The sequence below is a fragment of the Clostridium sp. ZBS2 genome, from assembly GCF_023845855.1.
Taxonomy (GTDB): Bacteria; Bacillota; Clostridia; order Clostridiales; family Clostridiaceae; genus Clostridium; species Clostridium aquiflavi.
Genome location: NZ_JAMQIF010000005.1, coordinates 47,424 through 98,242, shown reverse-complemented (window position 1 = coordinate 98,242; position 50,819 = coordinate 47,424). Strand labels below are relative to the sequence as shown.

The 50,819-nt window shown below is 26.3% G+C and carries 46 protein-coding genes and 1 riboswitch; of the genes, 14 read left to right on the top strand and 32 right to left on the bottom strand.

The genetic code is table 11. From position 1 onward, the window contains the following. Positions 1-329 precede the first annotated feature (329 nt). Positions 330-860, top strand: a complete 531-nt coding sequence (locus tag NG918_RS02545) for a YtxH domain-containing protein (RefSeq protein WP_252224362.1) — start codon at positions 330-332, stop codon at positions 858-860. Positions 861-979: 119 nt separating this feature from the next. Here NG918_RS02545 and NG918_RS02540 read toward each other — a convergent pair whose 3' ends face one another. Next, positions 980-1,969 carry a tyrosine recombinase XerC gene (locus NG918_RS02540; protein WP_252212265.1) on the bottom strand — a complete coding sequence of 330 codons (990 nt, stop codon included), beginning with the start codon at positions 1,967-1,969 and terminating at the stop codon, positions 980-982. Between the two features lie 708 nt (positions 1,970-2,677). Between NG918_RS02540 and ybaK the strand changes: the two genes are divergently transcribed. Then, the gene (gene ybaK, locus NG918_RS02535; RefSeq protein ID WP_252212266.1) at positions 2,678-3,157 is read left to right on the top strand and encodes a Cys-tRNA(Pro) deacylase; all 480 of its coding nucleotides are present in this window, start codon (positions 2,678-2,680) and stop codon (positions 3,155-3,157) included. 379 nt (positions 3,158-3,536) lie between these two features. Here ybaK and miaB read toward each other — a convergent pair whose 3' ends face one another. The 17 genes from miaB to NG918_RS02450 all read right to left on the bottom strand — a co-directional run bounded on the left by miaB (position 3,537) and on the right by NG918_RS02450 (position 21,627). Then, on the bottom strand, positions 3,537-4,901 hold the full coding sequence (gene miaB, locus NG918_RS02530) for a tRNA (N6-isopentenyl adenosine(37)-C2)-methylthiotransferase MiaB (protein ID WP_252212267.1): 1,365 nt from the start codon (positions 4,899-4,901) through the stop codon (positions 3,537-3,539). 105 nt (positions 4,902-5,006) lie between these two features. Beyond that, on the bottom strand, positions 5,007-5,294 hold the full coding sequence (locus NG918_RS02525; RefSeq protein WP_252212268.1) for a hypothetical protein: 288 nt from the start codon (positions 5,292-5,294) through the stop codon (positions 5,007-5,009). 35 nt (positions 5,295-5,329) lie between these two features. Then, entirely contained in the window at positions 5,330-6,187 is an 858-nt protein-coding gene (locus tag NG918_RS02520) for a GNAT family N-acetyltransferase (RefSeq protein WP_252212269.1), read from the bottom strand. A 163-nt stretch (positions 6,188-6,350) separates the two neighbouring features. Further along, positions 6,351-8,258, bottom strand: a complete 1,908-nt coding sequence (locus NG918_RS02515) for a bifunctional 4-hydroxy-3-methylbut-2-enyl diphosphate reductase/30S ribosomal protein S1 (protein ID WP_252212270.1) — start codon at positions 8,256-8,258, stop codon at positions 6,351-6,353. A 29-nt stretch (positions 8,259-8,287) separates the two neighbouring features. Beyond that, positions 8,288-8,941 (bottom strand): (d)CMP kinase, encoded by a 654-nt coding sequence (gene cmk / locus NG918_RS02510; RefSeq protein WP_252212271.1) that lies wholly within the window; start codon positions 8,939-8,941, stop codon positions 8,288-8,290. Between the two features lie 97 nt (positions 8,942-9,038). After that, entirely contained in the window at positions 9,039-10,259 is a 1,221-nt protein-coding gene (locus NG918_RS02505) for a BaiN/RdsA family NAD(P)/FAD-dependent oxidoreductase (RefSeq protein ID WP_252224359.1), read from the bottom strand. A gap of 141 nt (positions 10,260-10,400) precedes the next feature. Next, positions 10,401-10,628, bottom strand: coding sequence for a DUF1653 domain-containing protein (locus tag NG918_RS02500; protein WP_252212273.1), 228 nt, complete (start codon positions 10,626-10,628; stop codon positions 10,401-10,403). 66 nt (positions 10,629-10,694) lie between these two features. Then, on the bottom strand, positions 10,695-11,339 hold the full coding sequence (locus tag NG918_RS02495) for a pentapeptide repeat-containing protein (protein ID WP_252212274.1): 645 nt from the start codon (positions 11,337-11,339) through the stop codon (positions 10,695-10,697). Positions 11,340-11,500: 161 nt separating this feature from the next. Next, positions 11,501-12,694 carry a putative hydroxymethylpyrimidine transporter CytX gene (gene cytX / locus NG918_RS02490; protein WP_252212275.1) on the bottom strand — a complete coding sequence of 398 codons (1,194 nt, stop codon included), beginning with the start codon at positions 12,692-12,694 and terminating at the stop codon, positions 11,501-11,503. Positions 12,695-12,751: 57 nt separating this feature from the next. Continuing rightward, positions 12,752-12,862, bottom strand: a riboswitch (TPP riboswitch). A 111-nt stretch (positions 12,863-12,973) separates the two neighbouring features. Further along, positions 12,974-14,173 (bottom strand): Mbeg1-like protein, encoded by a 1,200-nt coding sequence (locus NG918_RS02485; protein ID WP_252224356.1) that lies wholly within the window; start codon positions 14,171-14,173, stop codon positions 12,974-12,976. A gap of 162 nt (positions 14,174-14,335) precedes the next feature. Further along, positions 14,336-15,391, bottom strand: coding sequence for an NAD(P)-dependent alcohol dehydrogenase (locus NG918_RS02480; RefSeq protein WP_252224354.1), 1,056 nt, complete (start codon positions 15,389-15,391; stop codon positions 14,336-14,338). 378 nt (positions 15,392-15,769) lie between these two features. After that, the gene (locus NG918_RS02475; protein ID WP_252224351.1) at positions 15,770-17,668 is read right to left on the bottom strand and encodes a sigma-54-dependent Fis family transcriptional regulator; all 1,899 of its coding nucleotides are present in this window, start codon (positions 17,666-17,668) and stop codon (positions 15,770-15,772) included. 546 nt (positions 17,669-18,214) lie between these two features. Further along, positions 18,215-18,418: a heavy-metal-associated domain-containing protein gene (locus NG918_RS02470; RefSeq protein WP_252212278.1), complete on the bottom strand. Its 204-nt coding sequence runs from the start codon at positions 18,416-18,418 to the stop codon at positions 18,215-18,217. 265 nt (positions 18,419-18,683) lie between these two features. Continuing rightward, on the bottom strand, positions 18,684-19,289 hold the full coding sequence (locus tag NG918_RS02465) for an NUDIX hydrolase (RefSeq protein ID WP_252224347.1): 606 nt from the start codon (positions 19,287-19,289) through the stop codon (positions 18,684-18,686). A 254-nt stretch (positions 19,290-19,543) separates the two neighbouring features. Continuing rightward, the gene (locus tag NG918_RS02460) at positions 19,544-20,035 is read right to left on the bottom strand and encodes a L,D-transpeptidase (protein ID WP_252224344.1); all 492 of its coding nucleotides are present in this window, start codon (positions 20,033-20,035) and stop codon (positions 19,544-19,546) included. Positions 20,036-20,118: 83 nt separating this feature from the next. After that, a complete protein-coding gene (locus NG918_RS02455; protein ID WP_252224342.1) occupies positions 20,119-20,892 on the bottom strand; it encodes a PHP-associated domain-containing protein in 774 nt (257 codons plus the stop codon). 114 nt (positions 20,893-21,006) lie between these two features. After that, the gene (locus NG918_RS02450) at positions 21,007-21,627 is read right to left on the bottom strand and encodes a DUF488 domain-containing protein (protein ID WP_252224340.1); all 621 of its coding nucleotides are present in this window, start codon (positions 21,625-21,627) and stop codon (positions 21,007-21,009) included. Between the two features lie 319 nt (positions 21,628-21,946). On the opposite strand from NG918_RS02450, the gene NG918_RS02445 reads away from it, so the two are divergent. Further along, positions 21,947-22,603 (top strand): DUF5105 domain-containing protein, encoded by a 657-nt coding sequence (locus tag NG918_RS02445; RefSeq protein WP_252224338.1) that lies wholly within the window; start codon positions 21,947-21,949, stop codon positions 22,601-22,603. Between the two features lie 81 nt (positions 22,604-22,684). Here the strand turns inward: NG918_RS02445 and NG918_RS02440 are convergent, their stop codons facing one another. Next, positions 22,685-24,331, bottom strand: coding sequence for a family 14 glycosylhydrolase (locus tag NG918_RS02440; RefSeq protein ID WP_252224336.1), 1,647 nt, complete (start codon positions 24,329-24,331; stop codon positions 22,685-22,687). A 549-nt stretch (positions 24,332-24,880) separates the two neighbouring features. Continuing rightward, the gene (gene fliB, locus NG918_RS02435) at positions 24,881-26,035 is read right to left on the bottom strand and encodes a flagellin lysine-N-methylase (protein WP_252224334.1); all 1,155 of its coding nucleotides are present in this window, start codon (positions 26,033-26,035) and stop codon (positions 24,881-24,883) included. Between the two features lie 232 nt (positions 26,036-26,267). Here fliB and NG918_RS02430 point away from each other — a divergent pair, with 232 nt between their 5' ends. Then, positions 26,268-28,124 (top strand): S8 family peptidase, encoded by a 1,857-nt coding sequence (locus tag NG918_RS02430; protein ID WP_286673933.1) that lies wholly within the window; start codon positions 26,268-26,270, stop codon positions 28,122-28,124. Next, positions 28,121-29,833, top strand: a complete 1,713-nt coding sequence (locus tag NG918_RS02425) for a S8 family peptidase (protein ID WP_252212286.1) — start codon at positions 28,121-28,123, stop codon at positions 29,831-29,833. Before NG918_RS02430 ends, NG918_RS02425 begins: the two co-directional genes overlap by 4 nt. 247 nt (positions 29,834-30,080) lie before the next feature. Here NG918_RS02425 and NG918_RS02420 read toward each other — a convergent pair whose 3' ends face one another. From NG918_RS02420 to NG918_RS02410, 3 genes are all read right to left on the bottom strand, one after another. Beyond that, positions 30,081-30,470, bottom strand: coding sequence for a zinc-ribbon domain-containing protein (locus NG918_RS02420; RefSeq protein WP_252224332.1), 390 nt, complete (start codon positions 30,468-30,470; stop codon positions 30,081-30,083). Between the two features lie 78 nt (positions 30,471-30,548). Further along, positions 30,549-30,947, bottom strand: coding sequence for a hypothetical protein (locus NG918_RS16955; RefSeq protein WP_286673932.1), 399 nt, complete (start codon positions 30,945-30,947; stop codon positions 30,549-30,551). Positions 30,948-31,172: 225 nt separating this feature from the next. Continuing rightward, on the bottom strand, positions 31,173-31,652 hold the full coding sequence (locus NG918_RS02410; RefSeq protein ID WP_252224330.1) for a metal-dependent transcriptional regulator: 480 nt from the start codon (positions 31,650-31,652) through the stop codon (positions 31,173-31,175). Positions 31,653-31,804: 152 nt separating this feature from the next. Here NG918_RS02410 and NG918_RS02405 point away from each other — a divergent pair, with 152 nt between their 5' ends. From NG918_RS02405 to NG918_RS02395, 3 genes are all read left to right on the top strand, one after another. Next, on the top strand, positions 31,805-32,056 hold the full coding sequence (locus NG918_RS02405) for a FeoA family protein (RefSeq protein ID WP_252212290.1): 252 nt from the start codon (positions 31,805-31,807) through the stop codon (positions 32,054-32,056). 73 nt (positions 32,057-32,129) lie between these two features. After that, positions 32,130-34,280, top strand: a complete 2,151-nt coding sequence (feoB, locus tag NG918_RS02400; protein WP_252224327.1) for a ferrous iron transport protein B — start codon at positions 32,130-32,132, stop codon at positions 34,278-34,280. A gap of 283 nt (positions 34,281-34,563) precedes the next feature. Continuing rightward, entirely contained in the window at positions 34,564-36,261 is a 1,698-nt protein-coding gene (locus tag NG918_RS02395) for a methyl-accepting chemotaxis protein (RefSeq protein WP_252212292.1), read from the top strand. Between the two features lie 63 nt (positions 36,262-36,324). On the opposite strand, the gene NG918_RS02390 is transcribed toward NG918_RS02395, so the two are convergent. The 9 genes from NG918_RS02390 to NG918_RS02350 form a co-directional block, all read right to left on the bottom strand. Further along, on the bottom strand, positions 36,325-37,143 hold the full coding sequence (locus NG918_RS02390) for a TraX family protein (protein ID WP_252224324.1): 819 nt from the start codon (positions 37,141-37,143) through the stop codon (positions 36,325-36,327). Positions 37,144-37,246: 103 nt separating this feature from the next. Next, positions 37,247-38,650 carry a sensor histidine kinase gene (locus NG918_RS02385; protein ID WP_252224321.1) on the bottom strand — a complete coding sequence of 468 codons (1,404 nt, stop codon included), beginning with the start codon at positions 38,648-38,650 and terminating at the stop codon, positions 37,247-37,249. 1 nt (position 38,651) lies between these two features. Next, positions 38,652-39,365, bottom strand: coding sequence for a response regulator transcription factor (locus NG918_RS02380; RefSeq protein ID WP_252212295.1), 714 nt, complete (start codon positions 39,363-39,365; stop codon positions 38,652-38,654). A gap of 95 nt (positions 39,366-39,460) precedes the next feature. Continuing rightward, complete coding sequence (locus tag NG918_RS02375) at positions 39,461-40,234, bottom strand: ABC transporter permease (RefSeq protein WP_252212296.1); 774 nt, start codon at positions 40,232-40,234, stop codon at positions 39,461-39,463. Positions 40,235-40,239: 5 nt separating this feature from the next. Further along, on the bottom strand, positions 40,240-41,127 hold the full coding sequence (locus tag NG918_RS02370; protein ID WP_252212297.1) for an ABC transporter ATP-binding protein: 888 nt from the start codon (positions 41,125-41,127) through the stop codon (positions 40,240-40,242). A gap of 15 nt (positions 41,128-41,142) precedes the next feature. Further along, on the bottom strand, positions 41,143-42,168 hold the full coding sequence (locus NG918_RS02365; RefSeq protein ID WP_252224318.1) for a hypothetical protein: 1,026 nt from the start codon (positions 42,166-42,168) through the stop codon (positions 41,143-41,145). Positions 42,169-42,369: 201 nt separating this feature from the next. After that, the gene (locus NG918_RS02360; protein WP_252212299.1) at positions 42,370-42,984 is read right to left on the bottom strand and encodes a superoxide dismutase; all 615 of its coding nucleotides are present in this window, start codon (positions 42,982-42,984) and stop codon (positions 42,370-42,372) included. Between the two features lie 291 nt (positions 42,985-43,275). Beyond that, the gene (locus tag NG918_RS02355) at positions 43,276-43,836 is read right to left on the bottom strand and encodes a hypothetical protein (RefSeq protein ID WP_252212300.1); all 561 of its coding nucleotides are present in this window, start codon (positions 43,834-43,836) and stop codon (positions 43,276-43,278) included. A 179-nt stretch (positions 43,837-44,015) separates the two neighbouring features. Next, the gene (locus tag NG918_RS02350; protein ID WP_252212301.1) at positions 44,016-44,198 is read right to left on the bottom strand and encodes a hypothetical protein; all 183 of its coding nucleotides are present in this window, start codon (positions 44,196-44,198) and stop codon (positions 44,016-44,018) included. A 523-nt stretch (positions 44,199-44,721) separates the two neighbouring features. Here NG918_RS02350 and NG918_RS02345 point away from each other — a divergent pair. The 6 genes from NG918_RS02345 (at position 44,722) to NG918_RS02320 (ending at position 50,798) form a co-directional block, all read left to right on the top strand. Next, positions 44,722-46,290: an ABC transporter substrate-binding protein gene (locus NG918_RS02345; RefSeq protein ID WP_252212302.1), complete on the top strand. Its 1,569-nt coding sequence runs from the start codon at positions 44,722-44,724 to the stop codon at positions 46,288-46,290. A 77-nt stretch (positions 46,291-46,367) separates the two neighbouring features. Then, positions 46,368-47,372, top strand: a complete 1,005-nt coding sequence (locus NG918_RS02340; RefSeq protein ID WP_252224315.1) for an ABC transporter permease — start codon at positions 46,368-46,370, stop codon at positions 47,370-47,372. A gap of 21 nt (positions 47,373-47,393) precedes the next feature. Beyond that, positions 47,394-48,302: a nickel transporter permease gene (gene nikC, locus NG918_RS02335; protein WP_252224313.1), complete on the top strand. Its 909-nt coding sequence runs from the start codon at positions 47,394-47,396 to the stop codon at positions 48,300-48,302. A 15-nt stretch (positions 48,303-48,317) separates the two neighbouring features. Then, positions 48,318-49,292 carry an ABC transporter ATP-binding protein gene (locus NG918_RS02330; RefSeq protein WP_252224311.1) on the top strand — a complete coding sequence of 325 codons (975 nt, stop codon included), beginning with the start codon at positions 48,318-48,320 and terminating at the stop codon, positions 49,290-49,292. Further along, positions 49,293-50,273: an ABC transporter ATP-binding protein gene (locus tag NG918_RS02325; RefSeq protein ID WP_252212306.1), complete on the top strand. Its 981-nt coding sequence runs from the start codon at positions 49,293-49,295 to the stop codon at positions 50,271-50,273. A gap of 162 nt (positions 50,274-50,435) precedes the next feature. Then, a complete protein-coding gene (locus tag NG918_RS02320; protein ID WP_252212307.1) occupies positions 50,436-50,798 on the top strand; it encodes a YccF domain-containing protein in 363 nt (120 codons plus the stop codon). The last annotated feature ends 21 nt before the right edge of the window (positions 50,799-50,819 follow it).

Sequence of the window (50,819 nt, the reverse complement as noted above, 5' to 3'; positions counted from 1 at the left end):
AGTTGTGAAAAAGAAAGATAATTTTTATGAAAAAATTAATTTTATTATTAGCAATATTGTTTATATAAGTCTATGAATAATAAAAACATGTAATAGCATTAAAAGTGCTGCAAGAGTATCACTTTAATAAATTGTTTGGAAATTTATTCATTTAAAATCGTACCGGATGAAATGGCTTTGTATTATGAGTTATTTCATCTTTTTATTTATATTAGTTTACATAATGTTTATTATGTTTAAAAAAATAGCGGTTTTAACGAATGTGAATATATTAAGTGTTTTTTGGCAAACTAAATTAGAAGATTAATTAGAAATGAGGTGTAAGATTTATGAAAAGAAAATCAATTTTAGCCTTACTATTGGCTACATTGCTATCATGTTCAATGTTTATAGGATGTGGATCTAATAATTCTGATGATTCTAAAACAAACATGAAAGAAGCAGGAGAAAATGTTAAAGAAGATGTTAAGGATTTAGGTAATAACGTTAAAGATGCAACAAAAGATGCTGGGGAAACCATAAAATATACAGCAATAAACTTTAAAGATGATGTAGTAAATGCTGGTAATGAACTTAAAGATGCAGTAAATGGAAGTAAAAAAGATTATTTTAGTGGAACAGAAACTGACTACATGGTCGGAAATGATTATGTTAGAGTTTATGAATATGATGATTCTAATAAAATTGATGAAGATATAAAAAGGATATCTGATGATGGAATGAAAATAGAAGGGGCCACTGTAGATTACAAAACTAAACCTAATTATTATAAAAAAGGGAATACTTTGGTTGTATATGAAGGTAATGATCCAACCTATGTTGCTCAATTTAAAGAAACCTTAGGAAATCCTATAAGATAATAAATATAAATTACAGTATAAATATTATGTAAAGTAATTTACTTATATTTTTAAAATCTCTATTATTATATTTTTAGACTATAATAATAGAGATTTTTTATAAAGTAGGAGAGAATTCTTTATAATTTTGATAGTGGATTTGATTTTACGGCATCTCTTAATGTATCATCATCTACATGAGTGTAAATTTGAGTAGTGGAAATATTTTCATGGCCTAATATATTTTGAAGACTTCTTATATCCACATCTCCATACTTATACATAAGTGTAGCAGCAGTATGTCTCAATTTATGAGGAGTATATTTTTCATCTGTTAACCCTGCATTTTTTACATGTTTTTTAATCATTATCTCAACTGTTCTTTGATTTATTGGTTTATTGTGAGAAGATAAGAATAAAAACTTTTTGTATTCTGGCAAAGCTTTAGAATCATCCCTAACCACCATATAATTTTCAATTGCTTTTAAGCAAGCATCATTTAAATAAACTGTACGTTCTTTATTACCTTTACCTATAATAGTTAAAATATCATTTCTAATTTTTTCAATTAATATTCCACACAATTCTGAAAGACGCATTCCACAATTTAAAAATAAAGTTAATATACAATAATCTCGAGCGTAATTTTTATCATTTTTATCTAAAGATCCAAGTAAATGTATGCTTTGATCTAATGTAAGATATACAGGGTGTCGTTTATTTATCTTAGGGGATTCTAGCTCTGTTGTAGGGTTGTCCACAATTATTTTAGCTTTTCCTTGTAAAAACTTAAAAAAAGATTTTAAAGTAGCAACTTTTCTAGCTCTTGCATAAGCGCTATTATTTCTATATTTTTCAATGAAAGACATAAAGGCATATAGATCTCTAAGCTTTATACCTTTTAAAAAATCATCATCAATATCTCTAATATCTATTTCTTCGAATTCTATATTTTTATCTTTAATAAGTCCTCGATATAATTTCATGAATTTAAAAAAGATAGTTAAATCTTTTTTGTATGCAGCAATTGTATTTGTAGATTTATTTTTTATGGTTTCTAAGTAATTTAAAAAATCTATTACCGAATTAGGTAAGTCGTTGTTTTGAAAAAAATCAATATCATAATTCATATATTTTATCACCATCATTTATTATAATTTAAATCTATTTTCATAAGATTTAAATATATTATACCAATAAATGAATTTTTAATCAATTATTTCGGGAAATGTATATTTCCCGAAATAAAATTAAGCGATTTTTAGCATTAAAATTGATTTATTTGAAATTTTAATCTTGGTTTTAGATTTAATGCTTATTAAAATATAAATTTAATTTTGCGATTTAATTATCCATCTAACTTAAATTATTAACCAATAAGCTAAATTATATACTTTTAATTTTATGGATATTTATCAGTCTTGTATTTTCATTTAGATAAGAATTATTATCCATGAATAATTTTATTCCTTAAATTGTAAAAATAATTAAATTTTTAATGATTGTTATTTAGTAAACTAATCACTAGAATTCTCTTTGATTTTCCTTAAAATATAAAGTTTTACACATATTATAATATTGAATTTGTATCAAAAATTGAATTTGAATTTTCCTTTATTCTAGGAATTACACTTTTTGTTGTTTTTCAAATTCTATTTTAAAAATAGAAGTAGAATGAAAAATTGGACAAAAATACAATATAATATATAATATATATGTATTTACTTAGAATTTTTTATATAAAATTAATAGGTAGATGAATTAAATAAAAATTGATAGATATGGTCTAATGATTTTTATTCAGTAATATTTTATTTATATAACAGGAGGAAAAAATTATGGCAAAAGAAAGTAAAACTAATGCTATGAGAATTTTAGACAGCAGTAAAATAGAATATACCACTTATAACTATCAAAATAAAGATGGAAAAATAGATGGTGTAGCTGTTGCTCATAAAATAAATAAGGATGAAAATGAAGTTTTTAAAACTTTGGTCACTCAAGGACATTCTAAAGAATTTTATGTATATGTTATTCCAGTTGCACAAGAATTAGATATGAAAAAAGCTGCAAAAGCCGCATCTGAAAAAAGTATTGAAATGATACATGTTAAAGATATTAATAAAATTACAGGATATATAAGAGGAGGATGCTCTCCTATCGGAATGAAGAAAGCATTTAAAACTTTTATTCATAATACCGCTTTGAATTGTGGAACAATAGTATTTAGTGGTGGTAAAATTGGATCTCAAATTGAAATGAATCCAAAACAATTAGAAAATATACTGAATTGTACATTTATAGATTTAATTAAATAAATTATATTAATAGATAAGATGATCCTGTTAATTATATATTGATAATTATCAATATTTGAGGTTTATTGTGTTTATTTAATGTAAATCTATTATAAAAATGCCATTTTCACGATTATAGAACACATGTTCTGTAGCTATGAAAATGGCACCTTTATAAAAAATCGACAAAATGATTATTGTGGAACTGTAATTTTTTTTACACATATCTATCTTTTGACCACATGCTAAAAAAAATCTACTAAGCAATTAAATAATCTTTTATTGTTTTATGAGTACTTATAGAATCTTTTAGATTATTATATTACCAAAAATAATAATAAACTGCATTAAGATAAATATCTATTAATCCTAATACAGTTTATATAACAACTCTACTTTCCTACTCTACAACTTCTCCTACTAAAGAAAATGACTTAGCTTCAATTATTTTCACATTAACAAGCTTTCCTATCATTTCTTTACAACCATCAAAGTTTACAAGCTTAGCATTTCTTGTTCTACCAGTTAATTTGTTTTCATTGTTCTTACTAGTTCCTTCAACTAAAACTTCATATATCTTTCCTTCTGCTGCCTTGTTTCCAGCAACAATACCTTCATTAACAGTTGCCACAAGTCTATTGAATCTATCATGTTTAATATCATCAGGAATTTGATTTTCCATCTTATCCGCTGGTGTATGATTTCTTCTTGAGTATATGAATGTAAATGCAGCATCATATTTAACTTCTTTTACTAAATTAAGTGTTTCTTGAAAATCTTCTTCAGTTTCTCCAGGAAATCCAACTATTATATCTGTTGAGAATGTTACATCTGGAATTTCTTTTCTTATTTTTTTAGCTAATTCTAAATACTGTTCTTTATTATAATGTCTATTCATTTTTTGTAATATTTCATTACTACCACTTTGTACAGGTAAATGTATTTGCTCACAAAGTTTATCACAATCTCTTATGGCATAAACTACATCTAAAGTTAAATCTTTAGGGTGAGATGTCATAAATCTTAATCTCTCAAGTCCATCTATTTCATTAATTCTTCTTAAAAGCTGTGCAAAAGTAATTTCTTCTTCAAGACCTTTACCATAAGAGTTTACATTTTGTCCAAGTAGAGTAATTTCTTTATATCCATTAGACACTAATTCTTTTATTTCCTTTTCTATATCTTCTGGCTTTCTACTTCTTTCTCTTCCCCTAACATAAGGAACTACACAATATGTACAAAAATTATTACATCCATACATTATAGTAACAAAAGCTTTTACGTCACTTTTTCTGTCTATTGGAACCCCTTCTACAATTTCAGTTTCTTTATCAAAAATCTCTTTAACTTGAACTCCTTCAACTTGAACTCTATGCAAATATTCTGGGAACTTGTATGCATTATGAGTTCCAAATATGATATCAACATAAGGGAATCTACTTAAAATTTCATCTGCCATCCCCTTTTGTTGCATCATACAACCACATAAAGCTATTATTAAATTAGGATTTTTCTCTTTTTGATTTTTTAGTCTGCCAAGATTTCCAAAAACTTTATTTTCTGCATTTTCTCTTACACAACAAGTATTGAAAATTACAATTGAAGCTTCATCTCTATTTTCTGTTTCTTCATATCCTTGAGATTTAAGCATTCCTGAAAGTTTCTCAGAATCTTCTTCATTCATTTGGCACCCCCAAGTTTCAATAAAGAAGAATTCTTTTTTATCTATTTTATTTGTCTTTAAAGCGTCTATATTAAAATTCATTAGTATTCCTCCAAGTTTAAAAAATTATACCTCTGTATTATAACAAATAATTATATTAATTAAAAGACCATGATCTAATATATGATTCTTTAATCAAATACTTAATTAATTACCACTTAATCCTTCCATAGTATAAAAATTTCCACAATACATTGTTTCTATATTTATATCTGTATTTGAAATTGGAATAAAAGTATTTTTTTCTAGTCCTTCTTCAGTAATAATATAAACTTTCAATGTTATATTATCTACGTAGCAGTCATATCTAGTCATTTTCTTATGTTCATATTTAACTGTATTAAGAAAATCTAATTGACTTTTAAAATCACTTTTTCTTCCATAAACTATTTTCTCATGGTTTTTCCAAATTAATTTGTTATCCACTAAAATCATCCCCCATAAATTTAAAAATTGTTTGCATTTTTTATTTATAACCTATTGCTCCATGTTGTTATTTTTCCGTATTCTTCGAACCCCATTTTTTTATACAAATTAAAAGCTTTATAATTATTCACATCAACATTTATTGTAACCTGTGAAATATGTTTTTTGTAGCATAAATATATTAAATATTTTATAAGCATTTCGCCATACCCTTTATTTCTATATTCATCTAGTATACCAACATTAACTATTGTATAAAGGTCTTTTTTTGAAATAACTTGTCCATAGCCTATCGTTACATTTCCAATCATTATAAAAACGCATAAATCATTTATATAATAATCCTCCTCTTCTTCTAGCTTTATATCGTAAGGAACTAAGGGAATTCTATCATTATCTTTAAACACAGAATTCTGAATAAAACATCTTAAACCTTCATCTTCTCTTTTAGTGAAAATTTTAAAGTTTATATTTTTCTTAAAATCAAATTTACAATTGGATGTCCTTATTTTCATTAAAGATGTAGCTCTTATTGGACTGAATTTTAATTTAGTCATTATATCATAAGTTATGTTGCTATCTGCTACGTCAAAATTTAAAGTTTTATTTTTAAACATATTAATTAATTCTTTTGAAATAAGATTAATATAAGCTTCACTTGCATATAAAGATAAAATTTTTATAACTTCTGTTATTGGATATTGAATCCATAAATAACCTATATATTTGTTGTCATATTTAAATAACCTAATTTCTCTTCTTTTCATATACTTAGCAATAAATGATTGCTCATTATATAATTCAAAAAAATCTTTATTATTAATATACTTATCATTAGCTTCTTCTTGTAGTATTTTAAAGTATTTTAGATTTTTTAATGATAACTTTTCTATTATAAACATAAAACTCCTCACTTCTAATAAATAAAGTATAGTATTAAAAAAATACTTAGTCAATTAAGTACCGTTAGTTAACAGAAGTTAATTTTTTTAAGTTAATTTTTTCAAAGTAAAAAGAACCCCTATATAAATTATATTGAGGTTCTTTTTATTTATACATATTTTGTTAAATATCTTTTATGCTTAAGCTTACTCTTTTATTTTCTTCATCAACTTCTAATATCTTTGCCTTGACTTCTTCGCCAACACTAAGTACTTCTGATGGATGTGATATTCTATTAAATGAAATTTTCGAAATATGAACTAATCCATCAACTCCAGGTTCTAATTCTACAAAAGCACCAAAATCATTTATTCTTACAACTTTACCTAAAACTATTGAACCTTCTGGATACTTTTCTTTTACATTTTCCCATGGTTTTGGAAGTAACTCTTTTCTACTTAAAGATAATTTCTTATTTTCTTTATCTATAGCTATAATCTTAACTTCAAGCATTTCACCTTTTTTCAATATATCTTCTATATTTTTAACATGATTCCATGAAATTTGAGATAAATGTAATAACCCATCTATTCCATTAACATCTAAAAATGCACCAAAATTAGTAAATCTCTTAACTTCAGCTTTAATTACATCCCCAACATTTAAACTTTCCCAAATTTTCTCTTCTTCTGTTTCCTTAAGAACTTCTAATAAAACTCTTCTAGATGCAATAACTTTTTTATGTTCTTCAGCAGAATAATCAATTAATTTAACTTCTAATACTTGATTAATATATTTAGATTTATCTTTAGTAAATCTAACATCTATTTGAGAAGCTGGAATAAATATTCTTATTCCTTTATAATAAGCAACTAGTCCATTTTCTGAAGCCTCTTTAATTTTAACTTCAAAAGTTTTGCTTTCATTAAATAATATATCAAGTTCTTTATAGGCCTCTTCTTTTTCATATTCAAGTCTTGATAAAACAACATATCCATCAGAATTTTGTAATTTTATAACTTTAGATTTTATACTATCACCTATATTAAGACTTTCTACCATACTCTCAATATCTTCATTTGAAGTTAATTCATTGAAAGGAATAACCCCATCTATTTTATATCCTACAAGTGAAACTATAATAGTGTCTCTTGTTTTTAAAAGTATTTCTCCTTCTACCTCATCACCAATCACAAACTTTCTATCAAGTTGATTCATTAATGATAATTGATCATCGTTTTTAATATTTTCTGTATTACTCATAATTCCAATTACCTCCTTAATAATCCAATCTGGTGTAGACGCACCAGCTGTAATTCCTACTTTATTTATATTATTATTTATAAAATCTTTAGGTAACTCATTAACATTTTCTATGTGTATAGTATTATCACAATTTTGTTTAGCAATTTGATATAGCTTAGTTGTATTAGAGCTATTTTTCCCACCAATTACGACCATAGTTTCTACTTCTTTTGATAATTTATTAGTACTTCTTTGTCTCACATCTGTAGCTGCACATATGGTGTTAAAAGCTAAAACTTCTTTAGCCTGTGCAGAAATATTTTTGATTAAAGTTTCCCAATTAGCTGCTTTTTCTGTTGTTTGTGATACTACACATACCTTAGCAGGTACATCCCCTTCAATTTTACCATTTTTAGAAATTATAGCTTTATTATTGCACCAACCATTAATTCCTATTACTTCTGGATGGTTAGCGTCACCAAGTATTACTATATTATATCCTAATTTATAATATTTATTTACCTTTTTTTGTATCTTAGTTACAAACGGACAAGTAGCATCCTTAACGTTTAACTTATTTTCTTGCAAAAGTTTTAGTATTTCTTCTGATACTCCATGAGATCTTATAACAATAACATCATCTTTATTTAAAGTATCTATATTTTCTAAGTTTATAGAATAGATATTATTCTTTTCTAAAAATTTTACAACATCATTATTATGTATCAATGGACCTAAAGTATATATTCTTCTGCCCTCTTGTTTTTGTATTTTTATAGCTTCATCAACTGCTCTTTTTACTCCAAAACAAAAACCAGCATTTTGTGCTAAAATTACTTCTCTCATTAGTGTATTCTCCTAAAGCTTTAAATATTTTAAATTGACTTTCTGATATAAGAATTAATTTTTTCTGTGACCTCAGATATATTTAAACCAGTAGTGTCTATTTCAATAGCATCATCAGCTTTTCTTAATGGGTCTATTTCTCTATGAGTATCTTTGTAATCTCTATCTATAATATCCTTTAAGATATTATCATATGAACATTCAATATTTCTATTCTTAAGTTCTTTAAATCTTCTATTTGCTCTTTCTTCAGGTGTAGCAGTTAAGAAAAATTTAAAATTAGCATCTTTAAGTACAACTGTGCCAATATCCCTTCCGTCCATTATAACATCAAATTTACTTGACATGTATCTTTGAAGTTTAACCAATTTACTTCTTACTTCAGATATAGATGCATAAGATGATACTATACTACTTATTTCTGGTAGAGTTATTTTATCTTGAATATTTTCATTATTCAAAATTAAATCATCATCTTCAAAATGCATTTCCATAGTATCTATTAATGAACATATCTTTTCTATATTATTTTCAGATATATTATTTTCTTTACATTTTAATGCTACAGCTCTATACATAGCACCAGTATTTATATACATAAGATTAAACTCTTTACCTACTAATTTTGCTATTGTACTTTTTCCAGCACCTGCTGGACCATCTATTGCTACTGCTATTTTCAAAACTTACTCCTCTTTTCTAAAAATCTTAAATTAGTTTAAAAACCTTTAATAAGATTATATAATTTTTTATTACTTCAAACAAGAAGATATTTAGTTCTTATTCAATATGACTTCCAGCAATTACTCCAGTTGCAAATGCAATTTGTACATTATAACCACCAGTAAAAGCATCTACATCCATAACTTCACCACAAAAAGAAAGATTATCTATAATCTTAGATCTCATAGTAGATGGATCAATTTCTTTAACATCTATTCCGCCTTTTGTTACAATTCCTTCAGCAAGTGGTCTTAGCCCATTTAGATCGAATGAAAAATCTTTAAGAAGGTTAACTAAATTTCTTCTTTCTTCTTTGGTGATTTCATTAACTTTCTTTTCTTCAGGTATATTAGACATTTCTATTATCATTGGAATTAGTTTTTGTGGTAATAATTCATTTAATGAATTTTTAAAATCTTTATTTAAGTATTTATTAAAATCTCTTTGTATTCTTTTATCTAATTCACCTAAGTTTAATGATGGTTTAAGATCTATATGTAATTTATAGTTTTTGTTATTCTCTATAAATCTACTTCCACTTAAAATAAGTGGACCTGATACACCAAAATGTGTAAATAACATTTCACCAAAATTTTTATATACAACTTTCTTATCATTTTCTTTTATTGTAACTTCTACATTTTTTAATGATAATCCCATAAGCTCTTTAGTTTTTGCATCTTTTACAACCATAGGTACAAGTGCTGGCTTTAATGGAATTACTTTATGTCCTAATTTTTTAGAAAATTCTTGTCCTTCACCTCTTGAACCAGTAAGAGGATAAGAAGCTCCACCAGTTGCTATAATATAATGATCTGCTTTTAAAATCTCGTCATTATTTATTTCAATACCAGTTATGTTGTTATCCTTATATTTTATATCAGTAACCTTTGAATTTAATTTTATTTTAACATCTGTTCTACTTAATGCATTTGATAAACCCCTAATTATATCAGAAGATTTATCAGATTCAGGAAATACTCTATCTCCACGTTCTACTTTTAATTTAATTCCTTCATTAGAAAAGAAATTCATAGTATCTTCATTAGTAAATGTATATAATGCACTATATAAAAAATGCGGGTTACCAGGTATGTAATCAAAAAATTCAGAAATATCCTTAGCATTTGTAACATTACATCTACCCTTACCAGTAATAAACAGCTTTTTTCCTAGTCTTTCATTACCATCTAATAACGTTACTTTATGTTCTTTTGCAGCTGTTATTGCAGCCATCATTCCTGCTGGGCCTGCTCCAATAACAATAACTTTGCTCATTAAAAAATCAGCTCCTTAATTAAATAATATTTATAAATATCTTATTATAGTATTAATATTGTTAATTTAATTCAAAATTTGTCTAACTTCAATTATACAATATATCATGAATTTAATATATAGCTATAATTAACCACTGTTTTAGTCATGTATATATTCAAATCTATATTTTTGTTTTATATCTGGATATTTTTCTTTATCAACTTTGCTCATAAACATATCATAAGGCCTAATAAAAGTTTTAAAATCTCCATATAGCGCTTTATATACTACGAACTTTTCCCTTGTCTCACTATGAATTGCCATATCAATAACTTCATATTCTTTTCCTTTAAAGTGTCTGTATATTCCAATTTTAAATTCTCTCATTATAATTCTCCTTACAAATATTAAATATAATAGAAATACTTTCTAATATACATATATTTTTTAGTTCTACTTAATGATAATTCCAAGTATTTTAGATAATTCTAAAGCTTGAAGAGGTGATACTATAACATCCTTTAGCTCTTTTCCCGTCAATATAATTGATGATATATCACTATTAGTAAAATCTATTCCTTTTAGAAGGGTATTGGTAAATTCACCGAATATTAAATTAGAACTATTAAAAGCTACTTTGTTAAAATTACATTCTAAGAAAATTCCACTTTCCATATTACATTCATCAAAATTTATTAATTTCATCTTTGAATATGAAAAATTCGAATACTTACATAAACATTCTTTAAAAAGTACATTTTGCATATTAGATCCACCAAAATTACTTCCTGTTAATTTGCAATTTTTAAATTCCACTCTGTGTATGCTTCCATCAGAAAAATCTATATTAGATAGATCACAATTTTCAAATATAACGTCTAGCAAACTTATATTTCTAAAAGAACATTCATTAAATATAACATTTACAAACCTACATCCGTTTATTTCTACTCTTTCTTCATTTGTATAATCTAATTTACAATCCTGAATCAGATTATTTGAAAGATCTTTCTTATTAATTAGTTCATCTTCAATATTTATATCATTCTCTAGGCAGCTTAATAACTTAGGTTCTAATAACTTATTTAAAATAGACATGTTGTTTCCTCATTTTTCTATAAAGTTTTATTTTTATACTTATATTATCATATTTCTAATATAAGTATAAAACTTTGTATATTATTTATTATAATTTTACATAAAAAACAAATAAGGTAAAGTATTTTTTACCCTACCCTATTTGTTTTCGTATTATATAATTATTTAACGTTAAATCTATGTAACTTTTCTTTTAATATATTTACAACTATACATATAAAACTTATTATTATCATAACTGGTAAGGTATTTCCTACTACTATATTTATTTGCATAAACATTCTATAAATAATAAAACCAATTATCCATATAATTAAATTTAACACATTAAGTTTTGAATTTAATTCTCTGTTTTTTAGTATAAAGTAATCTGTTATAACTATTGCTATCATTGGTGCAAATACAGAACCTATTAAATATAAAAAGTTTTCAAACTGCTCTATTGGAGTAAACATAGCAATTAATATTCCAATTATACAAACAATAACAGATATATGCTTTGTGCTGATTTTTTCACTTATGTTTGTACAACTAACACCTGCTGAATAAACATCTAAAAAGGTTGTTGTCACAGTTGACATTAGAACGATTATCATAGCTATAATTCCAAGTCCCGCTTGCATAAGAATTTGTGCAATATCTGAAGTTCCTGCATATAAGCTTCCACCTAGACCTATTATATACATCCACACACTACCAAAAAAATAGCTTAAAACACTTATAGGTGTTATTAATTTACTATCTTTTATATTTCTAGTGTAATCAGCTATAAGTGGTAACCATGAAAGTGGCATTGCAACTGATAATTCAACTGCCATTCCAAAACTTAAACTATTATCATATAATTCAATACTTGTTCCTTTAAAAATAACTATTCCAAGAATAAGTGTTAAAATAAAAAGTCCACCAACAGCAATAACATTTAGATTGCCAAGATTTTCAAAGCCTATTAATATCCATATAATAATTAATATTCCTATTAAAATACACCATAATGCTTTATTTTCAAATCCAAATAAACTATTAGATACTGCATTTAATACATTTGCTGCACCAATAATCATTATAGCTGTCCATCCAACTAACTGTAAAATATTTAATGAAGAAAAAATATAAGAACCATGTTTCCCAAAAGATATTCTAGATGATTCCATTGAAGATAAACCACTATTAGTTCCTATAAGTCCTGCAAAATATAAAAGTGTACATCCTATAAGATGTCCTAAAAGTATTGCTAAAATACCTTTTTTTAGGCCAAGTGGGGCTATTAAACCACCTGTTAGTATTTCTGCAATGGATACAGAGGCTCCAAACCATAATAAGCCATTGTTTAATAAAGTTTTTTTCTTGTTCATAACAAATTCCTCCTAAAAATAAAATATGGGATATACCAATAAAGATATATCCCATTAAAAACATTTAATGTGTATTCCCTACGTTGGCATTATCCAAATCAGGTTAAGGGTCGAAGTTGCATTTAACTTCCTCTCAGCCTACTTGCGTAAGCTCCCCTAATATTAAGTTTATCTAATAATATTTTGTAATATCTATATCATTATATAACATATAATGAATAATGTCTTCTTTAATAACAAAAACTATATTAATAATTGAACAATATGGTTTTTTTCTCATTAATGAGAATTTTTAAAATCATATATTAAATTATCAGTAGCATTATCAATAACAACTGCTATTTGTTCACCCTCTGTTCCTAAACTTTTAAGTTTAAAGATTATATTTTCTTGATAAGCTTTAAATTTTGATAATGTATCATTTAATATTAATGTAGACTTACTTTCTTCACTTCTGATAAAATCATTCCAAAATACAAGAGGTGTACTTAAGCTCTGAAGTAAATTGTATGCTAAATTTATCTCTGCTTTTAAATTATAGTGTTTAGTATATCCTAATAATACCAACATTCCTTTTGCAATTTGTAATATACTACTGTCTAAATCTTTATCACATAAAATAAGTTCAATAATGTCAGTTAAACTATTTATAGCAAAACTTTTATGTGGTTCTGGCAATTCAGATATTAGTGATGTGGAAAAGTTATATATTATTTTTACAAATGAGCATTCATTAGTCTCTTTTCTAAGACGACCATTACCATCCAACATTATATTAGCTTTATGATAATATAATGGATTTTTTTGAAAGGATGTATTTATATATATTTTCTCTTCATTTACAGAATTAAGAAGACAATTTACATAATCATACTTAGCGCTAATAGATAACACTTTATCTTTATTGGCATTTATTTCATTATAATATCTGTTGATAAATTCATTTGAAAAACCTTGTCCATCAAAAGATATGCATCTATTTACTTTATCTGATAAAAGTGCAACATATTTAGCTTTATTACCACCTTTTGAATGACCTGTTACTGTAATGTTTTTATATTTAAGATTATTTATATAATTTAATGCTCTTATTTGTTCGGGTGTATCAGACATATAAGCTCCTTCACCATTATCACTCCACTCTTCTATAGTCTTAGTGCCCCTAAATACAACAAAAACATGATTATCATGCTTATCAACAAAGCAAGCAGCTTTCACTCCAGTATTATCAACTTCTATATTTTCGATCTTTAAGTTATTTAGTTTATCATTTTCTTGTATTTGCTTTAAAACTACTAACCATTCACTCTTCTTTACAACTTCTTTGCATTCACGTCTAGTTAAAATTGCTTTATTTAAGTTATTCTTATATAACATAGATTTAACAAGTTTACCAACAGTATTTTCATTAAATACATTTAATTTAAGATATATTAAATTAGATAATAGTAATAATTCACTATTATTTAAATCAGACATGTTTATCCTCCATAAAAAGTCATTAAAAAATATTATCATAATTTTAATATATTAATTACTAGTATAAATAACACACTTAATTTAAGTAATAATACTAATTTTCTAAATAAAAAAATATTACCGAAAATTAAAATCTCCAGTAATATTTTAATAGTAATCTATTTATAATATAACTACTGCTTTAATAAAGTCTTTTGGCTTGTCCTTCATTAATAAAAGAGCATCTTCTATATGTTCAAAACCATTATATACATGTGTAACTAATTTACTTAAATCAACACGATTATATATTACTAGATCTCTTAACATTTCTGCTCTAAGACGTCCGCCTGGGCAAAGACCTCCTCTTATAGTCTTATGAGCCATTCCACATCCCCAATCAACACGTGGTATTGGTAAAGTATCTCCACTTCCATGATAGTTAACATTTGAAACTACTCCACCAGGTTTAAGCATAGATATAGCTTGTCCTAATGTTTCAGGGCCACCGCCTGCCATAATGACACGATCAACACCTTTTCCATTAGTTAAATTCATGATTTGTTTAACTATATCACCATTTTTATAGTTTACAATATCTGTTGCTCCATAAAATTTAGCAGTTTCAACGCAAATTGGTCTACTTCCTACACCAATAATTCTACCTGCTCCACGTAATTTAGAACCTGCTATACTCATTAATCCAACTGCTCCAATTCCTATTACTACAACACTAGAGCCCATTTTTATATCAGCTAATTCTGCACCATGAAAACCAGTAGTCATCATATCTGTTATCATAACAGCACTTTCTAAAGATATTTCTGATGGTAAAAGTGCTAAATTCATATCTGCATCATTCACATGAAAATATTCTGCAAAAACTCCATCTTTAAAGTTTGAAAATTTCCATCCAGCAAGCATACCATTTGAATGTTGTTGAAAACCAGCCTGAACTTCTAAAGATCTCCAGTCTGGAGTTGTACAAGGTACTATAACCCTATCTCCAACTTTGAATTCCTTAACTTCACTTCCAATTTCAACAATTTCGCCCACAGCTTCATGACCTAAAATCATATTATGTCTATTTCCGAGTGCACCTTCAAAAACAGTATGAATATCTGATGTACATGGTGACACAGCTAATGGACGTACAATTGCATCATATGGACCTGCAACTGGCCTTTCCTTTTCAATCCATCCAACTTTATTAATGCCCAACATTGCAAAACCTTTCATAACTAAATCCCTCCTAGTTTAATTTTCACTAAAATGCGGTTTAAAAATACCATTTATAACTGCAAAAATATATTTATAATTCATTTTAGGTTTTATCATAATATATTATCAGCAATGATCATGCCAATTTTAATTTTAAAATTTCCTTAATCATAAGTTTTCTGTAAAAACTTATGTATCATGCCATTATTCTAATAAATATCTTTTAAACTTAAAGTTTATGCTGTATTCTATAAAATTCAAAGTAAAAAAAGTGTTGTAAAATACAACATTTTTTAAATAAATACTGTTGTATTTTGCAACACTGTTGTTTTTTTATACAATATAAAAATATATATTATAATTTGCTTTTCAGTAATTTTAATATATACATTAATTTTATCTAAACTTAATATTATATTTTTTGATTTTTGCATATAATGTGCTTCTATTTATACCTAAAATTTTGCAGGATTTAGTAATATTCCCCTTACAATTATTTAAGCAAACTCTTATTGCTCTTTCTTCTAATTCTTCTAATGAGAACATATCATATTGTAAATCTATATTGCTACAATTAGACTCTTCTTTAACTGGTTTTTTATTTTCAAAACTAAAAGAAGTATTTCCATCCATATTTATAATATTCTCAATACAATTTTCTAATTCTCTAATATTTCCTGGCCAATCATAATTTAATAGATTATTATATAGATTTTTGTCAATTGTTGGAATACATTTTTCTAATTTAATAGATTTTATTTCCAAAAAATGTTCTATAAGAATTTTTATATCACCAACTCGTTCTCTTAATGAGGGAACATATATTGGAATTACACGTAATCTATAATATAAATCTTCTCTAAAAGTTCCTTTTTCTACTTCATTTTTTAAGTTTTTGTTAGTTGCAGCAATAATTCTCACATTTACATTAATACATTTATTTCCACCTATTCTAGTAATACATCCTTCTTGCAAGACCCGTAAAAGATTTATCTGCATATCTAATGGCATTTCTCCTATTTCATCTAAAAATAGTGTTCCTCCATTTGCAAGTTCAAATTTCCCTGCGCATCCTCCTCTTTTAGCTCCAGTAAAAGCTCCTTCTTCATATCCAAATAACTCACTCTCTATTAAGCTTTTAGGTATTGCTCCACAATTTATTGCAACAAAACTACAGTCTCTTCTATTACTATTATTGTGAATAGATTGAGCTATAAGTTCTTTTCCTGTTCCGCTTTCTCCTTGAATGAGTACTGTAGAAGGACTATTAGCTATATTTTTCGCTTGTTCTTTTAACTTTAGGATTTGCTCGCTTTTGCCAATTATATCATTAAACGTGTATTGGGCTGTTCTACCTGTATACTTATTAACTAAATTATATACATTTTTCATATCTTTAAATATACATACAATACCACTTATATTTTTTTCTTTATCTTTTATTGGATATACATTCAAATTAAACCTTTTCTTTTTATTCGAATATGTAATTTCTATATTTTCATATGCTCTTCCACTTTTAAGATGATCAAATATTTCTTCCCAATTATCTAAAATAGAATCTACATTCTTATTTATAACATCTTTTTCTTTTATATTTAACATATCACATGCACTGTTGTTTATAGCTTTCACTATACCTTCTATGTCTACAGCAAAAATCCCTAAATTTAACGAATTCATAACTTTATTTAAATATTGATGTGCTTTAAATAACTCTTTTTGAGTCTTTTCAACCTTCAATTGATTTTCAATTGATTTTACAGCTGCCACTACAAGTCCTAAAGTATGAGGGTGGGCTAATTGACGTCGACCAGTTAAATTTAAACAGCCAATTATATCTTTTTTTTCATTATGAATAACGGCAGAAGAGCATGTCCAAATGTGAAAAGCTTTTATAAAATGTTCTTCGCCCAGAATCTGAATTGAGGAATTTTCATAAAGGGCAGTTCCTATACCATTAGTTCCGGCACTTCTTTCACTCATATCTGTTCCTTCTACAATTCCAACTTTAATCTGATCTATTATTATATCTTCATCACCTATAATAGTAAGAACAACTCCATTTTTATCTGTAAGATATAATGAAAATCCTGATCCTCTTAAAAAGTCATAAAGTATTTCCATAAATGGTCTAGCTATATTTATTAACTCACAGTTTTTTCTTATCAATATATTAAGTTCTTTATTTTTAAGTATTCTTGAAGGATTATGAATATTGTTTCCCACGCCATATTTAATACACCTTTCATGTGATCTATTTAATATTTCTTGGTATGTATTTTCTTCAAACATTTAATCTTACCTCCACACTATTGATTTATAATATATTATCTATTTTTATAAATTTTAGCTTACATACAATATTGTAACTCAATAATAATATTTCATCCAATAAATAGCATATCCACTTTTTAAAATTAAATTTAATCTTAGTAAAACTTATTTTAACTAGATATATAAATAAAAGTTGTTTTAAGGCAAGAACTCTTCAGATGTGTTAATTAACCCAAATGATTAAGATATATCTAAAAAATCTTATAAGTTGATAAATACTAATTTTCTAAACTGCAAAAAGAGCAAACATTTTACCAATGTTTGCTCTTTCCCAGTAACTGATTTTTAAGTTGTCCGCCAACTGGGTACGCCGTACGTCGTACATTGCTTCAGGGATTTTTACGTTGCCCATCACAACTGCATACCTATTTCTGATATGCTCCTCTGCCGGATTTAAGTGTCAGTTCACTTAAGATAAATTGTTTAACCTTTATCTTGAGTTCATTATACAGCAGCCTGTAATTGATTACAATACTTTTTTTAAAAATTTAAATTAAATTTTTATTATTCTATATTATGTCCTGTATGATAAATACAATTTCTAATTTTTGATGGTGTTGCAGGACTATTGTATATTATTTCAACACTTTCTCTTGCGGCATCAATACACACTTGATTTACACCTTCTATTTTTATTAATGCATTCTTAACTTGCGTTTTCATGTTAGAATTTGATAAACCTTGAATAATATAATGTTCTCTTTCCATACTAATCTCTCCTTACTATAAAAGTACTTATAAAAATAGTATGTACATAAAATATTAATTATATTTACTTGTATATAATTTAATTCTGATTCAATGCCAAATAAATTTATATCTAATCATTTTCATTATATATTTATCTTATTTTACTATTTTATTCTATAATTCTATAAAATAAAAGGACTAAGTAATCTTCCTTAATCCTTCATTTTAATCAAACTTTATTAAACTTTGAGTTGTTTATTAGAATTTTTCTAGGTTTGGGTCATTAAGACAGTTTATCTAAAAAATTTTTTAAAATATTTGCTGTAATTCCCCATATAACATAGTCTTTATATTTATAAAAAAGTGAAATATATTTACCTTCTTTAAATTTATAATCTTTTCCATTAAAAATTAAATCGTATGGGAAATCATCAGATCTAGTCACAGTTAATTTACCCATTGATTTTAATGGATTATATGAAAGTAAATATTGAAGAGGTATATAAAATACATGATCTACTTCACTTTCATTTATAGACAATTTATTAATATTATTTACTATTCCTAGAAAAGTATGAATTATCATTCCATCATGCCTTATAGTAAGATCTAATTCATTTATTATTTTAATGTCTTTAATTCCTAGTTCCTCATAAAATTCTCTAATACCTGCTTCTTTTGGTGTTTCATTATTATCTATTCTGCCACCTGGAAAACATATGTCTCCTGGTTGAGCATTTAATTTTTTTGATCTTAATTCAAATAATATATGTACTTCTCCATCTATTTCTACTAAAGGTATTATTACAGAAGCTCTCTTGTCTTTTTCCCATCCATTTATATAAGGGCTTAATTTTTCAATTCTATTTATTATTTTATTTATATTCATATTTATTCTCCATTTTTAATATTAGTTTTAAGAAAAACAATTATATTTTAATTATATGCAATTAATTCTAATTACATAAATTTAAAACAAAAATAATTTTATGCTAAGATTTATTTTAAACTATAGTATAAAAGTAATATATTTATATATATTTTATATCTATAATTTTTTCTTATCAATAACAAAATAAAAGCATGGATAAAACTCAATTTATTAAGATCCATGCTTTTGAAATAAGTTGGATAAAATTATATTTAACTTATTACAACTTTAGTTGCTTCGGGAATATTATCCCAGATCCATTTTGCATTTATTTTATTTAGCCTAATACAACCATCAGATAAAGCCTTTCCTAATCTTCCATCTCTAATTGATCCATCTAAATTATATATTATAGAGTGAAATAAATAGTTTCCCTTAAATTGTGTATAATACCAACACTTATACCCCTTATTCACTCCAAAATATAAGCCTTTCACTCCAATTGTAAAAGTTCCGGTAGGAGTAGGTGTTTCTTTTTTACCAATTGTACATAAATAACTATGAACTATTTTCCATTTTCCTTTACTTCCATTAAATATATTTACTTTGAAATTTTTTAAATCTACCCATATAATATATTGAGTTTTACTTGAAAAGTTATTTAGATTAACATAGTTAGTAACAATAGTTTCATAATTTGCACCTGCACCATCAATAAAATTCTTCCTATTGTATATTAAAAGTTTATTAAAAAAATCCTTCATTACGATTATCCTTAACAATTATTCTTAAAATAGTATATGAATGATTTAAAAAATGTATAAAGCCTAATTAATCTTAATTATTTTTATTTACAGCTTTGTTTTGATAGTTTTATCTGTTTTTTTAAATAATTTTTTGTTATTTTAGAAGTGTATACTTTTAATTTTAAAGCTTTAGATATCTCTATTTTATATTTTTTATTTTTTATACATTCCTTTAATTCTTTTATTGTATGACATTCAGTTTCAAAGCATGTCTTTACAGTACCAAGTTGTACTGGATAATGACTATCACTTCCTGTTACATAGGGTATATTTAAAATTTTTGATAAATTTGCTACTTCATTCTCTACAATCTCAATACCTCTTTTATAAATATCTTTTGTATTTAAATCTAGTGCATCCAATCTCTCTAAATACTTTTTAGGCTGTAAGTATAATTTGTGATTTTCTCTATAAGGATGGCTGCCTATAATTAAGCATTCATATTTTTCACCTAAATCTAGTAGTTTTCCAAAAGGAATAAAATTATTTTTTTTAACATGAGGTTCAAGAGCAGTTCTAATTTTTAATATAGAATCCCTGTTTCCTGATACTATGACATGACCGCCATATCTTATATCTACTTCCATACCAATAAAAACTGAAAACCCATTAACAATATATCTATCTCCATCATATTCATAGTTATTTTCTAAATAAGAGTATGAAGACATTAGATCAACTGCATTAAAATGTTCACATAAAATAAATCCATCCAAGCCATTTTCTTTTGCATATTCTATTCCTAACAAAAATAATTCAGGATCAAAATTAAGTTTTTTACTAAGAATACCATGTACATGGAAATCTATATTCATGATTTATCTCCTTAATTTAGTACTTAAATACAGTTATTTAAATTAATACTATAATACATCAATATGTATTAAATTAATTATTGTCACACCATATTTTATGAAAACATAAAGTGACTATAGAAGGTTTATACCCTCAACTCTAAATCCAATTTCTTTATTAGCTAGCCTATAGCTCTCTCTTATTATTTCTTCCTCACTAGCTTCATTTCCTAATAAACTATCTATTGTAAGTTGAGCTCTATTGCTAAAGTATTTATCCAAAAGATTTTTTTCTATATCTTCTTGTGTTCCTATAGAATGATCATCCAATATATGTTTAACATTAAATCCTTTATCTCTTAAAGCTCTTCCAACAAGTATACTCCTGTGGCATCTTATTGGGTCTTGCATAGCTCCAAGTAATACTATTCTATAACCTTTATTTATTCCATTCTTTAGTCTATCTATACCTTTGAGAAAAGAAGATTCATTAACTACTTTTTCGAAATCTGCATATCCTTCCTCAGTATAAGATATTTTTAAACTTCGATTAGCAGCGAATTCTTCTGCCATATAAATATATATAAATCCTGCTTGTGTTAAAGCTTTTTGTATTGTCTCTTTATTAAATTGAACATTATACTTAGAGTATGGAATCCCTCTTATATCAACAACAGTATCAATATCATAATGCTTTAGCATATAAATTAATCTCTCTAAAGAGTAGTTAGAATGTCCTATTGTGTATATTTTCATATTACTCCTCCTTTATTTTTGAACAATTTGACTTTTATGATTTTTTAGTTTTTCTCGATAACCATTTTCAACTTATCAACGTACTTTTTTCTATAATGCTTTTATTAAATTCATCATTTATTTTTTACTCAATAACTCATATTAATTACTAATATCTCATAACATTTTATACTAAAATATATTAAATATATATAAAAAGTAAAGTTATGTTATATGCATACGATAATAAGTAAGTAGAATTTGTTAAGCTATTATAAAAGTCTCTCTTTATTTTTTTATATAACTTAACAGATCATTTAATTACATAGGGGGATTAATAATGAAAAATTTTAAAAAACTTATTACAGTACTTTTATCTACTTTAATGTTAGTGACTATGATAGCAGGATGTGGTAAAAAGACTGAAACACCAGAAAAATTTGCTGAAGCATTTCACCACTTAACAATTTATGGAGATACAAGTGCTCTAACATCTCTAGGTCTTAATGATGAGGAAGCAAAAACATTAAACACACAACTTGAACAAACATTTAAGGATGCAATTAAAAATAATCTAAATTCTGCTGGCTTATCATTTACAGATGATAACATAAACAATATTTTTGAAGCTCAATTAAATGCTCAAAAAAGAACAACTTGTACTATAGAACCAGTATCAAGTGATGCTGAAACTGCAGTTGTAAAAATAAAAACAACTCATGTTGATATAGTAGGTCTTGATGAAAAAGCTGCTAATGATGCAATGACTGAAGTACAAAATATGAATATTACAGATAGAAAAACAGCATTAAATAAATTATCTGAACTTTATATTTCAAAGTTAATAGAAAACTGTACTGGTGCAGAACCATCATCAGACACTGTAGAAAATACATTTGCGTTTAAAAAAGTAACTGATGATAAAAATAGAAAAGTATGGGTTCCTGATAACCCTGTTACATTTGGAAATAAATTAGCAACTATGGTAACTCGATAATATAAAAAAATATTTAAGTGGATGAATTGGGGCTGCTGCATTTTTGCAACAGCCCCTTAACATTAAATAATTATTATTTTTTTAATTATTCCAACTAAAATTATATGATCCTCCACCTATTGGAACAGTATAAGAATGATTACTTCCATTTTCCCAAATTACTTTTCCATTGCTATCCTTCTTTATAGCTTTAAATTCATAATTATTACCTTCAGCAAGATTTACAGTTACTACTGCTTTTCCATCTTTATAATCAAATTGTGATGGATATAATCCAGTAGTCCAATCAGCCATTTCCCATCCATCTCCTGTTAAATATAAACTTTCTCCATTTCTTAAGTTAACATTATCTACTGTAAATGTTACAGGAACAGGTTTTTTTACAACAATATTTGCAAAAGAATCAAGTTCAGCTTTTACTGTACCATCATTATTAAAAAGATTTCCAAATCTTAAAAGAGTAAATCCTGAAAAATTATAATTATATAACATTTCAGCGCAATTTTCATATGATTGATTATTATCTTTAATATCTAATGCATTTTCTCCAAAGATTTTCATACCTTTTTCTTTAGCTAAATTTGCAACATTTATAATCAGGCTTTTTGGTTCTGAATAAAATGGATCTTTATATGCATCTGAATCATTCATCTCAAGGCATGTAAAAGTTAAATCAAGATTTGATTCTTTAAATTCATCGAGCAAAGAGCTATAATTATAATAACCTGCACAATACTCTGTAGAACGTGGCATGCTTGGACTATTAATAAGCCAATGTACACCAGATACTTTTGCTCCTATTCTAACATTAAAAATTGGGTCAAAGTTTTCATGTGCAATTGAAGCTATTTTATCCAAATGTTTTTCAAGAACTCCTTGATACCATTTTAAAAAGTCTTTTCCGTAAGTTGTCTTATAACCATTCTCAAAAAAGTTATCTCCATCAGTAGGAGGAGTTATTTCTTCAAAACTTGTTAAATTTGTATTCCAAGCATCATTAACAGAAGAAATAGTTGTATACTTATTTTTTATTGAATTTTGAAAATCTGATACAGCTGCATCACTATAGCATTGCAAATATCCACGTTCTGGATACTTCCAGTTTAATGCTATATTATAAGATGGAAATCTTAATTCACCTGAAGGACCACCAGAAAGGTAAACTTTAGTTATAATATCTTTATAGTCACTAAAGTTTGATGCAAATGAAGCATAAAGTTCATCATATTGCTTTTCAATTCCAGACCACCAAGGACTAAGAGATTCTTTATCCCAACGTCCTATTTCATCTTTAAATTGCATATTATCAACTGTATCTTGTGTCCATAACCATGAAGGTAGCGGTCTATATGCTGAATCATTTACATTGCTACCACATTCATGCGTAGATATAATAGGAACCCATTTTAATCCTGATTCACGAACAACATTTGCATATGTTTTATAATAATTCCAGTCAAATTGATTATCACCTTGACATTCAACATCACCCCACCATACATCTGTGGTAAGAGCGTATATCCCCTTATTTTTAAGAGTTATTAGTTGTTCTTTAAACTTGTCCCAATCATTTATCTTATCTAATGGAGCCATTACATAAGCTTTGTAATTTGTGTTAATAGATGATGCATAAATACAAGTATTAGAAGATAAATTTAACGTAATCGTTATCATTAAAACTAATACAAATCCTAAAATTTTTTTTAATTTTTTATTCATAAATTTCATTTTTTATTTCCCCCTTTATTTTTATTTAACTCTTTAAAATCAGTATTTAAACTATTTATTATTTATACCCCCTTCCCTAGTTATCTATTGATACAAGCTATATTGAGTAAATTTTAAAAAATATACTGGTTTCATAATTAAAACAAGATCATTAGTATTTTCTTTATTTAAATGGTTATTTTATTAAAAGAATACGCCAATTAATATGTTATTTATTATGAAATATTAACATGATTTTGCATTAATTAAGAATATTAAGTTTAAGCTTTATGCAAACGTTTGCTTTGATAATTAAAAAAATATACTATAATGATTATTTTAATTTTAAGACATTATAATATGTAAAGATAAATTAATTATAAATATAATTAATACCTATTATGGTAATTTATTGAATAGTATAATGATACCTAAAAATGTAATAAAATTCAAGAGATAATTATATTTAATGTTCATTTTATAGATACTAAGACATTTATTATATAAATTCTAAATATGAAATTGTGATACCCGATAATATAGCGAACAAAAAAAGTGTTCGCCTTAATGCTAATTGATGTTTTTACCTTCTAGCAGTTCTTTAAAAACCATGTTATGTTCTATATCTTTACTCAAAGCTTGAATAACTCTTATAATATCATTTTCTGTTATTTTATTATTAGAATTTATAGAAATTCCAATTATGTATGCTTTAATTATTCTATAACTATTTTTTAATATATTAATGCTTTGTAGTAAATTCTGTCCTTTATTAAAAGGTATTAGATCTTTGAAAATCTGGTTTACCATATAATTTTCAAAAATATAACTATACTCTTTTATAAAATTAAAAATGTTATTGTGATCTTCTAAATATTCAGATACATCCTTCACTTTCAAAATACCATTTTTATATTCATTTACACACTTTTTAAGTTTAAAACTTCTTATATTATTTATAAGTGTTTCATCCGCTAACATAGTAAAAAATATATTGTTTTCTCTCAGTTCTACTCCATTTAAACAATAGTAATTCATTGATTCTTCATTAAACTCTTCTAAAAGTTCTTCCAAAGCATCATAATTATTAGAATTGTATAGTTTTTGTATTTTTTCATAAAACTCAGTAAGAATATTTAATCGTTCATTTATAGAAAAATCTCTTAATTGCATAATATTTATAGAAATTACTCTTATATCCCAAAAATATTGAAGAAGACTTTCTGTTCCATCGAATGATTCACTATCAATAATTCGTCTTATTTCTATGGTATCTTCATTAAGCTCCTCTTCTGATTCAATAAACTCCATTTTATCTTTATTTAAAAATGCTTTAAAACATATTTCTTCACATGAAGGTAATCCACTCTTTTCATATACACCATCTACAATATTAAACACTCTAGGATATCTTTTGCAAGTTATACAAAGATTCTCTTCTCCAATTTCTCCATGTATATCGCAAAGCATATTAGAATTTAAAAAAGGACATGTACTTTTATCTTTAAGTATCATAAATCCATGATTAAAAGTATCATGTTCATTTTTATCTTTAATAAACTTTCCTTGTACTAAATCTTTAAGTTTCCCTTCACTGTTAATGTATTTATTATATGTATCTAAATCTATATTTATATCCCATCCTGCACAACATGTATCTGTACACTTTGGACCTATACATTTAAAATCATATATATATTTAGGTATAAAAGTATTTACTTTCATAATTAACTCCAATCTTTTACGTGAAATTTTAAGCGATTTATATTATAGCATATATCAAATTCATATATGTTGTTTTACAAATAATTATTTTATATTTTATTTAAGGTAATCTCAATACTTTCATTTAGGCAATTTAGCTTTTTTATTTGCTATAATTATAAATCTAATATCATTAAGCACTTATTATTACAATATAATAATATAAATAATAATTCTTAGGAGTTAAATATGAATGATAAATGATAAACGTCAATGTAATTTATACTTTGATCCAAATCCAGAAAACTACTTAATCGAATATAGAGGCAATTTTAAAGAAAAAATAGATAAAATCTCATATGCCTGTGGAGATATAATTAATGAAACTCTTGGAGTTATAGCAGTAAATTCTTCTGATTTACCTCGACTTTTAAAAGATGTATCTGAAATTATATTTGTAGATTTTAGAGCTATGTTTGTATTGCAAGATATTTCTCCAAATTCTGTTGATAATATAAATGTTATTAAAATTAATCCGTATTTAAATTTAACTGGAAAAAACGTATTAGTTGGAATAGTTGACACAGGTATAGATTATTTAAATGAAGAATTTATTAGAGAAGATGGTACTTCAAGAATTATTAATATTTGGGATCAAAGCATTAGAGAAAAGTCCAATATTGATAATTCTTTATATATTGGTGAAAGTTATTCAAATGAGCAAATAAATAATGCAATTAATGCTTATAAAAATAATGAAGATCCATATAAAATTGTTCCTTCAAAAGATGAAATTGGGCATGGAACAAAAGTTGCTGGAATTATTGGTGCTAAAGGATATAATTCTAAATTTAAAGGAATAGCTGAAAATAGTGACTTTGTTGTTGTAAAATTATTTGAATCAACAAATTTTAAAAAAACATTAGTTGAAAATAGAATTAGTCCTATTCCCGTTTATAATGCATCAGAAGTTTTATATGCAATAGAATATCTAAAAAATTTTGCTCTACGAGTAAAAAAGCCAATGGTAATATACTTAGGTGTTGGAAGTACTGAAGGTAGCCATGATGGTATGAATTTAATTTCTAGATATGTATCGTCTATTTCAAGTATAAGAGGTATAGTTATAGTGACTGGTGTAGGAAATGAAGGCGACTCTCAATGCCATACATCTGGTTATATTAAAAATGTAAATGATGTGAAAACAGTTGAATTAAAGATATCTAAAGAACTTAAATATTTTTCATTTAAAATATGGGTACAAAAACCTAATAGAGCTTCTTTAACTATAATTTCTCCAACTGGAGAATCCTCTAAATTAATTAAATCAAAAATAGGTAAATCTCAAAAATTTAATTTTGTTTTTGTAAATACTACTGTAAATATTGACTACTATACTCCTGAATATTATACAGGTCATGAGGTTATCGATATCAGTTTTAATGCTATAAAACCCGGAATATGGAAATTCGAATTATTAGGAGAGTATATTACTAATGGAAGATTTGATATTTGGCTTCAACCTAAAATTACTTTGCCAGAAAATACAATATTTCTCGAACCAAATCCTCTTAATACATTAACAATACCAAGTACAGCTTTTAATACTGTTACTACATCTTACTACGGCAATGATAATGCTTTAATTGCTGCTTCAGGAAAAGGATTTAATACAAATAATGCAATTAATCCTGATGTTGCTACTATAGGAATAAATATTTTAACAACTCAAGTTTCTGGTGGCACTTCCTTGCTATCTGGAAGTTCTGCAGCTACTGCAATAGTAGCTGGTGTTTGTGCACTTTTATTAGAATGGGCAATTATAAATAAAAATGATCCAGCTATATATTCAAAAAAAGTTAGAAGTTATTTAATGCATGGAGCATATAGAAATAAGATATTTACATTTCCAAATGAAGAAACTGGTTATGGTGATTTAGATTTATTAGGAATTTTTAATTTTATTGGTGGATCATATAGAAACTCTATTAATACATTTGTTCGTAGATCATATAGGGACTCTATTAATACATATGATGAATTCATCGAATATTATGTAGATGATTTGTTTATACGAATTCCAAAAGATATTATAGGAGGTAAACTATGAAAAGGCAATTTAATATTCCTAGAAATATTTTTAATGATACAAATAATGATAATTATATTATTCAATATCAAGGTGATATTATGGGCGAAATTTCTAAAGAACCTAATTATTATGTATTATTAATTAATGATAAATATGCAATAATATCTGTACCCAAAGACACAGAGCTAACTGATATACTGTCAAAATTTCCTTCCATTGTATATGTAAAACCTGCTGAAATGTATACACTTCAATCTATTTCTCCACTTGAAGCCTCTCAAGCTAATTTTTTACAGATAGATTTACCTTTAAATTTAACAGGAAAAGGTGTTAATATCGGTATTATAGATACAGGAATTGATTATTTATGTGAAGAATTTATGGATTCAAATGGAAAAACAAGAATTGAGTGTATATGGGATCAAACAATAAATAATGATACTGATAGTGACCGTATACCTTTTGGTAGCATTTATTTAAAAGATAAAATAGATGAAGCTATTAAAGCATCTATAAATGGAAAATCACCATATGAAATAGTACCAACAAAAGATGATATAGGTCATGGTACAAATATGGCTGGACTAATTGGAGGAACTGGTAAAAATCCAAATCTAAAAGGTGTAGTACCATCGTCTGATTTTGTAGTGGTAAAATTAGTAGAGGATTATTCATTTAAAGAACAATTTAATGTAAATATACCTGTATTTAATATAACTTCTATCTTTGCAGCCTTAGAATTTTTATATAAATATTCTTTACGTGTTTCTAAACCAATAGTTATATATCTTCCTCTTGGAAGTAACTTAGGAAGTCATACTGGAAATGATATTTTAGAAAAATATTTAGAAACACTATCATCCAATAGTGGGATTGCAGTTGTTACGGGAACTGGAAACGAGAGAAACAAAAAAAATCATACTAGTAATGTATTGTCTTATACTAACTATATAAAAGCAATTGAAATGGATGTATCCCCTGAAGAAAAAAATCTTTGGGTTGAGATTTGGACAGAGTCTCCAAATGTAGTTTCTTTAGATATAGTTTCCCCATCTGGAGAAAATACAGGTACAATGCCTCCTTTGATTAATTCTACTGAACTTTATACATTTATATTTGAAAAAACGTCAATAAAAGTTAATTACTATTTGCCAGAAGAATTCACTGGTGATGAATTAATACGTATTAGATTTTATAACATACAACCAGGACTATGGAAACTTAGATTAATTGGAAACTATATTTTAGATGGAAAAGTTAATGCGTGGATGCCTCAAGAAGGTATTAAACATAAAGATACAGGATTTAGTTGGGCTGATCCTTATGGAACCATTACCAATCCAGGAACTTCTGAATATTTAATTACTGCTGCTGCTTACAATCAAAATAATAATAATATGGTAGATTATTCCGGTGTAGCATTTATGGAAAATTTTCAAAATAAAATAGATGTTGTTGCTGGTGGAGTAAATGCTTTAACTGTAGCACCAAATAATCAAACTGCAATTGTTAACGGGACAAGTGTATCAGCTGCTATATTAGCTGGAACTTGCGCTATGCTGTTTGAATGGGGAATTATTAATGGTAATTATCCTTATATGTATTCTCAAAGTATAAAAACTTTTCTTGCAAGAGGTACTACTAAAAGAATTGGTGATATTTATCCTAACCCTCAATGGGGATATGGAATTTTAAACATAGTAACTATGTTTCAAAATATGACATAATATATAACTTAAGATTATGTCATTAATAATAATAAATGGTACTATTAATTACAGTCTTTTAAATTATTAACTAATTCATAGTAAGAAGTACCTAGAAATAGATTTAAATTATTTCTAGGTACTTTCTGCTACTATATCATTATACGTTTCTATAAAATGTTTTTAAATGCTAATAAAATCTTATTTAATTTATATCTTTTTTTAATATAAGCTAGAAGTAATATAATATGATATTAATTTTATAGCGTTACTCAATTTTTCTTCCGCAATAAGGACAATATTTAAATTTTTTTTCTAAATATCCATTGCAATACGGGCATTTCTCTGTTTCATAGTTGTTTTTAGTGCCTTGATTTCTACTTTTTTGCAAATCCCAATAAGTTATTGATATATCTTCATTTCTTTCAATAGCCTTACCTTTTTCTTTTGAAATATCATAAATAGTATTGCAATCATCGAATACTAAATAATAACTTTCATTCCATTTAAAAAGAGGAATAAAGAAAAAATGAAAAAAATCAAAGTTCTTAATTAATGTTGCAATAACATTTTTATTACATTTTTCACAACTTATGTTTTCTATTTTTTTTATTTCTTTATCTTTATTTTCTATACCGAATACACCTATAAAAAACATGTTTTTCACCCCCTTCATTTGAATGTATACTAGTTATTTCTTTAAAACTTATTTAACAAATTTATTATAATTTTTTATCTATTTTGTATTATTAGGTGAATCAATTAACATTCCACTTTCATTTAAATAATATCCATCAATAGTAATGTTTGAAGCCATTGTTCCGTCTTCATTTAGGTAATACCAATTAGCTTGATCTTTAACCCAGCCAGTTCTCATTTTCCCATCATCCCCCAAATAATACCATTCATCATTATATTCAAACCATCCTAGTATGTTTTGACCATTTTCATAATAATACATATAGCCACTTTTTTCTTTCCAGCCATTAACAAAAATATTTCTTAAATTAAAGTTTTTAGAACTTACAAATTTATATTGTACTTTAAATAAAATCATAGCACCAAAAAATGATATACAAATAACTAATATCCCCAATATTATTGCTCCTATAATAGATGGTTTATCAACTTTCATTATCATCTCTCCCTAAGTATTATATAAATAACCCTATTTATATAATATCAAAATCAAGAACTTAGTGTATATATTTTCATTGATTTATATTAAAAATAGAATAGTTTACAAATAATTATGGAATATACACAATATTAGGTTTATTTGAGTTACTACTTTTAGAAACTATTGATTTAATATTAAATACATTTTTTTATTATATTCATTATTTGAATTATTAATTAATTATTTATAATTTTTATTACACTTTTTAAATTCATTGTATTTGTCTAGTACATCTTTATTATCCTCAAAAAACATATTCAGCATCTTTATATTTTCTACAGTTTCGCTGCTTATCACGTGTTCTATTAATTCAGTTTCTATAAGTACTTCATCTTTTCCACCTAGATATTTTAAAAATTTTTCTATTATTATATGTCTATCTAAAAGATATTTGCCCAAAGTTATACCATTTTCAGTAAGTTCAATTACTCCATACTTTTCATAATTTATAAGTGCTAAATCTCCTAGTTTTTTCATCATTTTAGATGCTGATGAATCCCTTACATTTAACATTTGTGCAATCTTATTTAATCTAATTGAACTTTCTTCAAGACTGCATCTATATATCATTTCTAAGTAATCTTCCATAGCAGGTGTAAGTAATTTTCTAGTTGAATTTATATTTTCATATCCCCTTACTGTATGAAAATTTTCTTTCATTTTATCACCACCAATATTTATTTATATATTTTTACTTTATGTGTGTCACTTTAGAATTATTTCTCATATCTTAGTTTAGAGAAAGATTTTTAGCCTTAAGAAACACTCTTTCTCTAAACTAAAAACATTATATAAAAGGAGATATACAAATTATGAATGATAATTCTTTAAGTAATACAATTTCACTTAACAAACTACCCTTAGGGAATAAATGTAAAGTAAGCAAATTGGATGCTGATGGAGTAATTAGACGAAGATTTTTAGATCTTGGATTAATAACGGGTACAGAAGTTGAATCTTTAGGACAAAGTCCATCTGGAGATCCTATTGCATATTTAATAAGAGGAGCTGTTATAGCTATTAGATCTGAAGATGCTTCTAAAATTTTAGTGGAAACACTTTAATATTAAGCTTATTTATGTCTAATCCATTAATTTTATAAATAAAATTTTAAGTAATGTATAAAGGAGCTTTTTAATGGGATTAACTAACCAGTCTACTGGCACTAATGCTTTAGATAAAGATTTAAACATTATTAGAACCTCTAAAGATGATAAAGTAATTGCACTTGCTGGTAATCCTAATGTTGGAAAGAGTACAGTTTTTAATAATTTAACTGGATTAAATCAGCATACAGGTAACTGGCCTGGTAAAACAGTAACTAATGCTACAGGCAAATACACTCATAAGAAAAAAGAATTCACCTTAGTTGATATTCCAGGCACATATTCTCTTATGGCTAATTCAGTTGAAGAAGAAGTTGCTAGAGATTTTATATGCTTTGGAAATCCTGATGCTACTGTGGTTATTGTTGATGCTACATGCCTTGAAAGAAACTTAAATCTAGTATTGCAAACACTTGAGATAACTGAAAATGTTTTAGTTTGTGTTAATTTAATGAATGAAGCTAAACGAAAAGGTATAGTGATAAATTTAGAAAAGCTTTCGTCTTTATTAGGTGTTCCAGTAGTAGGCACAAGTGCAAACATTGGCAAAGGACTGCAAGAATTAAAAGATGAAATTTATAATTTATCTTTTAATAGTGTAGAGAAAAACATTATAAGTATTAAATATAGTTCATTTATAGAAGATGCTATATTATTAATTGAAAAAGTACTTCCAGATAAATTAAAATCTAAACTAAATACTAGATGGCTTTCTTTAAAGCTATTAGAGGGTGATTTAACATTATTATCTTCAATAGATAATTATATTGGATTTAAATTACTAGATGATACTAGTATTGCGAAGGCTATTTATAATGCTAAAGAATATTTAAAAATTAATGGATTAGATGAAAATATGCTTAGAGATGAAATTGTAACAACATTAGTATGTATTGCTGAAAAAGTAAGTAAAGATGTAGTAGCTTTTAGCCTTGAAAAATATAATGATTTTGATAGGAAAATAGATAAAGTTTTAACTTCTAAAAAATTTGGTATTCCTATAATGATATTACTTTTAGCAGTAATATTTTGGATAACCATAACTGGAGCTAATGTTCCATCTGAAATTCTAGCTACTGGATTATTTTGGATTCAAGATAAACTTTCAGCATTCCTATTTTCTTTAGGGGCTCCTGTGTGGTTAGAGGGTGTATTAATTCAAGGCGTATACAGAACTCTTGCTTGGGTTGTTTCTGTAATGTTACCTCCTATGGCAATATTTTTTCCACTCTTTACTTTGCTTGAAGACTTAGGCTACTTACCTAGGATTGCTTATAATTTAGATAATTTCTTTAAAAAATCATGTGCTTGTGGAAAACAAGCTCTTACAATGTGTATGGGATTTGGTTGTAATGCAGCAGGCATAATTGGTTGTAGAATAATAGATTCTCCAAGAGAACGATTAATTGCTATTATTACAAATAACTTTGTACCTTGCAATGGACGATTTCCTACTTTAATTGCTATTATTACAATGTTTTTTGCTGGTATGTTTGTAGGACCATTTCAATCAATAGCATCTACTCTAATCTTAACTTGTGTAATACTTTTAGGGGTATTTATGACACTTACAATTTCTAAAATATTATCAAAAACTATTTTGAAGGGAATTCCTTCTTCATTTACTTTAGAATTACCTCCTTATCGTAAACCACAAGTTGGTAAGATCATAGTTAGATCAATTTTTGATAGAACCTTATTCGTTCTTGGAAGAGCTATAGTTGTTGCAGCGCCAGCTGGTTTGGTTATATGGTTAATGGCGAACTTAAATGTTAATGGACTTAGTATATTAACTCACTGTGCTAATTTTCTTAATCCATTTGCTCATCTTATAGGATTGGATGGATATATACTTATGGCTTTTATATTAGGATTTCCTGCCAATGAAATTGTAATTCCAATAATCATTATGAGTTATATGGCTGCAGGAAGCATGTTAGAATTAAGTAGTACAGCACAGCTTCATAGCTTGCTTGTTGAAAATGGGTGGACTTGGCTTACTGCCGTATGTGTAATGCTTTTTTCTTTAATGCATTGGCCTTGTAGTACCACATGTTTAACAATAAAGAAAGAAACTCAAAGTTTAAAATGGACAGCTATTTCATTTTTAGTTCCAACTATTACTGGAATTACTATATGTTTTATAGTTACATCAATAGTTAGAATTCTCGGGCTTGCTTAGAATAAACAAATATAAACTATTAATTCTATAAACAAAAAGAAAGTGATAATCCTTATAATATCACTTTCTTTTTGTTTAAGGTTTAATATAAAAATATACTTTAAACTTTACTAAATATTTTATATTACTATGTGTCTTGATAACATATATAATCATTTTCTTACACATGTTAACATTTTCATACAAATATTTTATTTGATTAATTATAAATATGATATAATAGTATGTATTTTATAATTTGGTAAATAAAACTACAAAAAACAAAAGAGAGGAAGGATTTTCAATGAAAAGTATAAAAACAAAAATATTAATACCAATTTTTTTAATTTCAATATTTTTCTTAAGTTTTATGTTTATTGAATTTACTCAAATAAAAAGTAACTTAAGTTTAGTTAATGAAATGGAATCTACTTATTTTACTACAGCATTAAAAGCAGATGAATTAAAACTTAATGTAGTACAAGTTCAGCAATGGCTTACTGATATAAGTGCTACAAGAGCTGCTGAAGGTTTTGATGATGGATTTGACGAAGCTGAGAAGTATGCTAAAAATATTGAGTTACTTATAGATGATCTTAAAAAACTAAATTCTAATAATATACAAGAAATTGAAGAGATAAAGAAAGACTTTAAACCATATTATGAAGTAGGCAAGGTAATGGCTAGTGCATATATTACTGGTGGTCCTAATGAAGGAAATAACTATATGGAAAGTTTTGATACAACTGCTGAATCTATAAATAATAAAGTTGATAAATTTAAAGACACTTCATATAACAATGTACAAGTATCAATTAAAAATATACAAAAGTCAATTCAACAAACATTAATATTGATAGCAGTTGCAGTTATTATTTTAATAGTTATAATAGTATTTTCATCTATATATATAACTAAAAATATTGTTAATCCAATAAATAAGATATTAGCTAAATTAAAATTAATGGCTAATAACAGTGGAGATTTAACTCAAAACATTGATTTTGTTAGTAATGATGAAATTGGTGAATTAGCTAAAAATTTTAATTTAATGCAAAATTCTTTTAGGAATATAATAAAGATCATTATGGAAGAATCTAATAACGTTGAAATTAAAGTAAAAGAAACCAATTCAGATATTAACACTTTATCTACTTTAATAGAAGATGTTTATGCAACTACAGAACAACTAGCTAGTGGCATTGAAGAAACTTCAGCTTCTACAGAAGAAATTAATGCTGTTGTTACTGAAATTAATTCAAATATTGAATCAATTGCGATAAAAGCTAAAGATGAAGCTAGTGATTCATTATTAATCAAAGAAAGAGCAAATAAACTAAAAATGATAGCTATATCGTCTAAAGAAATAGCTGAAAAGATTAATATACAAACTCAGCAAAAGGTCTTAGATGCTATTGAAAAATCTAAAGAAGTCGAAAAGATTAATGTATTATCAGAATCTATTCTACAAATAACTTCTCAAACTAATCTTTTAGCCTTAAATGCAGCCATTGAAGCTGCACGTGCTGGAGAAGCTGGAAAAGGTTTTTCAGTAGTAGCTGAAGAAATACGAAAACTTGCTGAAGACTCAAAAAGTACAGCATCAGAAATTAAAAATATTAATGATGTAATTATAAATGCAGTAGAAAACTTAGCTAATACTTCAAAAGAAATACTAGAATTTATAAACACCAATGTTATAAACGATTATGAAATGATTGTTAAAACTGGTGAACAATACAGTGAAGATGCAATAAAAATTAATAATATTACAACGGATTTTAGTAATATATCTAATAAAATAACTATTTCTATGAATGAGGTAGTTAAATCAATGGATGATATAAGTGCGTCTAGTACAGAATTAGCTAGTGGTACAAATAGTATTACTGAAAATATGCATATCATTTCTGATAATTCAGACACTGTAGTTAAAACAGTTAAAGATGTTACCACTAATACTAATAGATTAATTGAAACTGTTAGTAATTTTAAAATCTAAATATATAAAAAAGATATATCAAAATGTTATTAATAACAAATTTGATATATCTTTTTTTATACTTTATTTTATTAATAAAATTCCTAATATATATAATAGATAAACATGTACGGGATAATATACATAAAATAAGTATTTCATTCCTTTACCCTTTTGACCATTATATAATAACATAAGTGGTAATGCTCCTATCATGATCCATTGATAATTACTTAGAAAGCTATTGCTTAAACTATAATCTCCATTAGCTCCGGATACAAATATAAATGCAGTGAATACTATATATAAGATACTTAAAGCTACCTTTTTGCCTCTACATAAATATAATATTATTCCTAAAACTATCCAAGCAATCCCACCCTCTACTAAAAACGGTGTTGGTATTAATATCATAATTATTTGTATTAAAGTCATTGGTAAAAATTCTAAAGTAAATAAAACAATAATTCCTATTAATAATGGTCCTACAATCAATGATATTCCTAAAAGCATATCTTTTGTACTTTTTTCAACTCTAGATTTCTTTATAAATTCTATTCCTTGTAAAAAAATTGTAATCAAAAACATTGTTGCAAATATGTTATTAATTATAGCTATTTCATTTGGATGTGGCATAATCTTTTGAATAAGAGTATTTCCTAGTATCATAATGACAGACCAAATATATAATCTTCCAATATATTTTTTTCTATCATGAGTATGATAAAATCCTTCTACAACCATAAATATAAATAGTGGTGCTACTATTCTACCTAGCCAATGAAACCATACAGGAATATTCATTGAATAAGGCATAAATTCTCCTATATGATCAAATGTCATTAATATAAGTGCCAATATTTTGATAGTAAATCCATCAATTCCTTTTTTTATATCTTCCATAAATAATTCTCCTAATCTTTTTTAATTTACAGTATAATACAAGATATTCTTGCAATTTACTATTTAAAATGTTAATTTATCACTTGTTTTTATAATTATAAATTTATAACACTATTGTAATTTCAGTTCCATATCCTAATTTGCTATTAATTTTAATGTCTCCACCATGATTATTTATTATTTCTTTTGATATAGCCATTCCGAGTCCTGACCCCTTATGATGTTCTCCTGTATTAGTTCCTCTATAATATCTATCAAAAATATGATTTAAATCTTTTGTGCTTATTCCATTGCCATTATCTTTTATTAAGATTGTTATTCTATCTACTTTTTTTAGTTCTATCTTTATTGAAACATCTTCTTTATTATGAACTATTGCATTGAAAATCAAATTAGTTAATGCCCTTTTTAAAAGTATAATATCTACTTCCTTTTCAATAACATCTATATTACTATTAAATTCTATGTCTCTATTTTCATATCTACTGTCATTTAATATATCAATTATTATGTTTCTAACTAAAGACACCAAATTAGTATTTTGCTTATTTAAAGTTAAAGCATTATTCTTTAACCTTGTAGATAAATTAAGTTCATCCACAAGCTCTTTTATATACTTAGATTTACTATATATTATTTCTGTATAATCTTGAATTTCTTCTCTTGAAAATTCATATTCTTTATCACTAATAATCTCAGCATATCCTTGAATAGAAGCTAATGGAGTCTTTATATCATGAGTAATGTTAGCCAGCCACTCTTCTCTCATTGAATCTAATTCTTTTCTTTCTATTTCGTTTTGCCTTAATGCACTTGCTAAATCATTTATATTTGCAAAAACATCTTTATAAATTCCTTTTTCTTTAGTACATATTTCATAGTTACCTTTTGCTAACACATCTACATTATTTATTATTTCTCCCATAGGTTTAGTTAATTTTCTACTAAATAAATATCCAAATATTAAAGCTATTATTGCATCTACAATAAGTGTTAAAATTATTATTATCTTTACTTGATTTATTGCTGTATCCATAGAATAATTTAGTGTTATTCTATCTGCATATGTAGTTGGTAATGCAAGAATTATATTTACATGAGCATTACTTAAATCCTTTTCTAATAAAAAATTTACAAATGGACCTATTTTATACTTATAATTATGAACCATATCAAAAGGCGTATAATTTTTAGGAACATCCTGTGGCCTATTTATATTAGATATCTCTTCTCCATAATCATTTAAAACCTGTATCCAAGCCCCAGACTTTTCTAATAATATAATTCCTTCTTCTGTTATCTTTAATTCTCCATTATCTTCATACATATACTCTGAAAAGTCTCTTGCAAAACTCTCAGGATCTTTTGAATCATTGTTTTTATAGTTAATATTAACATCTAAAGTATACCAGCTAAATATAGTTAAGATGTTAATATTAACTACTAATATGACAACTGCAACAATAGTAGCTATGAAGTTCCCCGTTATTTTCCATTTTGTCTTCATTCTAATCTTCCTTTACAGATAATTTATACCCAAGTCCCCTAACTGTAAGAATATATTTAGGATTAGATGAGTCATCTTCTATTTTTTCTCTTAATTTTCGTATATGAACCATTATTGTATTATCAAATCCAAAGTAGTCTTCTCCCCATACCTTATCCCATAGTTTTTCTTTACTTATTATTTGATTTTGATTGTGTGCTAATAAAGATAATATTTTAAGCTCCTTAGCTGTTAATTCTATTACTTTATCATTTTTCATTAGTTCTGCTCTGCTCTCATTTAAAACATACGGTCCAAATTTTATTATTTTTTCTTCATTATTAAGCTCATTTGAATTTTCATTAACATAACTGGCTCTTCTTAAATGAGCTTTTACTCTAAAAGCAACTTCCTTAGGACTAAATGGTTTAGTTATATAATCATCTCCGCCTATTGCAAAACCTAATATTTTATCTAATTCTTCTGTTTTAGCGGATAAGAATAATATGGGAACATTAGATGTACTTCTTATATCTTTGCATATTTCATATCCATCACCATCAGGCAACATTATATCTAATATAACTAATTCTGGTTTTACTCTTTTAAACTCTGCTAAACCTTCCTTTAAAGTTTTCGCTGTATATATATTATTAAATCCTTCTTTCTTCAACACTGTTTCTAACAATTTCAAAATTTCAATCTCATCATCTACTATTAATACCCTATTATTCATAACATTGTCCTCTCTTTCATTTGTTTTTATTCTTCGACAAAATTTTCATAATTTAATTTTACATTAATAGTAGATATAATAAAAGGAATTTATAATTAAAGTCGTTTACTATTTGTAAAATTCTTATATGCAATTAAAGGTAGTACAAATATTAATACTATTGATATTACTACTGCTAAACCTCTATACATAACTGGTATTTGATGTCTAACCATTAATTGACTCATCATAACCCAATTTGGTGTTAATGCTATAAAGTTAAGTAGTGATTTTGAAACAAGTCCTTGAGTGAAAAATGGAATTCCCATAACTGCGCCACCTAATATAAATGGTATTGCTGCTGACTTAAATGCTGATGATAAAGTTAATCCTATTTGTGCAAATAAAAATGAACCTAAAGTAACAGATAACACAACAATTATATACATTTGTAATACTGTAATTTCTGATTCACTATTTCCAAAATACCATAGATTTTTAATAGGATCATTTAAACTTTTAAATCCTTCAAGCGCAAATCCTCTTAATCCAACAAGTAAGGTAAATGAAACATTAATTAATGATAGTGCTATTCCAGCTGATATTGCTTTTGCTACTGTTATGTATTTTTTTCCATTTTTGGTGGTGTTTATTAATCCTACCATATTAGATTCATACTCTTTAGTATAATTTCCTGAGATTGCTATAAACATAACTAAGCCTATAAGTGGGATTGAACCTTCTATTTTATAAAATATATCTGCATAAGTTTCTGACATTCCAAAATCTCTAATTAAAATAAATCCAAACCCTAAAAGTAACGCCCAAAGCACTAGAAGACTCTTCTTACTTAATATTTTTCTTAATTCTGCTTTTATTAAATTCATCATATTAATTACACCTCTTTTGCATTTTCTAAATCAAAGTAAAACATATATACATCTTCAAATCTTGCTGATGTGGGCTCTACGTTTATTTCCTTTGGCATTGTATCTGAAACTACTCTTAATATAGTTGAATTAATATCACTTTGAATACTTACAACCTTGTATTTATCTTGAATTCTATTAATTTCACTTTCATCATTAACACTTATGTTGTAAACCCTGTTAGTCATATCAGATAATATTTCTTTATGAGTTCCTTTCATAAGAAGCTTTCCTTTTTTTATCATTATAGTTTCTTTTGCTACTGATTCTATATCTGATATTATATGAGTTGAAAGTATTATTATCTTATCTCTTGATATTTTAGCTATTAGATTTCTAAATCTTGTTCTTTCTTGCGGATCAAGTCCTGCTGTTGGTTCATCTAAAACTATTATCTTAGGATCATTTAGTAAAACTTGTGCTATACCAACTCTTCTTTTCATTCCACCTGAAAACTTTCCTATTGCTTTATTTCTAACATCATAAAGACCAACTAATTCTAATAATTCATCAACTTTAGAATTCAAACGTCTACCACTCATTCCTTTTAATGCACCAACATATTGTAAAAATTGTTTTGCAGTAAAATTCTTATATACTCCAAATTCTTGTGGAAGATATCCTATAACATCTCTATATTTATCATCTATCTTAAATATATCTTCACCATTATATAAGATTTCACCTTTGTCTGGTCTTATAAGTGTAGTTATTTGTTTCATTAAAGTTGTTTTTCCTGCTCCATTTGGTCCCAATAATCCATAAACACCATTTTCTAATGTAATTGTAATACCATCATTTGCTCTTTTTCTACCATATATTTTTGTTAAATCTTTTATTTCTAATTTATTCATTATTAATTCCTCCAATTATCTATTGATATATTTTGTTCTGCTTATTACAAAGCACAATATAGTTGAAATTATAAAAAGTACTACTAAAATAATTTTTACTAAACTTATAACTCCAATTTCATTTCCTAATAAATTAACACTTCCCATATAACTTCCAATCAAACTGTTAAAATTAAATATTAAATCATAGTAATTACCATATGAGAATACTGAAAGTATAATTGCTGGCATAAACTTTAAAGTTGATACTACTTTACTTAATACAATAAATACTCCAAACATGCTTATTGAACTTATAGATGACATGCTTATAAATGAAAATAACATTGATGCCATAGCCCAGCCCTCAAACATTAAAAATGCTATTTTAATGTTGCTTAATATGTACGAAATTATAGTTGGATTCCCATTTAGTATTGTTATATTATCAACTATTCTAAATGCTTCTAATTCTCCATTAATAGGTGCTCCTTGCTGAATATAAGTTATAACAAATATTCCTAATAAATAAACACTATAAACTGCTATTGGTATTAAAAGTGCTATTATTATTTTAGAATTTAATGCTTTCTTCTTTTGCTTTGATGAAAGTATAATATCTTTTACTGAAGATATTATTTCATCGGTATAAAGGTTAGATATAATTATCATTATAATTACAAGCATTGATATATTTATAAGTGGATTAGTTGCCCTGTAGTTAAACACTTGCCAAAATCCTACCTCTTCATATTTTGAGCTTTTCAAATTACTTATTTTTTGTTTTGATATTGAAGCTATTGTTTTAGAAAATTTATCTTCATTATTTTCTTGCTTACTTAATTCTTCCAAAACTGATACTTTCATATTAAATTTTTCATTTGCTATTTCAGACTTTTCTCTACTATCTTCAATGTATCCTTTTTCAGCATCTATATAAGAATTTTTAGTTTCTAATGCTGGATCAATAAAGGATACAATTAGCAACGTAAAAGTTAAAACTGCTAATGAAATTATCATACCTTTAGATTTAATTAATTTTTTAAATTCCCATCCTATCATTTTTATCCTCCATATTTCATTTGTTCTCTTTCGCTATGTCTATATATTAGTACCTGAATCTTATATAAAAATATTATTAACCTTAAATAAAGCTTAATTAATTTAAATTATGTTGGTATTTTAAAGTATGACTTAAAAATGAACGCATAAAAAATGCCCGTTAAACACCTTATATAGGTATTTAACGGGCATCAAAATTTATTAGATTGAATAGTTCAGATATAATCCTTCTACTTTAGCCCAATCAATTATGTTCCAAATATTTTTAACATAATCAGCTCTTAGATTTTTGTATTTTAAATAATATGCATGTTCCCAGACATCTATACACAATATAGGAATAAGACCATTACTAATAGGATTATTTTGATTTAGTACATTTGTTACAGATAATTTTCCATTTGCATCTTTAACTAAAAAGCCATATCCAGATCCAAATTGTCCTATTGCTGCATTACTTATTTCATTTTTTAAATTTTCTAAATTTCCAAAGGTCTTATTTATCTCATCTAATAACTTTCCTTCTGGAGCTTTTTTAGGTGTTGGAGAAAGAATAGCAAAATATAAATTATGATTAAATACTCCACCACCTTGATTTATAACTCCTTGTCTAATTTCTTCAGGTATAGAATTTACATCAGATAATATTTTCCCTAGTGATTTTCCATTTGCAAATTCTTCATGACCTTTTAAAATATTATTTAAATTATTTACATAAGTTTGAAGATGTTTATTATAATGTATATCTACTGTCTCCTTATCTATATACGGTTCTAAAGCATCATAATTATATGGTAATTCAATTTTATTAAACATACGTATCTCTCCTTAAATTAAAATATTTTATTTCTATATTAATAGTATCTCTAATTAATGTTACTTTTATAATAAAAATAAACCGGCTTATATTTGTATGATAAATTGCTACGATTCTTTTGCATAATTATACCACAAATACGTTTTAATTGAAATAGCCTATTATAAAATAATTGATTTCATTAAATATTAATTATTAATATCTTGCTAATATATTGAAATTCACAAAAATCATTTAAATAAAATACCAGCATTCCTCATCTCCACACATATTTATTCATAAAAATTTACTTATATTAGACATAATAATTTTAGTTTATCAACAATGTAATTATACTTTTCAAATATCTCTAAACTCTCTTTGGATACTACCTTGCTCATTTTATTTAAATCAAAAATTAATCCATCTAAATTACTTATATCACACTCAAAACATAATTTTAATTTTTCATTCAATGCTTTGAAAGCCTTTTGATTGTTGCAAAATTCATCTATAATATTATTACTAAACCTTATCAAAACGTTTTCTTTTTGATTAAAAGAAGTTTCACTCTTTAATTTCATCTTAATCGATAATAACTTTTTAATAATACTATTAATCTCATTCATTATATCTTTACTCCAGCTTATTTCACTCCAACCTGTAATTCCGTATTCACTTATTTCAATACCACTAGAAATATTATTTACTGTAAACATATTTTCTGAAGAAATATATTCTTCTTCAATATATTCATGTAACTTCAAGGAATTTTCATATAGTTCTTTTACTTGTAATCTTGCATCATAAAATTCTTCGGATAAATCTACCTTTTTAAAATTTTCTTTATACGTTTTCATTTTTTCGCCCATATTTTCAACCCCTTAAATCTCTTGTTAATTTCATTATATACCATAATATACTTATTTATATAGTTGTATATAAAATTTATTATTTTAGAAAAAAAAGCAGATATATTTTAAATATATCTGCTTTTTTATACATTTTTTTTATTAGATATTTTTCAATTTAAAAATATCAATAATTAATATTATTTAATATCTTGCAAAAGCTTTTTTAACTTATTTTGAACAAGCCATAGTTTTTTCTGTTTTCTATTATAAGATACCATCATATTCTTATTATTTTTATTTTTATCAAGTAATTTTATGTACTCCTCATCAGCTATCTTTAATGCATCTTCAATTACTAAAAGTTCATCCCTTGTAAACATACTACTCTTTCTCCCTTATTTTTAATTTATATCTTATATTTTATATAAATTTTATAGTAAATTCAAATTTTATAGTATTAAATACTTAAATTAAAAATCTTAATGAATAATAATTACTATACAATGAATTTTTATAAAAAAATAACTTTCTTCTACATTTTATAATAAAACTTATATTTTTTATTATAAATATAAAAATCCTCTCTAAGTTTATAAATTTCTATCATATTTCGTTTTATATGTTTTAATATTTTATTAATAAAATTAATTTTTAATTATGTATTTTTTAATTAAACGCCTTTAATAATATTAATTTATTTTTATTTATTGCATTTAATTACAAATTTATGATATAATAATTTAAATTAATAAATGGAAATATTATCTAAATTATTATATTTTTAAATAAATATTATTTTGTTATTAAAAAAAGAAAGAATATCATTTCGTATGTTTATACATAAAACTATATTTTTTCTTTTTATATATTAAAAAAGATTTAAATTATTAAGGGGGATATTTTATGAAACAGAAAGCATTATCGCTTATTTTGACAGCGATACTTTCTACTACTTTTCTTGTAGGTTGTGGTGGACAAACTGATAATAACTCAGGAAATTCTAGTGGAGAAAAAACATTTATCTTTGCACAAGGAGCTGATCCAAGGGGTCTTGATCCTGCTTTTGTTGATGATGGGGAATCTGCTAAAGTAATGTGTAATATCTATGAAGGTCTAGTTGCTTATGGTGATGATAATACTAATATCCAGCCATGCTTAGCTGAAAGCTGGGATATTAGTGAGGATGGTACTAAGTATACCTTTCATCTAAGAAAAGGAGTTAAATTCCATGATGGTACTGATTTTAATTCAGAAGCTGTTGTTAAATCAGTAGTTCGTCAATTACCTCCAAATAGAACTGATGATATGCCTTATGCATCATTCACTTTTGCTGGTGTTAAAACAGTTGAAGCAATTGATGAAAATACAGTTGAATTTATTCTTGAATCACCAAACACTCCTTTTATATCTAATTTAGCTATGTCACTTGCAGCTCCAATTGTAAGTCCTAAAGCTCTAGATGAAAGTAATGGAAATTTGAATGAGAAGCCTGTTGGTACTGGTCCATTTAAGTTTGTTTCTTGGGAAAAAGGAGAAAAAATTACCATAGAAAAAAATACTGATTATTGGGGCGAAAAATCAAAATTGGATAAAGTAGTATTAAAAATTACTAAAGAAAACTCTGTAAGAGCCAGTGAACTTATGACAGGTGCTATTGATGCTATGGATGGTTTAGATCCAAATGATGTTGATAAATTAAAAGAAAAGAATATGACCATATTCAGCAAACCTGGCATGAATATCAATTATATGGCATTCAATTGTGAAAGATCACCTTTTAATAATGTAAAATTAAGAGAAGCTTTATCATATGCTATTGATCGCAATGAATTAGTTCAATATTTATATCAAGGATATGCAGATCCAGCAAAAACAGAGATACCTAGTTTTATACCTGGATTTAAAGAAAATGTAGCTGCATATGAATACAATCCTGAAAAAGCTAAAGAAATCATTGCTGAACTTGGATTATCTGATTTAAACATACACATGATTACTTATTCAAATCCAAGACCATATAATTCTGTTGGAGGACAAAAACTTGCTGAAGCAATTCAAAATTACTTTAATAAGATTGGTGTTACTTCTACTATAGATGTATATCAATGGACTGAATATAAAGATAAAACTCAACAAGGTGAAGGCGATATCGTATTCTATGGATGGAATGGCGATAACGGTGATGCTGATAATTTCTTCTCTTTACTTGATAGTAAAGAGATTGCTGGTAGTTTAAATGTTGCCAGGTTTAATAATCCTGAGGTAGATGCTCTTTTATTGAAAGGTAAACAAACACCAAATGGTGATGCAAGAAATGCTGTTTATGGTGAACTTCAAGATTTACTTGCTAAACAAGCGCCTTGGGTTCCAATATCTTATGCTAAACAAATGGCTGCTTCCAAACCTAATGTTAAAAACTTTAGTGTTCATCCAACGGGTTCTATTTTCTTTAAAAACGTAGATAAAGAATAAAATCTAAAGCAAAACTTTAAGGGTTCCGATTTTATCGGGACCTTATAATTTAATATTATAAAAAAAGAGGTGAATTTATGGTCAAGTATATAATAAAAAGAATACTTCTTCTTATACCAGTACTTTTTGGTGTTTCTGTATTAGTGTTTTTAGTAATGCATGTTTTTAGTTCAGATCCTACATCAATAATTTTAGGACAGCATGCAAGTCAAGAGCAAATATCAGCTTTAAGAGAACAATTAGGATTAAATGATCCTTTGTATATTCAATATTTTGACTTTATGAAAGGTTTGATGCATGGAAATTTCGGCAACTCACTTATAACTAAAACTTCAGTTTCAAAAGAAATTTTTTCAAGATTCCCAGCAACTATTGAACTTGCTATAGTTGCAATAATTATTGCTTCAATAATAGGTGTTACTTTAGGAGTTATTTCTGCAGTAAAACAAAATTCAATTATAGATTATCTTTGTATGGGTGGCTCTTTACTTGGCGTTTCAATGCCTATATTTTGGCTTGGCTTAATTCTAATAGTTATATTTTCTGTTAATCTACATATACTTCCTGTTTCAGGCCGTGCAACAATAGGTATGGAACCTATTAAGATTACAGGATTGTATTTGTTAGACAGTTTAATTTCAGGAAACTTAACAGCATTTTGGGATTCTTTAAAGCATATGGCTCTTCCAGTAATAGCACTTGCATCATATTCAACTGCTATCATAGCTAGAATGACTCGTTCAACAATGCTTGAAGTTTTAGGACAAGACTATGTTAGAACTGCAAGATCAAAAGGTCTTATTGAAAATATAGTTATTATAAGACATGGTCTAAGAAATGCATTAATTCCTATTTCTACCGTTATTGGATTACAACTTGGTTCCTTACTTGGTGGTGCTGTATTAACAGAAACAGTTTTCTCTTGGCCTGGAATAGGCAGTTATACTATAGACGCTATATTAAAAGCTGATTATCCTGTTGTTCAAGGTGCTGTAATTATAATGGCAATAATATTTGTATTAGTAAATCTATTTGTTGATTTACTTTATGCTTATATAGATCCTCGTATAAAGTACTCTTAAAAAAGGGGTGTATATATTATTATGGATACTAATTTAATACAAGAAAATTCAGCTTCTATAGATGAAGTAAATTTATATGAAAACACAAAATGGAATAGATTTAAAAAATTCTTCAAACTAACAGTATCAAATCGAGCTGCATTAGTAGGTTTAATATTTATTTTATTAATTCTATTAGTTGCTATATTAGGCAAATATATAATGCCTTATGATCCTTATACTGGAGAATTATCAAATTCACTTCAAAAACCATCTGCGCAGCATTTTTTTGGTACAGATGAACAAGGTAGAGATATATTTAGTAGAGTTATTGATGGAACAAAAATTTCATTAAGAGTTGGTATTATATCTGTTTCCATAGCTCTATCAATTGGAACAATAATAGGTTCTATTTGTGGTTACTTCGGTGGTAAGATTGATATGTTTTTAATGAGAGTAATGGATATAATTTTAGCTTTTCCTTCTTTACTCTTAGCAATTGCTTTTATGAGCGCTTTAGGAAAAGGCATTGATAAAGCAGTTATAGCAATTAGCATAGTTACAATCCCTGAGTATGCTCGAATAGTACGTGGTTGTGTGCTTTCTGTTCGTGAAAGTGAATATGTACAAGCCGCAAAAGCTATCGGAAACAATGACTTTGTTATAATCTTTAAGCATGTACTTCCCAATATTTTATCTCCAATAATAGTTCGTGCCACTTTAGGTATTTCAACGGCAATATTAGAAACTTCTGCTCTTGGATTCCTTGGACTTGGAGTACAACCACCCTTTGCAGAATGGGGTACTATGCTTGGATCTGGAAGAAGTTATTTTTATAATGCTCCTCATATAATTTTATTTCCTGGCCTTGCAATAACGCTTACAGTACTAGCTTTTAATTTATTTGGAGATGGTCTTAGAGATGCTTTAGATCCTAAGCTCAATTCATAAAGGGGGTACAATTTAATGCTACTTGATGTAAAAAATTTAAAGACAGAATTTATAACTAAAAAAGGTACAATATCTGCTGTAAATGGTGTAGATTTTAATATAAAGAAAGGTGAAGTCGTTGCATTAGTTGGTGAATCTGGTAGTGGTAAAAGCGTTACTTCTCTATCGATAATGAGACTTCATTCTAAAACAAGTAAAACCAAAATATCTGGAGAGATATTATTTAAATCAGAAAACTTGCTAGAAAAATCAGAAAAAGATATGCAAAATTTGCGTGGTAAAAATATATCCATGATTTTTCAAGAACCAATGACCTCTTTAAATCCTGTTTTTACTATCGGAAAACAAATTAGTGAAGCTGTTATGAAACATACAGGATGTAATAAAAAAGAAGCTCGTAAAAAATCAATTGAAATGTTAAATTTAGTTGGTATTCCTTCTCCAGAAAAAAGAATAGACTGTTATCCTCATCAATTAAGCGGTGGAATGAGACAAAGAGTTATGATCGCTATGGCACTTAGCTGTAACCCTGAACTTTTAATAGCTGATGAGCCTACTACTGCACTGGATGTTACCATACAAGCTCAAATATTAGAACTTATGCTAAAATTAAAGGAAAAATTAAATACTTCTATTTTACTTATAACTCATGATTTAGGAGTAGTAGCTGAGGTTGCAGATAGAGTTGTGGTTATGTATTGCGGTAAAGTCGTTGAAAACGCTTCGGTAAAAGATATTTTCAGTGATCCTAAGCATCCATATACAAAAGGGCTTCTTAGTTCTATTCCTAAAATAGATGAAGAGGTTGAAGAATTATTTATAATTCCTGGAACGGTTCCTAATCCATTAGAATTACCAACTGGATGTGAATTTAGAGATAGATGTGAAAAATGTATAGAAAAATGTGCTACTTCTCAGCCGCCTTTAATTTCTTTAGGTGATAGAGAAATTAGATGTTTTTTATATGATGAAAAAAAGGAGGAAAAATAGATGGAAAAGTTAATGGAAATTAAAAACTTAAAAAAATATTTTCCTGTTGGTTCCTCAGGATTTTTTCAAAAACCTCAATACGTTCAAGCAGTAGATGATGTTTCATTTGATATATACAAGGGTGAAACTTTAGGAATTGTTGGTGAGTCTGGCTGTGGAAAGTCTACTATGGGAAGACTATTAGTTAATTTACTGCACTCTACTTATGGAGAAATACTATTTGAAGGAAAAGATATTAATGCTATTAGAAAAAATAATAGAAAAGACATAAGCAAAAACATTCAAATTATCTTTCAAGATCCTTATGCTTCATTAAATCCACGAATGAAAATTGGTGATATTATAAAAGAACCTATGAAAGTTAATAATATAGCAAGTGGAGTCGAACTTGAGAAAAAAGTTGATAAACTTTTAAATTATGTTGGATTGTCATCTTATCACAAAGATAGATTTCCACATGAATTTAGTGGTGGGCAAAGACAAAGAGTTGGAATTGCTAGAGCAATTTCAGTTAGTCCAAAACTTATTGTATGTGATGAAGCTGTGTCTGCACTAGATGTTTCAATTCAAGCTCAAATCTTAAATCTTTTATCTGATCTTCAAAAAGAATTAGGATTTACTTATTTGTTTATAGCTCATGGTTTAAATGTTGTTAAACACATTAGTAATAGAGTTGGAGTTATGTATCTTGGTAAAATCGTTGAAATTGGAGATGTAAATTCATTATATTCTTCTCCACTTCATCCTTATACCAAAGCTTTGCTTTCTGCAATACCTGTTCCTAACCCTGAAATAAAAAAAGAAAGAATTATATTATCTGGAGATGTTCCTAGCCCTATAAATCCTCCAAAAGGATGCAGATTTCATACTAGATGTCCAAATTGCACAAATATATGTAAAGAAATCCAGCCTAAGCTTGTGGAATTAAAAAATGGACATACTGTTGCATGTCATTTATATGATAAGAATTACTCTCTCTGATTTTTAACTTGTTCATATATTGACACAAATATTAAGTGCAAACTATTCTAAAATAACTAAAACCTTAATTTAAGCTTAAATAGTATGATTTATTACACTTTAATTTTAAAATCCTAGTATAATATATTAGTAAAAAATATTAGTAGATTTGAGGTATTATTAATGAGTTGTTTAGGAAATATTATTTGGTTTATTTTTGGAGGATTTGTTAATGCAATTGGTTGGTTTTTCACAGGAATCTTTTGGTGCATAACTATAATCGGTATTCCTATTGGTCTTCAATGTTTTAAAATGGCAGGATTGCAACTTGCGCCTTTTGGAAAAGAAGTTGTAGAAACTGATTCTAGTGGCATAAGCTTTCTTTTAAATATATTATGGATTATATTTGGTGGATTAGGACTTTGTATTTCTAACCTTTTAAGTGCATTATTATTATGTATTACTATAGTCGGAATACCTTTTGCAGTTCAATCATTAAAACTAGCAAAATTATCTTTAATGCCTTTTGGTAAAGAAATTGTATAAGAAATAGGACATGCATAAACG

What these genes read in the sequence shown, in the direction of transcription:
- NG918_RS02545 (WP_252224362.1), top strand. Translation starts at nt 330, where the DNA reads ATGAAAAGAAAATCAATTTTAGCCTTACTATTGGCTACATTGCTATCA.
- NG918_RS02540 (WP_252212265.1), bottom strand. Translation starts at nt 1,969, where the DNA reads ATGAATTATGATATTGATTTTTTTCAAAACAACGACTTACCTAATTCG.
- ybaK (WP_252212266.1), top strand. Translation starts at nt 2,678, where the DNA reads ATGGCAAAAGAAAGTAAAACTAATGCTATGAGAATTTTAGACAGCAGT.
- miaB (WP_252212267.1), bottom strand. Translation starts at nt 4,901, where the DNA reads ATGAATTTTAATATAGACGCTTTAAAGACAAATAAAATAGATAAAAAA.
- NG918_RS02525 (WP_252212268.1), bottom strand. Translation starts at nt 5,294, where the DNA reads ATGATTTTAGTGGATAACAAATTAATTTGGAAAAACCATGAGAAAATA.
- NG918_RS02520 (WP_252212269.1), bottom strand. Translation starts at nt 6,187, where the DNA reads ATGTTTATAATAGAAAAGTTATCATTAAAAAATCTAAAATACTTTAAA.
- NG918_RS02515 (WP_252212270.1), bottom strand. Translation starts at nt 8,258, where the DNA reads ATGAGAGAAGTAATTTTAGCACAAAATGCTGGTTTTTGTTTTGGAGTA.
- NG918_RS02505 (WP_252224359.1), bottom strand. Translation starts at nt 10,259, where the DNA reads ATGAGCAAAGTTATTGTTATTGGAGCAGGCCCAGCAGGAATGATGGCT.
- NG918_RS02500 (WP_252212273.1), bottom strand. Translation starts at nt 10,628, where the DNA reads ATGAGAGAATTTAAAATTGGAATATACAGACACTTTAAAGGAAAAGAA.
- NG918_RS02495 (WP_252212274.1), bottom strand. Translation starts at nt 11,339, where the DNA reads ATGTCTATTTTAAATAAGTTATTAGAACCTAAGTTATTAAGCTGCCTA.
- cytX (WP_252212275.1), bottom strand. Translation starts at nt 12,694, where the DNA reads ATGAACAAGAAAAAAACTTTATTAAACAATGGCTTATTATGGTTTGGA.
- NG918_RS02485 (WP_252224356.1), bottom strand. Translation starts at nt 14,173, where the DNA reads ATGTCTGATTTAAATAATAGTGAATTATTACTATTATCTAATTTAATA.
- NG918_RS02480 (WP_252224354.1), bottom strand. Translation starts at nt 15,391, where the DNA reads ATGAAAGGTTTTGCAATGTTGGGCATTAATAAAGTTGGATGGATTGAA.
- NG918_RS02475 (WP_252224351.1), bottom strand. Translation starts at nt 17,668, where the DNA reads ATGTTTGAAGAAAATACATACCAAGAAATATTAAATAGATCACATGAA.
- NG918_RS02470 (WP_252212278.1), bottom strand. Translation starts at nt 18,418, where the DNA reads ATGGAAAGAGAACATTATATTATTCAAGGTTTATCAAATTCTAACATG.
- NG918_RS02465 (WP_252224347.1), bottom strand. Translation starts at nt 19,289, where the DNA reads ATGAATATAAATAAAATAATAAATAGAATTGAAAAATTAAGCCCTTAT.
- NG918_RS02460 (WP_252224344.1), bottom strand. Translation starts at nt 20,035, where the DNA reads ATGAAGGATTTTTTTAATAAACTTTTAATATACAATAGGAAGAATTTT.
- NG918_RS02455 (WP_252224342.1), bottom strand. Translation starts at nt 20,892, where the DNA reads ATGAATATAGATTTCCATGTACATGGTATTCTTAGTAAAAAACTTAAT.
- NG918_RS02450 (WP_252224340.1), bottom strand. Translation starts at nt 21,627, where the DNA reads ATGAAAATATACACAATAGGACATTCTAACTACTCTTTAGAGAGATTA.
- NG918_RS02445 (WP_252224338.1), top strand. Translation starts at nt 21,947, where the DNA reads ATGAAAAATTTTAAAAAACTTATTACAGTACTTTTATCTACTTTAATG.
- NG918_RS02440 (WP_252224336.1), bottom strand. Translation starts at nt 24,331, where the DNA reads ATGAAATTTATGAATAAAAAATTAAAAAAAATTTTAGGATTTGTATTA.
- fliB (WP_252224334.1), bottom strand. Translation starts at nt 26,035, where the DNA reads ATGAAAGTAAATACTTTTATACCTAAATATATATATGATTTTAAATGT.
- NG918_RS02430 (WP_286673933.1), top strand. Translation starts at nt 26,268, where the DNA reads ATGATAAATGATAAACGTCAATGTAATTTATACTTTGATCCAAATCCA.
- NG918_RS02425 (WP_252212286.1), top strand. Translation starts at nt 28,121, where the DNA reads ATGAAAAGGCAATTTAATATTCCTAGAAATATTTTTAATGATACAAAT.
- NG918_RS02420 (WP_252224332.1), bottom strand. Translation starts at nt 30,470, where the DNA reads ATGTTTTTTATAGGTGTATTCGGTATAGAAAATAAAGATAAAGAAATA.
- NG918_RS16955 (WP_286673932.1), bottom strand. Translation starts at nt 30,947, where the DNA reads ATGAAAGTTGATAAACCATCTATTATAGGAGCAATAATATTGGGGATA.
- NG918_RS02410 (WP_252224330.1), bottom strand. Translation starts at nt 31,652, where the DNA reads ATGAAAGAAAATTTTCATACAGTAAGGGGATATGAAAATATAAATTCA.
- NG918_RS02405 (WP_252212290.1), top strand. Translation starts at nt 31,805, where the DNA reads ATGAATGATAATTCTTTAAGTAATACAATTTCACTTAACAAACTACCC.
- feoB (WP_252224327.1), top strand. Translation starts at nt 32,130, where the DNA reads ATGGGATTAACTAACCAGTCTACTGGCACTAATGCTTTAGATAAAGAT.
- NG918_RS02395 (WP_252212292.1), top strand. Translation starts at nt 34,564, where the DNA reads ATGAAAAGTATAAAAACAAAAATATTAATACCAATTTTTTTAATTTCA.
- NG918_RS02390 (WP_252224324.1), bottom strand. Translation starts at nt 37,143, where the DNA reads ATGGAAGATATAAAAAAAGGAATTGATGGATTTACTATCAAAATATTG.
- NG918_RS02385 (WP_252224321.1), bottom strand. Translation starts at nt 38,650, where the DNA reads ATGAAGACAAAATGGAAAATAACGGGGAACTTCATAGCTACTATTGTT.
- NG918_RS02380 (WP_252212295.1), bottom strand. Translation starts at nt 39,365, where the DNA reads ATGAATAATAGGGTATTAATAGTAGATGATGAGATTGAAATTTTGAAA.
- NG918_RS02375 (WP_252212296.1), bottom strand. Translation starts at nt 40,234, where the DNA reads ATGATGAATTTAATAAAAGCAGAATTAAGAAAAATATTAAGTAAGAAG.
- NG918_RS02370 (WP_252212297.1), bottom strand. Translation starts at nt 41,127, where the DNA reads ATGAATAAATTAGAAATAAAAGATTTAACAAAAATATATGGTAGAAAA.
- NG918_RS02365 (WP_252224318.1), bottom strand. Translation starts at nt 42,168, where the DNA reads ATGATAGGATGGGAATTTAAAAAATTAATTAAATCTAAAGGTATGATA.
- NG918_RS02360 (WP_252212299.1), bottom strand. Translation starts at nt 42,984, where the DNA reads ATGTTTAATAAAATTGAATTACCATATAATTATGATGCTTTAGAACCG.
- NG918_RS02355 (WP_252212300.1), bottom strand. Translation starts at nt 43,836, where the DNA reads ATGGGCGAAAAAATGAAAACGTATAAAGAAAATTTTAAAAAGGTAGAT.
- NG918_RS02350 (WP_252212301.1), bottom strand. Translation starts at nt 44,198, where the DNA reads ATGTTTACAAGGGATGAACTTTTAGTAATTGAAGATGCATTAAAGATA.
- NG918_RS02345 (WP_252212302.1), top strand. Translation starts at nt 44,722, where the DNA reads ATGAAACAGAAAGCATTATCGCTTATTTTGACAGCGATACTTTCTACT.
- NG918_RS02340 (WP_252224315.1), top strand. Translation starts at nt 46,368, where the DNA reads ATGGTCAAGTATATAATAAAAAGAATACTTCTTCTTATACCAGTACTT.
- nikC (WP_252224313.1), top strand. Translation starts at nt 47,394, where the DNA reads ATGGATACTAATTTAATACAAGAAAATTCAGCTTCTATAGATGAAGTA.
- NG918_RS02330 (WP_252224311.1), top strand. Translation starts at nt 48,318, where the DNA reads ATGCTACTTGATGTAAAAAATTTAAAGACAGAATTTATAACTAAAAAA.
- NG918_RS02325 (WP_252212306.1), top strand. Translation starts at nt 49,293, where the DNA reads ATGGAAAAGTTAATGGAAATTAAAAACTTAAAAAAATATTTTCCTGTT.
- NG918_RS02320 (WP_252212307.1), top strand. Translation starts at nt 50,436, where the DNA reads ATGAGTTGTTTAGGAAATATTATTTGGTTTATTTTTGGAGGATTTGTT.